51 protein-coding genes (2 of these 51 only partly in view) are annotated in these 57671 nt (G+C 61.6%); 25 read left to right on the top strand and 26 right to left on the bottom strand.

What is annotated here, in order from left to right; genetic code table 11:
• A protein-coding gene (locus tag ACN50D_RS09820; protein ID WP_211921709.1) for a SulP family inorganic anion transporter crosses the window boundary here: on the top strand, positions 1-171 show its 3' end. Its footprint begins 1530 nt before the window's first position; only the last 171 of its 1701 coding nucleotides appear in the window; its start codon lies off the left edge, out of view; its stop codon occupies positions 169-171.
• Here the strand turns inward: ACN50D_RS09820 and ACN50D_RS09815 are convergent.
• The 5 genes from ACN50D_RS09815 to ACN50D_RS09795 all read right to left on the bottom strand — a co-directional run bounded on the left by ACN50D_RS09815 (position 163) and on the right by ACN50D_RS09795 (position 7736).
• Positions 163-984: a hypothetical protein gene (locus ACN50D_RS09815; protein WP_003942972.1), complete on the bottom strand. Its 822-nt coding sequence runs from the start codon at positions 982-984 to the stop codon at positions 163-165. The two genes, ACN50D_RS09820 and ACN50D_RS09815, sit on opposite strands and share 9 nt — an antisense overlap.
• 14 nt (positions 985-998) lie before the next feature.
• Complete coding sequence (locus tag ACN50D_RS09810) at positions 999-3698, bottom strand: helix-turn-helix transcriptional regulator (RefSeq protein ID WP_211921707.1); 2700 nt, start codon at positions 3696-3698, stop codon at positions 999-1001.
• A gap of 175 nt (positions 3699-3873) precedes the next feature.
• Positions 3874-4836, bottom strand: coding sequence for an asparaginase (locus tag ACN50D_RS09805; protein WP_063315509.1), 963 nt, complete (start codon positions 4834-4836; stop codon positions 3874-3876).
• Between the two features lie 15 nt (positions 4837-4851).
• Positions 4852-6297 (bottom strand): amino acid permease, encoded by a 1446-nt coding sequence (locus ACN50D_RS09800; RefSeq protein WP_211921705.1) that lies wholly within the window; start codon positions 6295-6297, stop codon positions 4852-4854.
• Positions 6297-7736, bottom strand: coding sequence for an aspartate ammonia-lyase (locus ACN50D_RS09795; protein ID WP_050655022.1), 1440 nt, complete (start codon positions 7734-7736; stop codon positions 6297-6299). The genes ACN50D_RS09800 and ACN50D_RS09795 overlap by 1 nt, the downstream gene beginning before the upstream one ends.
• A 216-nt stretch (positions 7737-7952) precedes the next feature.
• Between ACN50D_RS09795 and ACN50D_RS09790 the strand changes: the two genes are divergently transcribed.
• Together ACN50D_RS09790 and ACN50D_RS09785 are read left to right on the top strand one after the other, a co-directional pair.
• The gene (locus tag ACN50D_RS09790; RefSeq protein ID WP_050655023.1) at positions 7953-8663 is read left to right on the top strand and encodes a FadR/GntR family transcriptional regulator; all 711 of its coding nucleotides are present in this window, start codon (positions 7953-7955) and stop codon (positions 8661-8663) included.
• Positions 8664-8713: 50 nt separating this feature from the next.
• Positions 8714-9421: an ankyrin repeat domain-containing protein gene (locus ACN50D_RS09785; protein ID WP_307850501.1), complete on the top strand. Its 708-nt coding sequence runs from the start codon at positions 8714-8716 to the stop codon at positions 9419-9421.
• Here ACN50D_RS09785 and ACN50D_RS09780 read toward each other — a convergent pair.
• On the bottom strand, positions 9406-10422 hold the full coding sequence (locus tag ACN50D_RS09780) for a helix-turn-helix domain-containing protein (RefSeq protein WP_230691778.1): 1017 nt from the start codon (positions 10420-10422) through the stop codon (positions 9406-9408). The genes ACN50D_RS09785 and ACN50D_RS09780 overlap by 16 nt on opposite strands.
• 99 nt (positions 10423-10521) lie before the next feature.
• Between ACN50D_RS09780 and ACN50D_RS09775 the strand changes: the two genes are divergently transcribed.
• Positions 10522-11328 (top strand): alpha/beta fold hydrolase, encoded by an 807-nt coding sequence (locus ACN50D_RS09775; protein WP_064075045.1) that lies wholly within the window; start codon positions 10522-10524, stop codon positions 11326-11328.
• A gap of 30 nt (positions 11329-11358) precedes the next feature.
• Here the strand turns inward: ACN50D_RS09775 and ACN50D_RS09770 are convergent, their stop codons facing one another.
• From ACN50D_RS09770 to ACN50D_RS09755, 4 genes are all read right to left on the bottom strand, one after another.
• The gene (locus tag ACN50D_RS09770) at positions 11359-12549 is read right to left on the bottom strand and encodes a lipid-transfer protein (protein ID WP_030536146.1); all 1191 of its coding nucleotides are present in this window, start codon (positions 12547-12549) and stop codon (positions 11359-11361) included.
• Positions 12546-13022: a Zn-ribbon domain-containing OB-fold protein gene (locus tag ACN50D_RS09765; protein WP_037126255.1), complete on the bottom strand. Its 477-nt coding sequence runs from the start codon at positions 13020-13022 to the stop codon at positions 12546-12548. The genes ACN50D_RS09770 and ACN50D_RS09765 overlap by 4 nt, the downstream gene beginning before the upstream one ends.
• Positions 13023-13234: 212 nt before the next feature.
• Positions 13235-14962, bottom strand: a complete 1728-nt coding sequence (locus tag ACN50D_RS09760) for an FAD-dependent oxidoreductase (RefSeq protein ID WP_208690122.1) — start codon at positions 14960-14962, stop codon at positions 13235-13237.
• A 33-nt stretch (positions 14963-14995) separates the two neighbouring features.
• Complete coding sequence (locus tag ACN50D_RS09755; protein ID WP_003943163.1) at positions 14996-16003, bottom strand: AurF N-oxygenase family protein; 1008 nt, start codon at positions 16001-16003, stop codon at positions 14996-14998.
• 277 nt (positions 16004-16280) lie between these two features.
• Here ACN50D_RS09755 and ACN50D_RS09750 point away from each other — a divergent pair, with 277 nt between their 5' ends.
• Positions 16281-17123: an SDR family oxidoreductase gene (locus ACN50D_RS09750; RefSeq protein WP_074447109.1), complete on the top strand. Its 843-nt coding sequence runs from the start codon at positions 16281-16283 to the stop codon at positions 17121-17123.
• A 96-nt stretch (positions 17124-17219) separates the two neighbouring features.
• Here ACN50D_RS09750 and ACN50D_RS09745 read toward each other — a convergent pair whose 3' ends face one another.
• On the bottom strand, positions 17220-18458 hold the full coding sequence (locus ACN50D_RS09745; RefSeq protein WP_211921704.1) for an HNH endonuclease signature motif containing protein: 1239 nt from the start codon (positions 18456-18458) through the stop codon (positions 17220-17222).
• 1103 nt (positions 18459-19561) lie between these two features.
• On the opposite strand from ACN50D_RS09745, the gene ACN50D_RS09740 reads away from it, so the two are divergent.
• Positions 19562-20185 (top strand): hypothetical protein, encoded by a 624-nt coding sequence (locus tag ACN50D_RS09740; protein ID WP_054186991.1) that lies wholly within the window; start codon positions 19562-19564, stop codon positions 20183-20185.
• A 669-nt stretch (positions 20186-20854) separates the two neighbouring features.
• Here ACN50D_RS09740 and lanKC read toward each other — a convergent pair.
• The gene (lanKC, locus tag ACN50D_RS09735) at positions 20855-23437 is read right to left on the bottom strand and encodes a class III lanthionine synthetase LanKC (RefSeq protein ID WP_211921702.1); all 2583 of its coding nucleotides are present in this window, start codon (positions 23435-23437) and stop codon (positions 20855-20857) included.
• A gap of 368 nt (positions 23438-23805) precedes the next feature.
• Between lanKC and ACN50D_RS09730 the strand changes: the two genes are divergently transcribed.
• From ACN50D_RS09730 to ACN50D_RS09720, 3 genes are read left to right on the top strand one after another with little or no spacing between them, the layout of a single operon-like run.
• Complete coding sequence (locus tag ACN50D_RS09730; RefSeq protein ID WP_030536138.1) at positions 23806-24999, top strand: thiolase family protein; 1194 nt, start codon at positions 23806-23808, stop codon at positions 24997-24999.
• A gap of 28 nt (positions 25000-25027) precedes the next feature.
• Positions 25028-25789 (top strand): 3-hydroxyacyl-CoA dehydrogenase, encoded by a 762-nt coding sequence (locus ACN50D_RS09725; RefSeq protein WP_003942978.1) that lies wholly within the window; start codon positions 25028-25030, stop codon positions 25787-25789.
• 13 nt (positions 25790-25802) lie between these two features.
• Complete coding sequence (locus tag ACN50D_RS09720) at positions 25803-26429, top strand: TetR/AcrR family transcriptional regulator (protein ID WP_065455052.1); 627 nt, start codon at positions 25803-25805, stop codon at positions 26427-26429.
• 85 nt (positions 26430-26514) lie between these two features.
• Here ACN50D_RS09720 and ACN50D_RS09715 read toward each other — a convergent pair whose 3' ends face one another.
• Together ACN50D_RS09715 and ACN50D_RS09710 are read right to left on the bottom strand one after the other, a co-directional pair.
• Positions 26515-28137, bottom strand: coding sequence for a long-chain fatty acid--CoA ligase (locus ACN50D_RS09715; protein WP_003943212.1), 1623 nt, complete (start codon positions 28135-28137; stop codon positions 26515-26517).
• Positions 28138-28238: 101 nt separating this feature from the next.
• Complete coding sequence (locus ACN50D_RS09710) at positions 28239-29924, bottom strand: dihydroxyacetone kinase family protein (RefSeq protein WP_039973156.1); 1686 nt, start codon at positions 29922-29924, stop codon at positions 28239-28241.
• Between the two features lie 54 nt (positions 29925-29978).
• On the opposite strand from ACN50D_RS09710, the gene ACN50D_RS09705 reads away from it, so the two are divergent.
• Together ACN50D_RS09705 and ACN50D_RS09700 are read left to right on the top strand one after the other, a co-directional pair.
• Positions 29979-30842 carry a patatin-like phospholipase family protein gene (locus tag ACN50D_RS09705; protein ID WP_047269365.1) on the top strand — a complete coding sequence of 288 codons (864 nt, stop codon included), beginning with the start codon at positions 29979-29981 and terminating at the stop codon, positions 30840-30842.
• Positions 30839-31693, top strand: a complete 855-nt coding sequence (locus ACN50D_RS09700; RefSeq protein ID WP_054186995.1) for an LLM class flavin-dependent oxidoreductase — start codon at positions 30839-30841, stop codon at positions 31691-31693. The genes ACN50D_RS09705 and ACN50D_RS09700 overlap by 4 nt, the downstream gene beginning before the upstream one ends.
• Position 31694: 1 nt before the next feature.
• Here ACN50D_RS09700 and ACN50D_RS09695 read toward each other — a convergent pair whose 3' ends face one another.
• Positions 31695-32705, bottom strand: coding sequence for a threonine aldolase family protein (locus tag ACN50D_RS09695; RefSeq protein WP_007730456.1), 1011 nt, complete (start codon positions 32703-32705; stop codon positions 31695-31697).
• Positions 32706-33040: 335 nt separating this feature from the next.
• Here ACN50D_RS09695 and ACN50D_RS09690 point away from each other — a divergent pair, with 335 nt between their 5' ends.
• Together ACN50D_RS09690 and ACN50D_RS09685 are read left to right on the top strand one after the other, a co-directional pair.
• Entirely contained in the window at positions 33041-33571 is a 531-nt protein-coding gene (locus ACN50D_RS09690; RefSeq protein WP_125052251.1) for an HNH endonuclease, read from the top strand.
• 19 nt (positions 33572-33590) lie between these two features.
• Positions 33591-33848: a WhiB family transcriptional regulator gene (locus ACN50D_RS09685; RefSeq protein ID WP_007730463.1), complete on the top strand. Its 258-nt coding sequence runs from the start codon at positions 33591-33593 to the stop codon at positions 33846-33848.
• A gap of 4 nt (positions 33849-33852) precedes the next feature.
• Here ACN50D_RS09685 and ACN50D_RS09680 read toward each other — a convergent pair whose 3' ends face one another.
• From ACN50D_RS09680 to ACN50D_RS09650, 7 genes are all read right to left on the bottom strand, one after another.
• The gene (locus tag ACN50D_RS09680) at positions 33853-35274 is read right to left on the bottom strand and encodes a DUF2252 domain-containing protein (RefSeq protein WP_030536132.1); all 1422 of its coding nucleotides are present in this window, start codon (positions 35272-35274) and stop codon (positions 33853-33855) included.
• A gap of 80 nt (positions 35275-35354) precedes the next feature.
• The gene (locus ACN50D_RS09675; RefSeq protein WP_003942947.1) at positions 35355-35678 is read right to left on the bottom strand and encodes a DUF6292 family protein; all 324 of its coding nucleotides are present in this window, start codon (positions 35676-35678) and stop codon (positions 35355-35357) included.
• Positions 35679-35747: 69 nt separating this feature from the next.
• Positions 35748-37028, bottom strand: a complete 1281-nt coding sequence (locus tag ACN50D_RS09670; protein WP_241199061.1) for an NAD(P)/FAD-dependent oxidoreductase — start codon at positions 37026-37028, stop codon at positions 35748-35750.
• A 45-nt stretch (positions 37029-37073) separates the two neighbouring features.
• Positions 37074-37556 (bottom strand): acyl-CoA thioesterase, encoded by a 483-nt coding sequence (locus ACN50D_RS09665; protein WP_030536130.1) that lies wholly within the window; start codon positions 37554-37556, stop codon positions 37074-37076.
• A gap of 125 nt (positions 37557-37681) precedes the next feature.
• A complete protein-coding gene (locus tag ACN50D_RS09660; protein WP_030536129.1) occupies positions 37682-38485 on the bottom strand; it encodes a class I SAM-dependent methyltransferase in 804 nt (267 codons plus the stop codon).
• Positions 38482-39138: a FadR/GntR family transcriptional regulator gene (locus ACN50D_RS09655; protein WP_125052245.1), complete on the bottom strand. Its 657-nt coding sequence runs from the start codon at positions 39136-39138 to the stop codon at positions 38482-38484. The genes ACN50D_RS09660 and ACN50D_RS09655 overlap by 4 nt, the downstream gene beginning before the upstream one ends.
• A gap of 78 nt (positions 39139-39216) precedes the next feature.
• The gene (locus tag ACN50D_RS09650; protein ID WP_042921480.1) at positions 39217-40119 is read right to left on the bottom strand and encodes an Lrp/AsnC family transcriptional regulator; all 903 of its coding nucleotides are present in this window, start codon (positions 40117-40119) and stop codon (positions 39217-39219) included.
• A 224-nt stretch (positions 40120-40343) separates the two neighbouring features.
• Here ACN50D_RS09650 and ACN50D_RS09645 point away from each other — a divergent pair, with 224 nt between their 5' ends.
• Together ACN50D_RS09645 and ACN50D_RS09640 are read left to right on the top strand one after the other, a co-directional pair.
• Positions 40344-42059 (top strand): amidohydrolase, encoded by a 1716-nt coding sequence (locus tag ACN50D_RS09645; RefSeq protein ID WP_030536127.1) that lies wholly within the window; start codon positions 40344-40346, stop codon positions 42057-42059.
• Positions 42059-43393: an MFS transporter gene (locus ACN50D_RS09640; RefSeq protein ID WP_050656991.1), complete on the top strand. Its 1335-nt coding sequence runs from the start codon at positions 42059-42061 to the stop codon at positions 43391-43393. Before ACN50D_RS09645 ends, ACN50D_RS09640 begins: the two co-directional genes overlap by 1 nt.
• A 137-nt stretch (positions 43394-43530) precedes the next feature.
• Here ACN50D_RS09640 and ACN50D_RS09635 read toward each other — a convergent pair whose 3' ends face one another.
• The 3 genes from ACN50D_RS09635 to ACN50D_RS09625 all read right to left on the bottom strand — a co-directional run bounded on the left by ACN50D_RS09635 (position 43531) and on the right by ACN50D_RS09625 (position 46236).
• Positions 43531-43896 (bottom strand): hypothetical protein, encoded by a 366-nt coding sequence (locus ACN50D_RS09635; protein ID WP_007730475.1) that lies wholly within the window; start codon positions 43894-43896, stop codon positions 43531-43533.
• Between the two features lie 336 nt (positions 43897-44232).
• Positions 44233-45099, bottom strand: coding sequence for an alpha/beta hydrolase family protein (locus ACN50D_RS09630; RefSeq protein ID WP_030536126.1), 867 nt, complete (start codon positions 45097-45099; stop codon positions 44233-44235).
• A 90-nt stretch (positions 45100-45189) separates the two neighbouring features.
• Entirely contained in the window at positions 45190-46236 is a 1047-nt protein-coding gene (locus tag ACN50D_RS09625) for a LacI family DNA-binding transcriptional regulator (RefSeq protein WP_007730477.1), read from the bottom strand.
• Between the two features lie 248 nt (positions 46237-46484).
• On the opposite strand from ACN50D_RS09625, the gene ACN50D_RS09620 reads away from it, so the two are divergent.
• From ACN50D_RS09620 to ACN50D_RS09600, 5 genes are all read left to right on the top strand, one after another.
• Complete coding sequence (locus ACN50D_RS09620; protein WP_065351557.1) at positions 46485-47939, top strand: APC family permease; 1455 nt, start codon at positions 46485-46487, stop codon at positions 47937-47939.
• Positions 47936-49540 carry a N,N-dimethylformamidase beta subunit family domain-containing protein gene (locus ACN50D_RS09615; RefSeq protein WP_211921700.1) on the top strand — a complete coding sequence of 535 codons (1605 nt, stop codon included), beginning with the start codon at positions 47936-47938 and terminating at the stop codon, positions 49538-49540. The genes ACN50D_RS09620 and ACN50D_RS09615 overlap by 4 nt, the downstream gene beginning before the upstream one ends.
• Before the next feature lies 1 nt (position 49541).
• Positions 49542-49904: a cupin domain-containing protein gene (locus tag ACN50D_RS09610; RefSeq protein ID WP_042921486.1), complete on the top strand. Its 363-nt coding sequence runs from the start codon at positions 49542-49544 to the stop codon at positions 49902-49904.
• A complete protein-coding gene (locus tag ACN50D_RS09605; protein ID WP_211921698.1) occupies positions 49901-51346 on the top strand; it encodes an aminobutyraldehyde dehydrogenase in 1446 nt (481 codons plus the stop codon). The genes ACN50D_RS09610 and ACN50D_RS09605 overlap by 4 nt, the downstream gene beginning before the upstream one ends.
• A 227-nt stretch (positions 51347-51573) precedes the next feature.
• A complete protein-coding gene (locus tag ACN50D_RS09600; RefSeq protein ID WP_003942853.1) occupies positions 51574-51708 on the top strand; it encodes a hypothetical protein in 135 nt (44 codons plus the stop codon).
• 14 nt (positions 51709-51722) lie between these two features.
• Here ACN50D_RS09600 and ACN50D_RS09595 read toward each other — a convergent pair whose 3' ends face one another.
• Entirely contained in the window at positions 51723-52376 is a 654-nt protein-coding gene (locus tag ACN50D_RS09595) for a nucleoside/nucleotide kinase family protein (RefSeq protein ID WP_007730507.1), read from the bottom strand.
• Positions 52377-52500: 124 nt separating this feature from the next.
• Between ACN50D_RS09595 and ACN50D_RS09590 the strand changes: the two genes are divergently transcribed.
• The 5 genes from ACN50D_RS09590 to ACN50D_RS09570 all read left to right on the top strand — a co-directional run.
• Entirely contained in the window at positions 52501-53094 is a 594-nt protein-coding gene (locus tag ACN50D_RS09590) for a TetR/AcrR family transcriptional regulator (protein ID WP_007730510.1), read from the top strand.
• A 45-nt stretch (positions 53095-53139) separates the two neighbouring features.
• Positions 53140-54018, top strand: coding sequence for a crotonase/enoyl-CoA hydratase family protein (locus tag ACN50D_RS09585; protein ID WP_223304467.1), 879 nt, complete (start codon positions 53140-53142; stop codon positions 54016-54018).
• 14 nt (positions 54019-54032) lie between these two features.
• Positions 54033-55676, top strand: coding sequence for an AMP-binding protein (locus tag ACN50D_RS09580; protein WP_042451563.1), 1644 nt, complete (start codon positions 54033-54035; stop codon positions 55674-55676).
• Positions 55677-55758: 82 nt separating this feature from the next.
• Positions 55759-57312, top strand: a complete 1554-nt coding sequence (locus ACN50D_RS09575; protein ID WP_211921696.1) for an acetyl-CoA hydrolase/transferase family protein — start codon at positions 55759-55761, stop codon at positions 57310-57312.
• 60 nt (positions 57313-57372) lie between these two features.
• Positions 57373-57671 carry the beginning of a TetR/AcrR family transcriptional regulator gene (locus ACN50D_RS09570; protein WP_030536123.1) on the top strand. Its footprint extends 337 nt past the window's final position, so 299 of the gene's 636 nt are visible here — the first part of the coding sequence; it begins with the start codon at positions 57373-57375; its stop codon lies off the right edge, out of view.

The following is a 57671-nucleotide window of genomic DNA, read 5'->3' as shown; positions in this document are numbered from 1 at the left end:
TTGGCTCAGCTTCGAGATTCGTTGGCACGCAGAAATGTGAGCTTCCGAGTGGCACGCGACATCGGGCAGTTCCGCGACGTTCTGTCCGGTGCCGACCAGGGCGCGCTGAAGGTCGACGTCTATCCGACCGTCTCGAAAGCGCTTGCAGGTCGAGACAACACCTCAGCGTGATGTCCGTAGCCAGATTCCCAGGGGACCGGAATCTTTGGCCACTGATCCGACGATCGACGACGCGACAACCACGATGGCCGAGAAGATGAACAGCCAGCCGATGACGGTGAACATCACGCCCAGAAGACCGAACTCGTCCTGCGACGTCTTTGTCATTCGGGGGAGGAAAAGAGTGCCGGCCACGTGCAGTCCGGTCAGGCCCGTCGCGGTGAGCAATCCTGACCCGACGCACATTCGAGTGGTCATGCGATTGGCCGTCAGCAGCATGGGCACGGCTGTCCACACGAGTGCCCACACGACGTAGACCGCTGTGAATTCCAGGACTCTGCCCACTCCCGGAACACCATTCAGTTCACGGCACAGGGCCGCACCGACCACCGACGCGGCCACGACGCACACTACCGCGAACCACCGCCACGCCTGACGGAGTGTCGCCGTCGGCACGCTCCAGATCCGTCCGTACATCCGGCCGAGAGCGCGAGCGTAGGACGTGGAACTGATCAGCAGCATGAGCAAGCCGACAATCCCGAACGCTGCCGCGGTAGAGGTACTGGTCAATACGGTGTCGGGGAGTTGGACGCCGAGGTCGTCTTTGGCGGCATCAGCCAACGGCTTCAGCTTCTCCAAGGTCGACGCTGCAATCATGACCGGGAGCAATGACGTAAAGGCCTGGGCCGCCAAAGTCATGGCGCTGTCCACGAGCCCGACTTCGAAGACCCCGATGGTTGCATCAGTCGCCAACCGTCGACTGGGTGTACGTCTCGCCCACACGGTCAATCGATCGCGCGTATCGGAATACAGCTTCGGGGGCATGGAAGCAGTCTTGCTCAGATGAGTCCGCCGCGTCGCGCAGCCTTGAGCGCGTCGCGTCGGTTGCTCACTTCCAACTTGCGATAGATCCCGCGAAGATGCGTCTTGATGGTGTTGACGGAAAGGAACAGCGTGTCGGCAATGGACTCGGTGGTGTCTCCGGAAGCCAGTTCACGGAGCACGGTGTATTCGCCTGGCGTGAGGATCGGTGCACTCACCAATTCTTGTGGGCGAATGCGGCTACGTACCTGTTCGGCAAATGCTTCCTGATCGCCGAAATGTCCACTGAACTCGTCGAACACCGGCCGCAGGGATGCGCCGTAGTCGAGGAAGGGGCGTAGCAGGCTACCGGCTTCCGCGGCGCGCAGCGCTTTGTGGAGGGAGCGAAACGACTTGCGCTCGTGACCTGTTGCAGCGTGGATCCCGGCTTCGAGTGTCCAGGCGTAGACGTGATGTGCGAGCAACGGGATTTCGGAGGACCCGAGAGCTTCGGAAACTTCGACGAGTGCTTCCGCGAACTTGTTGGACGAGAAGGCGACGGCACCCCGTGCGAGATGTATCTCCGACGTTTCTCCGAATTGATCGGCTGCGTCACGCACGAGTCTCGCTGCCCATTCCACCTCGCCGACGGAAAGGCATGCGTGGACGACGGGTGGTAGAAGAGCCAAGGTCGCGAACGCGAAGGTACGTAATTCGATCGCGCTGAGCATCGCGTCGCGGACATCGGCGGCGGTCGAGCGTCGGTCGGTCGAGCCGTCGAGACTGTGAAGGCCGAAGGTTACGACGGAGTGCCACCCGAACACCGGCGCGCTGGCGCCGAGAACGTCTGTGCTCCGGTAGTTTCCGATTGTCGGGATGCGGTACGGGAGTTCGCTCGAAGCGCAGAGATATGTGGCAAAGGCGGCCACCGACGCGGACAACTCGTACTCCGCAGTCGTCGTGATGCGATGTTCGACCGCGTAGTCGAGAGCGTAGACGGAGTGAGCCCTCATCGCCCCGATGTCTCCGCTGAGAGAAGCTACGTAGCCCAGTCCGGTCAGCGACTTCAAGACGAATCGCGCCCTGCCCCGTATTGTCCCGAGTGCGACGGCTTGAGTGTATTCGACAGTCGCCCTGTCGAACTCACGTCGCAGTAAGTGTGCCGTCGCCAATTCCATGTGTGCGTAGGCTTCGATGTCGGAGTGGGTGCTTTTCTGGCGCCGCTCCAGACGTGCCGCCAGCGGCTCGTTGTCGGAAGTCGCCGTAACGCAGGAGATTTCCAGGCTCATCGCCAGGAACAATGGATCTTCTGCAATCGGTGGATGAGTTGCCTCGAGAAGATCGAGGCACGTGGTCGCCGAGGTCACGTCACCGGAGTGGAGGGCGGCCGCCGCCAGCACCAGTCGGGTGATCGGGGATTCCGAAACCTGCGTCGACACCGATTCCAGGACTCGCACGACGTCCCCGCAGTGCCCGTCGAGTACGAGGCCCAGCCCGCAGCGTTCGAGAAACGCGAGAATGCGGTGTGGGTCTCCGATCGACACCTCGAGTTCGAGCGCCTCGAGTTCGAAGTGATTGCTTTCGAACCAGCTTGCTGCTCGCAGGTGTACGCGGTTTCTCTCGACGTGATCGACGCGACGGAACTCTGCCCGAAGGTGCTCGCGCAAGAGAGGGTGATAGCTGAACCACGTTGTGTGGTCGGCGGAATCGGTACGGGTCACGGGGAAGTTGAACTGAATCAGCGAGTCGATCTCGGATCGAGCGTTCGAGTCCGTCAGAGTTTCCGCCAGTTGGGCGGAGAAAGAATCGACTACCGATGTTCGCAACATGAACGAGGTGACATGTTCGGGCAAGGACGTCAGTACCTCGTCGACGAGAAAGTCGGCGATCGGGCGGGGTGTGTGCGTGAACTCGTTCAGTGCATCGCCGATGTCACTGCGGCCGGCCAGAAACGCGGCGGTCAGCCGAACGACGGCGCCCCACCCCTTGGTGAAGTTCTCGACGATTGCGAGTTCGTCGTCGCGCAGCGTGATGTCGTACTCGCCGAATATCGCGGTGATCTCGGAGCGATCGAAAGCGAGATCGGTGGATGCAAAGCGGGTGAGTCGGCCGTCGAGAGCCAGACGATGCCAGGTGAGCGGTGGTTCGTAGCGGGCGGCAACGATAATCGACAGGTTGCCCGGGGTCTGTGTGAGTATCCGATCGAGGAGACCGATCGACATCGGATCGTGGAGGGTGTGAACGTCGTCGAGGATCAACGTTGTTCGGCGCTCGTGCGTTTCGAGGGTTTCCGCAAAGTGCGCGAGCCACTGCTCGACGGGCGGCCTGGATCCGGTCTGCACGGGGAGCCTCTGGCCGGCCGCATCGACGGAGGTCGCGATCGCCTCGGCGAGGGATTCACACAGTATCGACACGTTGTTGTCGCGCTCGGCCAACGTCAGCCAGGCCAGCGCAACATCAGGGGAGGCTCGAGAATATTCGCGAGCCCAATCGGCCAGAAGTAGGGTCTTCCCCGCACCGGCCGGAGCCGAGAGCAACCCGACAGGCCCGGGGCCTGAGCCTTTGGTGGCAGTGGATGCGGTGAGTTTGCGGTGCAGGCGCGGACGCGCGACCAGTCCTTTCACGGCAGTTGGCGGGTGAAAACGACCGTTGAGTGCGGCGCCTGGCACGTGCGCTTGCCCGACGCGGTGAGCCGCGTCGAGCGTTACTGCAGCGGCATCACGAAATGGGCTGCTCATCCGACTCCTGTTCGACTGGCTGCACTGGACGTGACCGCTGGATCGAAATTTTGAACGAGTTAGATGATGTGAAACTACCCAATTCGGACACCAAATAAGCGTCCAAGTCGAAAATTCGGACCAAAGTCCCTGATTTAGTGAAGTGAATTTCGAACAATGAATGGTGTCGCCAGTTCTACCGCCCGAACGGCGGGGTGCGAGCAAACCTCGAATAGCGGTCGAATACCTTTTCCAGGCCCACGAGATCCGGATCTGACAACAAGGCTGCCAGAAGTACACGTGCCTGCCCGGCTCGAAGATCGGTGGAAAACACAGCGCCTGCGGCGATCAAGTCGTGCCCGCCACCACCGCCACCGTAAACCGGGGAGATTGGCCCCGAGGGCACCCGAGTTGTCACGGCTACCGGAATGTGAGCGCCTACGCAGTCTCGTACGGCCTCGACTATCGTCGGATTGGCATTTCCCGAACCGAGTCCGTCGAGAACAAGTCCCTGCGCCCCGGCGTGCACGCAGGCGTCGATTTGTACGCGGTCTGCCCCGGGATACACGGCGATGATGTCGACGCGGGTGTCCGAAATCGGATGCCACGGCAATGGTTCGGGAGTACGCAGCAGGAGCGGATCGATGTGCACGCGGCGGAAGGCATCGAGTGCCGTCGTATCGGACTTTCGCGTACCTGCGGCTGGATGGACCGAACCGCCGAAGGCGATGAGGACACCACGCCCGTGTGACGAGATGTCCAGTCCGGCTGAGATCGCCGCGGCGAGATTCGAACGAGCGTCGGATTCGGGATGGTCGAAAGTGCGCTGCGCGCCGGTGAAGACCACCGGGCGTTGGTCGTCGTGGTGCAGGTCCAACAAGAACGCAGTTTCCTCCATCGTGTCGGTGCCGTGAAGCACGACCACCGAGTCGAGTCCGGGATCTTTCAATTGATCGGCTACGGCGTCGCGAACACGATCCATGTCCGCGAAGGTCATGCTCGAGCTGTCCTTCGACATCACGTCGACGACTCGAAGCTCGATGTCGGCCTGCTCGTTGCCGACCAGATCTGCACCGGTGATTGCGGGCCGGCTGATTCCATGCGCATCCCGGGTGCTGGCGATGGTGCCACCGGTAGTGACAACTGCGACTTTCGACACTGTGGTCCTTTCACGTCAAGCTGCGGGGTGGTGGATGGCCAACTCGCGAATACGATTCCTGGCGGCGTACCAACCAATCATCAAGAGCGGTGCGATGATCGCGATGGATCCGACGGTCCACGTTCCAACGGGGTTGTCGAATGCCATCAACACGATAACGACCGCAAGAAAGACCAGTGTCGCGATCCCGGTGTACGGTGCGCCGAATATGCGGAAGGAAGGGCGAGTGACTTTGCCTTGTTTCGCAAGTTGCCAGAGCCTCAACTGGCACAGCACAATTACCGCCCATGCACTGATGATGCCCAGTGCCGCAAGATTGAGGACTATTTCGAAGGCCTGCGCTGGGACAACAGCATTGAGCCCGACGCCGAACAGGATGACCACGCCGGTGAGTGCGATTCCCCCGTACGGCACTCCGGCTTTGTTCATTCTGGCAGCGAAGGCAGGCGCCGAACCGGCCGTCGCCATCGAATGGAGTATTCGTCCGGTCGAATACAATCCGGCATTGAGGGAAGACAACGCCGCCGTGAGAACGACCAGATTCATGATCGCATCTGCGCCTTGGATGTTGATCGAACCGAAGAATGTGACGAATGGACTTTCACCGGCGTGGTATTCGGTGTACGGGAGCAACAGTGAGAGCAGCAGGACCGACCCCACGTAGAAGACGAGGATCCGAATGATCACTGTGTTGATCGCCTTGGGTATCACCTTCCGGGGATTTTCGGTCTCTCCAGCCGTGGTCCCCACGAGTTCAATTGAAGCGTAGGCGAACACGACGCCCTGAATCACCACGACTGCCGGCAGTATTCCGTTGGGGAACAGCCCACCGTTGTCGGCGATCAGGCTGAATCCGGAGGAATGCCCTTCGATGGGCGTGCCGAAGAGTACGAAATAGACACCGAACCCGAGGAATGCGGTCAAGGCCACGACCTTGATCAACGCGAACCAGAACTCCAACTCTCCGAAGACTTTCACGGACACGAGATTCAGTCCGAGAACCAGCAACACCGCGATCAGAGCGAACATCCACTGATCGATGTGTCCCAGTGGCGCCCAGTACTTTTTGAAGAAGTCCATGTACAACGCCACAGCCGTGACGTCGACCACGGCAGTCATTGCCCAGTTCATCCAGTACAACCAGCCCGCAGCGAAAGCCATCTTTTCGCCGAAGAATTCGCGTGCGTAGGAAACGAAGGATCCGGAAGTCGGTCGGTGCATCACCAGTTCGCCGAGCGCCCTCAGGATCAGGAACGCGAAGAATCCGCACAGCGCGTACACGAGAACCAAGGCCGGGCCCGCCTGTTGTAGTCGCCCTCCCGCCCCCATGAAAAGGCCGGTTCCGATCGCGCCACCGATCGCGATCATCTGAATTTGTCTGGGGCCGAGCGCCTTCTGATATCCGAGATCCTCCTCAGTGGCAACTTCGGCGCGGCCTGTCTCTTCCCGTTCGACGGTCATCAAACCTCCTCCGCAACAGCGGTGGCATGAGGCTTCTCCCCCGAAACGCGGAGATTGGCGAGATGTTCGGGGCTGAGCAACCGATCGAGTTCCTCGCGGTCGAGCAGGCCGGCTTCGATTACGAGATCGGCGACGCGACGCCCGGAAATCAACGCCTCCTGGGCGATCCGAGTGGACGCGGTATATCCGATGTAGGGGTTGAGCGCGGTGACGAGGCCGATGGAGTCTTCGACTCGGGCGCGCAGCAGTTCAGTGTTAGCCGTGATGCCGAGTACGCACCGGTCCGCCAAAATGCGGCAAGCCGCACCGAGGTGTCGCATTCCTTCGGACAGTGAGTGCACGATGATCGGCTCGAAAGCGTTGAGTTGGAGCTGACCGGATTCCGCAGCCATCGTGATCGTCACGTCGTTGCCGATGACTTCGTACGCGACCTGATTGAGGACTTCGGGAATGACAGGATTGACCTTGCCCGGCATGATCGACGAACCTGCCTGCACCGGTGGAAGATTGATCTCGTTCAATCCGGCTCGCGGGCCCGAAGAGAGCAGCCGGAGATCGTTGCACACCTTGGACAACTTCACAGCGACCCGCTTGAGGACGCCGGAGAGGTGGACGAACTGGCCCACGTCCTGGGTCGCTTCGACAAGATCCGTTGCCAACACCAGCGGCAGTCCGGTCAGTGCGCCCAGGTCGGAACAGGCCACCTCGGCGTAGCCGGCGGGTGCGTTGAGGCCAGTGCCGATAGCAGTCGCACCGAGGTTGATCTCGTGAACGAGAAGAGCGGCCTCAGCCAGACGCGCCCGATCCTCCTCGATCATGACCGCGTAGGTCCCGAACTCCTGACCCAGGGTCATCGGCACGGCGTCCTGCAGTTGGGTGCGTCCCATCTTCACTGTGTCGGCGAACTGAAGAGATTTGGTCGTGAATGCGTTCTGGAGTGTAAGAAGTGCATCCAGCAGGTCATCGATCGCGAAGATCGTCGAGATATTCACGGCCGTGGGGTAGACGTCGTTGGTCGATTGGCTCAGGTTCACGTGTTCATTGGGGTGAAGCCGTTCGTAGTCGCCGCGCTGGTGGCCGAGGATTTCCAACGCGCGATTGGCGATGACCTCGTTCGCATTCATGTTCGTCGACGTGCCGGCGCCACCCTGGATGACGTCCACCACGAACTGTTCGTGCCACCGCCCGTCCACGATCTCCTTGCATGCCTGTGAGATGGCCTCCGCGCGCGGGCGGTCGAGGATGCCCAGCTTTTCGTTTGCGCTGGCTGCGGCCCACTTGACGTAAGCGATGCCGCGGATCAGATGCGGGTTCGTGGCGATTGTTCGACCAGTGATCGGGAAGTTCTCCATTGCGCGCAAGGTGTGGATACCCCAGTACGAATCGGCTGGAACCTCGCGATCGCCGAGCAGATCGTGTTCTGTTCGCGTTTCGAGCACTTGATCAATTCCTCGTGTCTCTTCGCGCAAGCATCACTCTGCGCGGTGGGTGTATTTCGGGATCGCAGCGCTGACGGTCGAGTAGTAGTCCCGCCCAGCTATCGGGCTATCAGGCTGTCTGACAGGTGTAATTGTTACCTCGCTCACTCCGGCACGTCAACCCTTCATCAGGTGCGATGTTTGACGCGGGTCTTCGGCAGTCGCAACAATGACGGCATGAACCTGTCAGACAGCTGGGCCACCAGGCGACCCGTCGCCTCGCGGGTGAGTGCTGCCGAGGCGGTTCTCGCCGACCTCCGTGCCGCAATAACCTCCGGCGAACTGGCAGTCGGAGAGCGTCTCCCGTCCGAGGCGTCCCTGGCCGAAAGACACGGGGTCAGTCGATCGGTCATCCGTGAAGCCCTGCGCTCGTGCCATGCCCTCGGGCTCACCGAGACGAAATCCGGGCTCGGCACCTTCGTCGTCAGCGATTCGATAGCGCGAGACCTCGACTTCGGCAGCTACGCGGCCAACGAGTTGGTCGAAGCGCGGCCGCATGTCGAAATTCCGGCCGCAGGATGGGCTGCCCAACGGCACACAGCGGAGGAACTGACGGCCCTCCGCGGACTGGTCCAGCAGATGCGTGACGAGGATGATCCGCTCGTATGGGTCGCACTCGATGCGCAGTTCCACGGACTGATCGCGAAAGCCAGTAGGAATCGGGTCTTCGAGTCGGTAATCGTCGATATTCGTGAAGCGTTGACAAGGCAGTCCGAGACACTCAATCTTGTTGCCGGTCGCCAGGAAAGGTCGAACGAGGAACACGAACGAATAGTCGAAGGAATCGCATCCGGCAGTTACGACCACGCCTCCAGAGCGATGGCCGAACATCTCGACGCCGTCAGGATGACGCTTGAAACTCTTGTCCAAGAAAGTAATCCGCTGTGACGGCGCTTCCGGGTAGGTCTGCCCTCGTCTGCGTTATCCTCGCGGTATCAGTGACCGGGGCGTTGGCCGGCTGCAGTTCGTCCGACACCCCGGTGACGTCGACGATCGCCGCGTCAGCGACGACAGCGGCAGCTGTATCGATTACGGGCGTAAAGCCGCCATCGACCCCGGAATCCGAACGGGCGCTCTTCGATGCGGTGGACCGCAATGATCCCGCAGCTGTTACCGCGGCCCTGGCTTCGGGCGCGAACATCGAAGCTCGCGGCGAGGGCGAACGGACTCCACTCGTCGAGGCCGCCAAGAACGACGCTGTCGCTGCGGCTTCTACGTTGATTCTTGCCGGAGCAGACGTGAACGCGAAGGATTCCATGCAGGATTCGGCCTTCCTGTATTCCGGAGCCGAGGGTTTGAACGAGATTCTGGCGCTCACGCTCGCCCACGGCGCGGACGTCGACAGCGTGAACCGTTACGGCGGTACGGCGCTGATTCCCGCGAGTGAACACGCGCATGTCGAGAGCGTCCGGATGCTGATCGCTGCCGGGGTTCCGGTCAATCACGTCAACGATCCCGGGTGGACGGCGCTACTCGAAGCCGTTGTGTACGGCGATGGTTCGGCGCGCTATATCGATGTGATCACTCAGCTTCTCGACGCGGGGGCAGATCCCTCGATCCGCGATGCATCGGGGAAGACCGCGTTGGACAATGCCGAAAGTCGTGGTCAGTCAGACGTTGTGGCGCTGCTTCAATCGCGGAGCTGACGCCAACGAGTCGGGCTCAGCCCGTAGGCCTGTCGAAAGCGTCGGCTGAAGTGTCCGGCGTCGACAAACCCCGCCCGGTGCGCAACGGTCGCGATCGGCAGATCGACGGTAGCGGGTCGAGCCAGTTCGTCCCGAGCCTTCTGCAGGCGCTGGGTGATGATCCACTGTTCGATCCGAAAGCCGTTGTCCGAGCAGATCTTGTACAGCTGTCGCAGTGAGATGTTGTGGGCGTGAGCAATTCGTGCGGGATTCAGTGTCGGATCGTGAAGGTGTTCACGGATGTATCGACGGATCGAAGTCATGGCAAGGGCCGATCTCGGAGCGGATGCGTCAGGATTCGCATGTGCGATCGAAGCGACCAAAGCACGTGCGAGTTCGATCGAGGCCTCGCCCAATTGTTCGGCGGCAGGATCGGTCTCCAACAGAGCGGCGCTGCGGAACAATTCACGAACGTGCGCGATCATCACGGGGTACAGATTGCTGTGATGAGGCCGGGTAGCTGCGTCCCGCACGGTGTCGATCGGCAGTCCCAGCCGATCCATCGGAACGTAGAGGCACTGGGAAGCGCCCGTTCCCGGCCAGGAGAAATCGTAGGTCGACGTCAGGTCCGTCATCAACAGCTCACCGGCGGGCACTCTGCGTTGTTCGTCGTGCTGATCTAGATGGCCGATCCCGATCTCCTGCAGGGCAATCGCAAGGACGGGCATCGACGCGGACCGGACGTGACGTGGTGTTCGGGTCAACCGCATACCGGTCGACTCGGAGCGGAACAGTGATGCTGCACCGAGGTTCCACACGTTCATTCTCGCACTCACCCGTTCCGGGTTCTCCAAGTGGATTGCACACGGGACCGAGGCACGACCCATCGCGTCGACAAAGGCGTCCGCGCGTTGGTCAGGCTCCAACACGGAAGTATCCAAGAGCAAAGCCATGCAGCCCTGATACCCCGCGATGCGGACGCTCAACCAGAAGTTGTGCAGTGTGAGCTCAAAAGTCTGCACGGACAGTCACGTCCGTCGCAGCAGGTATTTCTAGGATCGAAACGGGCGTGTCCCGGCCTACCGCAGTTTCTCGCTTTTCGACGAGAGTGAAGGAAACGCATGAAGATCTCACGTGTATTCACCGCAGTTCTGGCGTTACTCATGACAGTCGCGGCTGGAGTGATCTTCGGCTCCGGCGCTGCGGTGGCGAGCCCCAAGCCAACCGTCGTTCTCGTCCACGGCGCTTTTGCCGACGCGACCAGTTGGGACGGCGTTGCCGCCGACCTACGTTCGCGTGGCTATCGCGTCGTGGCGCCGGACAATCCTCTACGCGGGCCCGCTTACGACGCGTCCGTGATCGAGAAGACGGTTGCGGACATCGACGGACCTGTCGTGCTCGTCGGACACTCGTACGGCGGCGCGGTGATCACCAATGTTCACGACCCGAAGGTGCAGTCGTTGGTGTACATCGCGGCGTTTGCTCCGGTTCAGGGTGAGCCGGTGCAGATCACGATCGATCCCATCAGGTTTCCTGGCAGCCAATTGCTTCCTCCGGCTCTGGGATTGAAGATCGTCGACGATCCTCACGCGATCGGCGGGAAGAACGTCGACGGCTACGTCACGGACGAGTATTTCCATTCCGTCTTCGCTCAGGATGTTTCCGACGAGACAGCGGCAACGATGTTGGCGCATCAGAAGTCTGCGGCTTTGTGGGCGAACCTCGAGCTCGGCGGGCCACCGTCGTGGGCGAACACACCGAGCTGGTATCTGGTTGCCGGTGAGGATCGCGTGATCCCAGCATCGGCGCAGCGGTTCATGGCAAACCGGATGGGCGCGAACACCAGCGAACTCCCGACCTCGCACGCATCGCTGGTTTCCCGGCCAGGGGCAGTGGCAGACGTGATCGTGGCGGCCGCTCACGGGTGAGTGTGCGACCGCCACGAAAGTAGAACAGGGTCAGGCGGAAACGATTACCGAGGAGCCGTGTCCGAACAGACCTTGGTTGGCGGTGATACCGATGCGGGCGCCTTCGACCTGACGGCCTTCGGCCTGTCCACGAAGCTGCCAAGTGAGCTCGCACACCTGCGCAAGTGCCTGTGCGGGAACGGCTTCGCCGAAGCACGCGAGACCGCCGGACGGATTGACCGGGATGCGGCCTCCGATACTGGTGTCACCCGCACGCAGGAGGTGCTCGGCCTCGCCCCGCTTGCAGAGGGCAAGGTCTTCGATCCAGTCCAGTTCCACGGAGGTAGCGAGGTCGTAGACTTCGGCGACGTCGACGTCCTCGGGAGAGATCCCGGCTTCTTCGTATGCGGCGTAGCCGATGGATTCCTTGAACGTGCGCTCCGGAGCGGGAACGGCGGAGCTGGAATCGGTGGAGAAGTTCGGCATGTCCATGATCGTCTGGGGGAACGTCGGCGTGACCGTCGAAATAGCCTTGATGCGAACAGGTTCCGCGATGCCCATCTTGCGGGCGTATTCCATCGACGTCAGCAAGATTGCGGCGCCGCCGTCGGACGTCGCGCAGATGTCGAGCAGGTGAAGGGGATTGGACACCACGGGGGAGGCCAACACGTTCTCGACGGTGACTTCCTTGCGGTAGCGCGCATTCGGATTGCTCAGCCCGTGCCTGGCGTTCTTGACCTTCACGTTGGCGAAATCCTCCGCGGTGGCGCCGTAGAGGTCGATGCGACGACGCGCGTTGAGCGCGAAGTACGCCGGGTTGGTCATACCCATGAGGCGGAAGCGCAGCCAGTCCGGGTCGTCCCAACGCTCACCGGCGACGGGAGCGAGGAAGCCCTTCGGCGTGGTGTCGGCGCCGACGACCAGGGCAACTTCGCTGAGGCCGGCCAGGATTCGTGCGCGAGCGGTGTCGAGTGCCTGGGCTCCCGTCGCACACGCGGCGTACGACGTGGCGACGCGAGCGCCGTTCCAGCCGAGTGCCTGCGCGAAGGTGGCTCCGGCGACGTATCCGCCGTAGCCGTTGCGGACGGTCTCGCCGCCGACGATGAAGTCGACATCCTGCCAATTCACACCCGAATCGGCGAGCGCGGCGCGAGCGGCCGCAACGCCGTATTTCACGAACGACTGCCCCCACTTGCCCCAGGGGTGCATACCGACACCGAGTACTGCGACGTCCTTGCTCATGACTGCAACTCCTGATCAGCTGCGGCGACAGGCTTCCATCGCCACGTCGTACGTACTCCGGTTTCGTCGGTGTACAGCGGCTCGACAACCAATTCGACGGTATTGCCGACCTTGAGATCGTCGACGCCGAATCCGTCGGCCACCTGGCCGAGGATGACGATGCCCTCGGGCAGTTCGACTGCTGCGAGAGCAAAAGGCTCGTACGGATCCGAGCGCGGGATGTATGGCGGCGGGGGCTGGTATTGCGCGTCGGTGTACGACCAGACAGTGCCGCTACGGGAGAGTTCCACATCGTCGAACTCCTCGCTGAAGCAGCTCGGGTTCTTGCAGAACGTCGCCTCACGAGGGAAGGAAATGGTGCCGCAGGATTGGCACTTCGTGCCGATCAGAGCAGGTTCGTCGCCGGTGGTGAACCAACCCTCTACTGCAGGCGTCACACTCCCGTTCGGCGCCGGCGTTGCAGTCTCGCTCATGCAATCCTCATCTGGTTGGCGAGCCTGATCCGGGGGATCGTGGGCCCGCTGTGCCGCTTACTGGAACAGGTTGCAGTATTACACGATTTCGGCCGCTGACGGGCAAAAATTTTCGCTGAGTGGGACGTTGCCGGAACGCAGACGGCCCCGCCGGGCAGACGAGTCTGCAGGCGGGGCCGTGTGCGTGAAAGTAGCTGTTTACCTGTAGCGGATCAGCGAACGCGTACAGGTCGACCGAATCGACGCGTCGGTTTCACCCGGGCCGCAGCGTCGAGGATGGAGGTGATCTCGACCTGATCCAGAACCTTTTCGCGGGCACGATCGTGCGCAGCGCCGCGTTCCAGTTCCGCCTTGTCGATGGCATGCCAGCCCTCGCGGTCGACGACGTCGGACTGTCGCGCCCGGACCAGACGATCGACTGCGGAGTCGTCGGCGACCGGGTTGGTCAGGCGTCCGTCGTTGAAGTCGTCGACGAGCATCCTGATCGTTTCCTGCGCGCAGGACTTGTTGGTGCCGATGAACCCACTCGGTCCGCGCTTGATCCAACCGGTCGCGTAGACCCCGGTGGCGGGATCACCGTTCGGAGCTTCGAGGACTCGGCCGTTCTCGTTCGGAATGACCGACGCACGCTCGTCGAACGGGACGCCGGGGATGGGCACTCCGCGGTAGCCGATCGAGGTGAGGACCAAGCCGGTATCGATGGTCTCGGTATCGCCGGTTGCTTCGATCTGCACGGTTCCGTTTGCGTCGACAAGAGCGTTGCGAGCGAACGCGATTCCGCTGACCTGATCGTCGCCGGTGATCGAGGTCGGCGTGAGCAGGTAGCGCAACGTGATGCGCTTGTTACCGACGTCGACGTGATCGCGGTTCTTCAGGGCTTCGAGGAGACGCAACTTCTGCTCGACGGCATGCGGGAGTTCGCCGCGTTTTGCCAGTTCTTCGGTGGCCGAGTCGAGAACCATGTCGTCGGGTCCGACAGAGAGTTCGATGTCCGGCAGTGCCATCAGGCCGGTGAACTCGGGGACCGTGAACGCGGACTGCGCGATTCCGCGTCGACCCACGATGACAACTTCTTCGACGCGACTCTTCCGCAGAGCGGCGAGTGCGTGAGCGGAGATGTCGGTACCGGCCAACTTCTCGGGATCGGCCGTCAGAATGCGAGCGACGTCGAGCGCGACATTTCCGTTTCCGATGATGACCGCGCGGCGATGTGAAAGGTCGAAGACGTCGTCGGCGTGATCGGGGTGGCCGTTGTACCAGGCTACGAAGTCGGTGGCCGAGGCCGTGCCAGGCAGATCAGCGCCCGGAATGCCGAGACCACGGTCGGACGAAGCGCCGACTGCGTAGAGCACCGCATGGTGATTTTCGAGCAGTTCGCTGTGCGAGATGTGCTTGCCGATCTCGACGTTGAGGTAGAACTCGAAACCCTTTTGTGCGGCGATCTTGTCGAACAAGCGAGTGACCTGCTTGGTCTTCTGATGGTCCGGAGCAACGCCGGCGCGAACCAAGCCGTAAGGCACAGGAAGGCGATCGAAGACGTTGACCTGCACGTCAGGCTGAGTCAGCAACTCGTCCGCGGCGTACATCGCCGACGGTCCGGAACCGACGATCGCAACGCGCAACGGCGGTCGGCCCTTGTCGACGTGGGCTGCCGGGATGACCTTGGCGAGAAGCGGCCTGGGTCGCTCTTCCTTGTAGAAGTCCGCATTGATGGACAGGAAGACTCGCTGCGGGTCGGTCAGCTTCGACTCGGGGACGATGGCGTCGACCGGGCAGGCCGAGACGCATGCGCCACAGTCGACGCAGGCCTGCGGATCGATGTGCAGCATCTCGGCGGTGAGGAAGTCCGGCTCGTCCGGCGTCGGATGGATGCAGTTGACCGGGCAGGCGTAGACGCACGAGGCGTCGCTGCAACAGGACTGCGTGACTACGTGTGGCATGGCGCTATGAGTCCGATCTCGACTGTCCGGGAGCTACGCGGCGGCGTTGTGCGAGCTGCGGTGAGGTTCGCTACGGAAGCGTGATGCGCGGCCGTCCATCTTGCAGGCCTTCCACACCAGGCGCGAGGCACGGTTCATCAGACCGGTGTCGGTGGCCAGCATGCGGACGTCACCGAAGTAGTTGCGCAGGGTCTGGCGCGACTCGGGCAGATCCCAGAACAGGTCCTTCTTCACGGACTTCGGGATGTCGAACTGCTTCCAGAAGGACTTCGGCGGGATGACGATGGCGTCACAGAGAATGCGCATGACGATCGGGAACAGCAGCGAGAGGACAAACCGGTTCGGGCGTGACATCAGCGGGATGCGACGGCTCAGAAGCTTGTGCGCGAACGAGATATGACGCGCTTCCTCGGCTACGTGGATGGCCATGACCGACTGCATGATCGGGTGGATCTGGCCGCCGGCGCGCAGGATGCTCTTCTGAATGTGGTCGATCGGCTCTTCACCGGCGAGGACACCGACGAAGAACAGTTCGGGGAACGGACCCGCAGCGAGGGGGATGAAGGGTGCAAGCATCTTCATCGGACGGCTCATCCCGGGAGCGTCGGCACCGATGCGGTTGACCATCTCCTGGAACATCATCGTGTGGTTGCACTCTTCGACCGACTCGTGCGTGCAGTAGCGCGCCTCGGCCGAATCGTTGGGCAGTGAGAAGACGTACTGCATCATGCCGCGGATCAGGATGTTCTCGAATTGGAGACCGACCTTCGCGACATTGGCCTGGCGCCACATGCCGATTTCGATCTGCCTGGCCTCGGACTGCGACTGGTACCACGGGTGTGCGCCCAGCGGGTCAGTCTCGGCCGGGAGGATCCAGCGGCGATCGTTCGGGACGACGGCAAACTCGGGGGAGTCCCAGTCGATGTCGAGGTACGGGTCGAAGTGCTTGTGCACCGAGCCCTCGGACAGGAGTCGAAGCGTCTCGTTGTACGAGTCGTCGGATGCTTCTCCGCGCTTGTCGAGCGGCGATGTGAGCGTCATGGCGTCTCCTCTTCGTTTCGGTCACCGCTGGTATTTCTCGCGGTGTTCGGTGGAATCGAGGGCCGGTTGTGTGATCGCTGGCACTCGGTCTGGATTTAATGTAACCCGAGGTATCAGGAAAAGCTAGTGGCAGATACTCCTGAATCCCGACGAATTCTTGACACGGCCGAAACGGCGCCATAACTTACTTTTGAGTAATTTCCGCGGTGCGTCCGAAGTGGGCTGTTCAGGGACGGGTTCGCACCGAATCGCACGCGAAGATCGAACCGAGGCCGACGTGATCAGATCGATTCTCAGCAATCTTGCATTGAGACCGCCGACGCGTCTGCGCTCCCTTGTTCCGTCTCGCGGCGTCACGCTTTCCGACAAGACCATCGTCCTGACGGGAGCCTCGTCGGGGATCGGTGAGGCGACAGCTCATCTTTTGGCTCGTCGGGGAGCCGAGATGATCCTGGTCGCGCGCGGTGAGGAAAACCTCGAACACGTACGGGACGAGATTCACCGCAGGGGAGGATGGGCACACATCGTGCCTGCGGACCTCTCCCGCGGTGAAGCCGTTGACGAACTCGCGGAGACGATCGCGGATCGATTCGGGTCGGTCGACATCCTCGTCAACAATGCGGGTCGCTCGATCCGGCGTACCGCGTTGGATTCGGTCGACCGATTCCATGACTACGAGCGCACCATGGCGCTGAACTACTTCGGGCCGACAAGACTGACGTTGCGGCTACTGCCCGCGATGCTCGAGGCGAAGTCCGGACACATCATCAACGTCGGAACCTGGGGAGTCACTGCGGGCGTGATGCCCAGGTTCAGCGCCTATCACGCGTCGAAGTCTGCTCTCAGTGCATTCGGCCGAAGCCTCGGCGCGGAATGTCACGGCACCGGTGTCGATGTCACCACAGTGCAATTCCCACTCATACGAACACCGATGATCGCGCCGACGGCGGATTACGTGAGCCAGCCGGCGCTGACGGCCGATCAAGCTGCATCGTGGATCTTGAGGGCGATCAATACGCGTCCCGTCGAGCTGTATCCGCGGTACGCGGGGCTGTTACGAGCGATTGACGTTGTATCCCCTTCTGCCACTGACGCTCTCGTGCGAAGGGCCGGGATCTGAGGGGCTGGGATTTGAGGGGTTGGGATCTGACCAGAAACGTGCACCAGCACCGGGGCATGGTTCGTCCCCGGTGCTGATGTATTCGATTGTCGCGATTCACGCCGCTGTGGGTGGGCTGTTCCCGCCGATCGGCTGTTGATACGGATCGATCGACATCGGTGGATAGAACACCGTCTTTCGATCCGGTCCGATCTCCACCCGCCATTCCGTGTGGTGCATCGTCCGGTGGTGATGACCGCACAACAAGATCAGGTTGTCGAGATCTGTTGGGCCACCATCGTTCCAGTGAACAATATGATGGGCATCGCACCACCCCGACGGAGTCCCGCACCCCGGAAACGCACACCCACCATCCCGAACCGCAAGAGCCCGCCGCTGCGGAACGGTCGCCGTTCTCGCTTCCTTACCGCAGTCGAGCGGAACACCGTTCTCATCCAACAAAATTCGCGTCACGGTGCAGTCGCACGCCAACATCCGCGCGGTATCGATACTGATGGGGCCCACCCAATCCGTCCACGCGAAACCCAGTTCCTGAGTCGACGGCAAGAGGTCTTTCAACGCTTGCAGGTCCGTCATGTCTTTCGCCGACGCAGTCACCGTGATGTGCGGTTTCACCCCGCCCTCGATCGGACCCAACCCCGCCCGCTCGTACCGCCGCAACAATTCGCAGAACCCGTCCGCCCGTCGTAATGCCGGCGTACGGGTGTCCTTCACGCCGTCCTTCTCCGGCGTCGGAGCCGACAGGCTCGACAACAACGTGATCAACCGTGCCCCGTTGATCGCATCCAGATCCCCCTTCACAGTGACCCGCCCGTACAAGCCTTTCGAGGCGTAGAACTCGTTACGTTCGGAATCCTCGCCGACCGGGATGCCGTCCTCGCGCTTGCCGTACTGCTTCTCGATTCGGCGGATCGCTGCCCGCACTGCATCGCAATCCGCAATGTTCTTCGACGCCAGGCCAAGCAGGATCCTGCGGGCCTTGTCCACATCCGTCGGGGTCATGTTCTTCGGTGGATGCTGACAGAACGACGCGACCTGCCGGGCTTTCAACGCATCCACGTCACCACGGTGAAACGCATCGCCCACAACGGGTTCGAGCATCAACAACCGCGCCAACCCGACCAGCAGACTGCACTCACCGATCTCCAGATTCGTCGACCCGTGCAACCACTGCGCGATCGCCCGAAAACCCTTCCCGCCGAGAACGTCCCGGGAAAACATCTCCACGATCAGCAACACCATCCGCGACTGCAACTCGTGCCGGGCGCGCACCAGATCCAGAACCTCCCCCTTGAGGCCCTCGCCATCCAGCTGCCACGCATCCCGACTGTCCATGCCGAAAGCATAATCGAACAAAGTTTCGAACACAAGAGAATGTGGATCGAAAATTGCTGCTATCAAATCGATTTCGACATTTCGGACAGTCGGTTATAGGCGGGTCGCCGACGTAGTCCACGTGCGCCGACGAGTGCGAGCGCCACCATCAACCCGGAGCGCAACAGCATCACGTCGGAATTGTCTGAGCCCCAGCACATTTTGCAATCGGCGTCGATCATGTTGCCGCCTGTCCCCGGCAAGCGCATGGGTCCAGCCGAGCACCAGGCCCAGGAGTGTCATCGCCAGCGTGATGGGAACGAAGACCACCAGGACCCGCAAGAAATGCCCTCGAACAAGGCTGGTGGATTCGCGAAGATCGACGAGTGGTGGAAGCGCCGGACACGACGGACACCGATTTATTACTCATCGGTCTGGTGTCGAGTGCGCATCTGCAGTCCCGAGCCAAAACCAATCTTCAGCGCTTCCGGCGGCCGAACAATACGCCGACAGTCGAGATCATGATCAGCGCCACAAGAACGACGACGATGTACGACCTGTCCGCGGCCGGTGCCACCGTTTCGCTTTCTTTGGTCACTGCATCAGTGAATGTACAGCTTATGCCTGGAGGGAACCATCCTCAGAAGTCTGTAATTCCTGCCGCTACCCTCTCCGCCCGGCCGGGAAGGAGATAATTGAATCGTGATGGGATTCCATAGTGATCAATGCACCAGCTGGGCTGATGTTGGAGGCGCAAAGAAAATGCGTCCAACAAATAGACCAAGGTTAGTGCGATCAGCGATATTGCTAAAGACGCTTGGCTTGCTCGTAATAATCGAATCTTCACGACTCGCCCGCAACAGTCACGTCATCATGGGGTGACGATGGTATTGGTTGCTGCGATCCACCGAATCCGGCCGTGCTCAAAATTGACCTGTCGACTTTGGGAGTCGCCGAGCTCTCCTGACATCGGTAGTTCAAATCGACCATCCTCGCAGCCCTGCTTCCCATAGCCAGCAAAGATAGCACCGTGGACACTTTCTCCGTGCCGAGAAACAATCGATCGTGAGATCGGGGAAGTGGTTACTGCTAGTCCGCGACAAACAGCTCGCTATTCTCATCGAATGGATCAGGCAGTGTCGAACTCGCAGGCAACGAGAAGGTCCGGTGCTCTTCGTTGGGTTGTTTTGGTAAACGCACTTATCGCAGCGTCGGCGTCGGCGATGTATGTCGCAGCGAAATGCCATCTCACCTGGCCCGAACCTGCGGATAGTGCACTCTCGATCGCCGGTGCGGTCGTTCTCTGGGTCCTCACGGCGAGTGTTGCAATCGTGCTGCTCGGAGTGTGCTGGTGGCAGCGACGCCGATGGTTGTGGTCCGATGTCGCTGTTCCGGTTCTCGTGGTGATCGCACTCGGGATCGCGGCCGCGGGGCAGCCACATTTCGATCAGTATCGGGCAGACTTCGAAACCGTTGCACAGCAACTACTTCAAGAACCTGACGATCCCTATTCCGATGGGTATCATCGTGATCTACGAATCGGCAGATTCGATATCTCCTATGCCAACGTCAGCAGTGAAGGCCACGTCTATTTCTATGACGCACGAGATGGATTGGACATCTTGGACAATCCCGGCTGGGTGTATGCACCCGATGGTGTGTCCGACAAGACCTTCAATCAGCTCCGGCTGGAAGACATCGGGGGCGGATGGTACCGATTCCCTCATCTTGTCGTTGACAGCTATTGAAACTCAAACCACCAGACCCTCCGCTCGAAGTCTCGGGCGAATGTGGTGACGCCGACCAGCATTCCTGAGGCGAAGGGAAGTAGGAGTACGAAAAGCGTCGTGAAGGTCAAGGCGGTGGCGGCGCGGCAACCGCCACCCCCGTCGTACCAGCGCGAGCAGATGTCCCCGAAGTCCCAACTCTCGCCCCAACGCTGAACGAACCAGCCCGAAAGTGCGGCTGTCAGGATCAGTAGGAATATCGTCGCCAGTGACCATGCGATCTACCCTCGGCATCGCCGCCAGGTCGCACACATCATCGGCGAATACAGCTCGGTGAAGTGCGGATGCGTCTCATGATGAAACAATATTGTTCGTCTGATGATCCGCACGGATTCCGAAAGCCGATACCCCGGACTTGCTCCGAGGTATCGGCCTGAGGTCAGAGGCAGAAGAAACTGAGCGAACTGATTGCCGCGTTCTGCTCGAGTTGGCCGGCATCTCCGACGTTGCCGGCGGCGACTGACAGATCTTGAAGGGAGAGAATAGCGTCCATTGTCATTTCCTTTGTTGATCGGCGTTCTTGCCGATGGATTTGATCGATCGAGTTTGCTTGCGGTGTTGATTTAATTCCAGGTTTTTCGCCTGGTACTTCTGTGCTCCAATCTGCCGTGGGTGATAACTTCCGAACAATTAGGCGATGTGGCAGTTCGACGCGCACATCAGTGGAAACGACTGTCGGGCAGTTGCCGATCGGGTATATCGGAGCAACGCCAGTATTCCTGCAGATCCGGTTGCCCAGTCTGTCGAGAGTCTCAGGTTCTGTTCACCTGGAAAGTGCAGGCCTCCTGCGTGATTGAGGCTGTGCAAGCCCAGAAGCTGAAACTGCTGTGCAAGCGTCTGTTCACAATCGGCGCCGGCGTATGGAGTCTTGGAGAGTTCGCTGAGAAACAGAATCAGCCCGGCTCGCCCGTTGAGTAGTCCGGCTTGGGCAGTGAATTCGACTGTGGCGGCGCGGGATATCGCACGCACCGCAGCTGCGTAACGCGGTTCGTCGACATGGCGCAGAAGTTGTAGAAGTACCAGGCCCACACCGACAGACCCGGATCCGAGATACGGCATCGTCCGGCGCTCCTCTCTCAGCTGCATCGACCCGTCAGGGCACATCGACATCACAGACAGATCGATGTCGACGAGCTGGCGTGCGTGTTCCAGCGATCGAGGATCACCACTCAGTTCGTAGTGGCGAGTCCAGAACAGTGCTTGTCCGCTCGGTCCCCGCATCAGCCCACCTCGGCCGGCCACTGCCCAAGGTGTTCCGCCGGCGTCGCGGACATGCAAGCGAGCAGCTGAAATTCGTTCGCGCAGAGTCTCGGTCACGACAGCGAGAGTGGGTGACACAGTCGGTCGTGAAACCGATTCCTCGAGTAGGAGGCAACCGATTCCGGAAAGGCCGCTGAAAAGGCTGGAGTCGATGTCGTCGAGTGGGGCTCGACGCAAAGTCTCGACCCACCTGTCGGCTGTCGAATGTCGCCCGTGATGCCGAAAGGTATGCACCGCACCCGCGAGCCCGTCGAAGAAGCCGAACTTTGGTTGAGTATCCGAATCAACTTGATGTTCAGTCCATTCCAGAACTGACTCCAAGGTGTCTGCGGGAAGTACATCGGCGAGCAGGTTTCCGCACGAGCCGTGAGCAATGCCGTAGCCGTTCACCTCGAACTGGGCGATGTCGCCGGGAAAGAGTCGATCAGCGCGGGCGAGATCAAGCGAGGCGAGGATGCCGCAGCGCAATAGAGCGGCCGTGCGTTGCAAGGTTTCGTTCGACGACGTGTCCCAACGATGCGGGCGATTCTTCGGCGCCGGCGCCTGTACGTCGAGCATCGAATAGAGCGAGGCACCGAAGGCGCGGGGAAGATCGAATCGAGACACCGCATAGTCGATGAGTTCGGGAATCTTGTTGCGATCGAGAGGGAACAATGTAGTAAGTGGGACAAAGAGTCCCAGCTCGATGCATCCCAACGAGTATCGATCCGCCGCGATTCCTGTCAACTGTCGAGGTGCTGTGTATCCGGGGGCTCCGGTGGACCGGGGCGGATGCTCGTCGATGTTGTGGGCCATCTCGAAGTCGATGATCCGAATACCGGACGGTGAGCACATGACGTTGCCAGGGTGAAGATCGGCATGAACGATTCCGGCGTTGTGGAAGCTCTCGACTGCGGTAGTCAACTGTTGTGCAATGTCGAGTGCCCAGGTTCTGTATTCCGTTCGGGAACTGAGTGTCTGGTCCGCACGTATCAGTGGGTGACGGAGCGCAACTTCCTGATTCAGGGGAGTGCCGGCAGCGCGCTCGGTGACAAGGAAGTGGTGTCCCTCGCGCTCGAACAAGCTGATCGCAGAAGGTGTGTACGGGTTGTCGGCAAGGTGAGTCAACTTGTCGTACTCGTTACGGATGCGGTCGATTGCGTACCGGCCGTTTGCGTCCGGGGCGGTAAAGGGACGGCCTTCTTTGATGACCAGATCGATGCCGGCGTCGTCGAATGCGGAGTAGATCCCCCCGCTGTTGCTGAAGTGCAGGGCTTCATTGATCGAATAGGGGAATTCGTCATGTGATTTCAGCTTGTCTTGCTGCGCGCGAACGAAGTCCGGGATTTGTACCCAGTCCGGAGTTCTGAAGGAAGTGCCGCGCACATCGGGTTCGAGCGATCCGTCAGGACGCCGAATTGCCGGGACGCGATCGCCGAATGAATCGTAGGTCTGCATGGGCAGATACGCGCCGTACCGTAAGTAGAGCGGTCCCCGGTTCCATCGCACATCGCTGAGGATGTACGGCCCGTCGGCACCGGCGACAAGCTTGTCCAGTTCGGTGATGACACGTTGTGTGGCAACACCATCCGCCGGATAGATCGTGATGAATTTTCCGCTGGAAGTTCGATTGGCCTGCTTGCTGTTGGACAACATGAGGTCTGCTGCCGTCCGAAGAAATTTGAACGGCACATGATTGTGACCGCAATACACGGAAACGGTATCGAGCAACTCCTGCGCGTTGGCTCGGGTAGCGGAGCAGTGAATCTTCCATCCTTGTTCTGGCAGCAGACCGTCGGGCGGTTGGAAGTAGTTCCACGGTCCACTTTGGGGACCGCGCCGCCAGAGCGACCAATCCACCGACTTCGCGGGGATAAAGTGCTGGTCAGTTGATGTATCTGGTCGGGTGACCGTTCTGATTCGGTCGTAGAAATGCGGGTCGGCACGCGTGAAGGCAACGTATCGCAGGTCCACGCCAAACCTCCCAGTCAGTCCCCCTGCGGTTGTCATCGATTGGTGCCACGCCCCGAATCCCCTGTGGCTTGGATTGCTTGTGGCGGAAGGTTATCCGATTCCGGACATTTCGGGCGAAGATTGAAAACCTATCATTCGAAAGTACTAATGAATGGCGTGGGCCAGGCGAGGTCACTGATCGCCCAGCTTTTAGTCGGCCACATTTGTTTCGAGTTCGGAGGCCCCCTCTTGACGAGAGGATCAAGTCGGTGGTAGTTCTTTAGCGAGCGCTAAGTCAGGGTGCTCCCTCGATCTCGGTCCGGTACCCGGCGCCACGAAACTCGGGTGCCGGACCGCCCCAGCAATGCACGTCCTCGAAGGGAACGAAGATGACCAAGGCAGTGATCGTCGATGTAGTCCGGATCGCGTCCGGCAAGGGAAAGCCGGGCGGCGCACTGTCCGGGACGCACCCTGTCGAACTGATGGCCCACGTTCTGCGTTCCATCACCTCGCGAAACGGCCTCGACCCCGCCCTGGTGGACGACGTGATCGGCGGTTGCGTCGGACAGGCCGGTGAGCAGGCACTCAACATCACCCGCAGCGCGGTCCTCTCGGCCGGATTCCCCGAGTCGGTACCCGCCACCACGATCGATCGCCAGTGCGGATCAAGTCAGCAAGCTGCGCACTTTGCGGCGCAGGGCGTGATCGCCGGGGCCTACGACATCGTGATCGCGGCAGGCGTCGAATCCATGAGTCGTGTCCCGATGGGTACCACGACGATGGGGAAGGACGCTTCCGGTCCGGGCGTCGCTGCTCGCTACCCCGAAGGCCTGGTCAACCAGGGCATCTCCGCAGAATTGATCGCCGCCAAGTGGAAGCTTGACCGCGACGCTCTCGACGCATTCTCCGCGCAGTCCCACCAGCGGGCAGCAGAGGCAGCGGCGAAGGGGCTCTTCGACAAGGAGATTCTGCCGATCTCGGTGACCAACGCCGCCGGTGAGACCGTCTCGCATATCGTCGACGAGACGGTTCGCGCGTCTACTACCGCCGAGGGACTCGCCGGTTTGAAGCCGTCGTTCTACTCGGAGAAGTACGCGCAGCGCTTCCCCGAGGCGCAGTGGTCGATCACTCCCGGTAACTCGTCGCCGCTCACCGACGGCGCGTCCGCAGCACTGATCATGAGCGAAGAAATGGCGTCGAAGCTAGGGCTGACGCCGCGAGCTCGTTTCCATTCCTTCTCCGTTGCGGGCGATGACCCGATCTTCATGCTCACCGCACCCATCCCAGCCACCCACAAGGTGCTCGCTCGCGCGGGTCTGAGCATCGACGACATCGACACCTACGAGGTCAACGAAGCCTTCGCTCCCGTTCCACTCGCCTGGGCTCACGAGTTCGGCGCCGACCCGGCAAAGCTCAACCCGTGGGGCGGCGCGATTGCACTCGGCCATGCCCTGGGGTCCTCGGGTACTCGTCTGCTGACCACGATGGTCAACCACCTCGAGGCCACCGGCGGACGCTACGGATTGCAGACCATGTGCGAGGGCGCCGGCATGGCCAACGCCACAATCATCGAACGCATCTGAAACACATAACCTTTCGAAAGGAACTCTCATGATCGTCAACGACAGCGTCGCCGTCGTCACCGGTGGAGCATCCGGCCTCGGCCTGGCTACGACCAAAGCCCTTCTTGCCGACGGTGCCAGCGTCGTCATTATCGACCTTCCGTCGTCCAACGGTGAAGCCATCGCCAAGGAACTTGGCGACCGGGTCCGCTTCGCGGCGGCAGACGTCACCGACGAGGCTGCGGTCACCGCGGCACTCGACGTGGCCGAGTCCCTCGGACCCCTGCGCGTGGCAGTCAACTGCGCCGGAATCGGCAACGCAGTCAAGACGGTCAGCAAGAAGGGCGCTTTCCCGCTCGACGCGTTCAAGAAGGTCATCGACGTCAATCTGATCGGCACCTTCAACGTCCTTCGTCTTGCTGCGGAACGTATTTCGAAGACCGAGCCGATCGACGGTGAACGCGGTGTCATCATCAACACCGCTTCGGTCGCAGCGTATGACGGCCAGATCGGGCAGGCTGCGTACTCCGCGTCGAAGGGCGGCGTCGTCGGTATGACGCTTCCCATCGCCCGTGACCTCGCGTCGCTGCTGATCCGCGTCAACACCATTGCACCAGGCTTGTTCAAGACCCCGTTGCTGGCCGGACTGCCCGAAGCAGCCCAGGCGTCGTTGGGTCAGCAGGTGCCTCACCCCTCTCGCCTGGGTGATCCCAGCGAGTACGGCGCGCTTGCTGCGCACATCGTTTCCAACCCCATGCTCAATGGTGAGACGATCCGCCTCGACGGTGCAATCCGTATGGCACCGCGGTAATTTCGGCTATCACATGACTGGCGAGGTGGAGTCGGTGAGCTCGGTGGCAGTGGACTGGAGGTCCTTCCCGCCGCTGGTGATGACCGACATCCTGATGGCTTCGCTCGAGCTGTTCGACGAGAATGGTTACCACGGCACGACGGTGCGCCAGATTGCCAATCATGTCGGGGTAACCGTTCCCGCGCTCTACTATCACCACGCGAACAAAGAGGCAATTCTCGTCGCTTTGTTCGAGGTCTCGATGAGTGAGCTGAATACCAGAACCGAAGCGGCAGAAGCGGAGGCCGGCGAAAATCCGGTACGACGCTTCGCCTTGGTGGTGGAGGCGATAGTTCTCTATATGACCCACCGGTCGCGGCATGCTGCGTTGGACACCGAGATTCGGCATGTCTCACCGGAAAGCCGAAGTCGATACGCCGCCAGTCGTAAGCGGCTCGAGTTGCTGATGCGCAGGATCGTCGACGACGGTGTGGCATCGGGAGATTTCGCGGTCACCGATACCGAAGAGACCGTCCGGGCAATACTCGGTATGGCGCAGTCACTGCCGCGTTGGTTCCAGACCGGCGGTCCGATGTCACCGTCGCAATTGGCGGAGAAGTACGTCGATATCGCTTTTCACACGGTCGGCTATCGGCCGTAAAGTGCATCGCTCGTGAACGAAGGTGGGCAACAGGTGAAAACCTGTTGCCCACCTTCAGTATTCATACTTCGGCATTCACTCGGTGTCAGAGTCGCGTAACTTCGAGTCCGCCCTCGTGGTAGTCGGCGCGAAGGCGTTTCTTGTCGAACTTGCCGACGCTCGTCTTCGGGACTTCCTGGACCACGGCCCAGTTCTCGGGCAGCTGCCACTTGGCAACCTTGTCCGAAAGGTACTGTTGCAGTTCGGACATGGTGGTTTCGGAACCAGCGCGAAGAACAACCGCAACCAACGGGCGCTCGTCCCACTTCTCGTCCGGCACGCCGATGACGGCAGCTTCGGTGACGTCAGGGTGACCCATGACGGCGTTCTCGAGGTCGACCGAGGAGATCCATTCGCCGCCGGACTTGATGATGTCCTTGGAGCGGTCGGACAGGCTCAGGAAGCCGTCGGCCGTGATGGATCCGACGTCACCGGTCTTGAGCCAGCCGTCGTTGAACTTGTCTTCCGCATCGACGCCGTAGTACGACCCGGTGATCCAGGGGCCGCGCACTTCGAGCTCGCCGACGGAAACGCCGTCGTGTGCAACAACTTTGCCGTCATCGTCGATGAGACGTGCCTCGACGGATGCCGGGAAGCGGCCCTGAGAGTAGCGGTACTTCCACATCGCGTCGCCGGTGACACCGGCCGGCGGGCGGGCGACGGATCCGAGTGGGGAGGTTTCGGTCATGCCCCAGGCGTGCAGGACGGAGACGTTGTGGTCGGCTTCGAATGCGTGCATGAGGGCGGGCGGTACCGCGGACCCACCGATCAGAACCTCGCGCATCGAGGAGATGTCCTGCGGGTTCTGCTCGAGGTAGAGGTGCAGGCCCTGCCAGATGGTGGGGACGGCTGCGGCGAACGTCGGCTTCTCGCTGGCGATGATCGCAGCCAACGGGGCAGGCTGGAGGAAGCGGTCGGGCATGATCAGCGAAGCACCGATCATGAATGCGGCGTAGGGAAGTCCCCACGACATGGCGTGGAACTGAGGCACCACGGCGAGTGCACGATCGCCCTGCGCGAGGTTGGGGCCGTCGCTCATGCAGACCTGCATGGAGTGCAGGTAGATCGAACGGTGGGAGTAGACGACGCCCTTGGGGTCACCCGTGGTGCCGGACGTGTAACACATTGCGGCAGCGCTCAGTTCGTCGACCTCGGGCCAGTCGAACTCGGTGGGCTGATCGGCGATCAAGCCCTCGTAGGTGTGAACCTGCACTCCCTCGGGAGCTTCGAGTCCTGCAGTGGAGGAGCCGGTGACGACGATGTGTTTGACGGTGGTCAGCGACGGAAGCTGCGGAGAGAGAAGCGGAATCAGGGACGGGTCGACGATGATCACGCGGTCCTCGGCGTGATTGGCGACATGGATCAACTGCTCGGGGAACAGACGAATGTTCAGGGTGTGGAGCACAGCGCCCATCGAGGGGATCGCCAGGTACGCCTCGAGGTGCTCGGAGTTGTTCCACATGAACGTGGCGACTCGCTCGTCGCCCTCGACGCCGAGCCCGCGCAGGGCGTGCGCGAGCTGAGCACAGCGCTTGCCGACGTCAGCGTAGGACACACGGCGCGGGCCGGACTCGGTCCACGTGACAACCTCGGAGGCGCCGTGAACGGAGGCACCGTGGCGGAGAAGTTGAGCAATGGAGAGGGGGGCGTCTTGCATGGTGCTCAGCATGGGCTGCTCCTGTGTGGTGTGTGAGACCGGTGCTTTTGCCCACGGGTCGTCACAAACGATGTGCTGTGGCTGCCAGATTAGTCACAGCCCCGAAGTGCTCGCTAGTGACCCACTGCACTGGCGAAGAACCACGCTATGAGTAGCGCTCCCGGATCGACTACTCCGCGAGCGGCTTCGCCCACATAACTTGCACGTCCGCGGTTCGCGAGCATGGTTTCGGTCGACTCCGCCCCGGCCGCTGCGGCTTCCGCTGCGCTCGCCAGCGCAGCATCTCGATCGGCTTCCGAGCTCACGGATTGCTCCAACGACTCGACCGCCGGAACTATCGCGTCGACCATCGTCTTGTCGCCGACGCGTGCGCCGCCGAGCGAGGTGATGTTGTCGAGTCCCGCTCGCGCTGCAGCCGCGATCGCGCCGAGGTCGAGTTCGGAGTCCGCCGAGTCTGCGGCAACGCGGAAGAAATGCCGGAACCAGATGCCGAACAATGCGCCGGAGGTGCCACCGGCGTGGCCGAGGTACGCCTGTGAGACTGCATCGAATATCGTTGCGGTGGAGTACGTGTCACGGATCGCCGAGATGTCGAGTTGATCCAGTGCGGCCACCATGTTTGTCCCGAAATCGCCGTCGCCCGCTCGTCGGTCGAGATCGGTCAGTGCCGGTTCCTGATCCAGTACCTTCTCGGCCCAGTCCGCAATCCAGCTTCCGACGAAGCTGCTTTCGGCGGTGCGTGAGGTGTCGGGTGTGAATGTGGGACCGAAAGATTCGCGCGTGCCCATGCCGGTGTACTCACGCGCTATAGCATTCGGCCAGGCGGGCGCTTTTGTTGGTGCGTCCCATAATTCGAGGATTTCTTTGTCTGTGCGAACAAGGGTGATGGACGCGCCTGCCATGTTCAATGCAGTGACGAAGGTTCCGATCAGGGTCCGTTCGATGTGAATTCCCTGTTCGTCCAGATAATCTCCGAGTTCGGCGAACAGAAGTTGCAACTCCAGCGGGTGGGTGGCGCCGAGACCGTTGACGACGGCGATGACGCGGTCGCCTTCGGCGAGACTCAGGGACTTGATGATCGGGTCCGTCAGCCGCCGCACCAATTCCGGTGCGGGCAGGGCGTCCACGCGTTCTGTGCCGCGTTCGCCGTGGATGCCGATACCGAGTTCCATCTGACCCGCCGGCAAGTCGAACGACGGCTCGTCAGCCCCCGGCAAAGTGCATGGGCGAAGGGCGACGGCCATGCTCCGAGCGGAGTGCGCGACGTGTTGTCCGATCCGGGTCACCTCGGCCAGGTCGTCGCCGCGGGCGGCGGATGCGCCGCAGACCTTCTCCACCACGATGGTTGCCGCAGTACCGCGTCGCCCCGGGCCACTGCCGTCTGCGCGTTCGGTCGCGACGTCGTCGTCGACCAGGACGACGTCCGTATCGATCTTGTCCTCGCGTAGCAACTCTCGGGCGATACCGAAGTTCATCACGTCGCCGGTGTAGTTCTTCACGATGTGAAGGACGCCGCCGCCGGCGTCGGCAGCCTTGGACCCCTCGTGGATCTGAAGTGCATTGGGTGAGCTGAAGACCAATCCGGGGCAGACGGCTGTGAGCATTCCTTCGCCGATGAATCCGGCGTGCATGGGTTCGTGGCCTGAACCGCCGCCGGAGACGAGCGCGACCCGTCCGCGGGGAAGTGGCCTTGCGCGTGTGAGGTACCCAGGGTCGGGATTCCACGCGATGTCGTCGGTGGATGCGATCAAACCACGGAGTGCGTCGGGAACAAATGTCTTTGCGCTGCGCATGAACATCACTTCAGAGTAGGTCTAACGTCGACTTCGGGCACGGATCACGATCGACGAGAGGTGGACGGCGTGAAATTGGGGTTGGTACTTGCCGGTGGCGGCGTTGCGGGAATCGCCTGGGAAACAGGTTTTCTGTTGGGCCTTCAGGACAAATCACCGGACACTGCCGCTGCGCTGCTGACGGCGGACGTGTTGATCGGCACTTCCGCAGGTTCCACGGTGAGCGCTCAGATAGCGAGCGGCGTGACACTGCAAGAGCTTTTCGACGCACAAACAGCGGAGGCGACCGGCGAAATCGACCCGAAGGTCGATGTCGAGGTACTCGGTCAGATGTTCGTCGACGCGATCGCAGGATCGCAGGACCGGGCCGAGCAGCTCCGTTTGCTCGGCGAAGCAGCGATGAGAGCCGATACCGTCGAACCTGCCGTGCGTCGCGCGGTCATCGAGGCGAGGCTGCCCAATCGGTTGTGGCCCGACCGGGAGTTGCGCATCCCGGCGATCAACGCACAGACCGGTGAGTTGAGGGTGTTCGGCAACGCTGACGGCGTAGAACTGATCGACGCAGTCGGAGCAAGTTGCGCCGTACCAGGGGTGTGGCCGGTAGTCGTGATCGAGGGCGAGCGGTACATGGACGGCGGAATGGCGAGTGGCTCGAATGTTCATCTGGCTGCCGACTGCGATGTGGTCGTGGTTCTTTCACCCGCAGCCGACCCCGCCCCGAATCTTCTGGGCGGCAGTCTACGAGAGGAAATCGACGTGATGACGCCCTTGCCCGTGCTGCCTGTCTTCGCCGACGACGCCGTCGTCGAAGCGATCGGAACGAACTCGCTTTCACCGACAACCAGGCGCCCCGCAGCCGAACTCGGCCGCGAACAGGGCCGTCGAACCGCCGACGAGATCGCCGCGTTTCTGGTGACGGCATGAGCGCCGCACGGATTGCCGTCGTCGTGCGCCCGGAGCAATCTCCGGAAGATCTGGTTCGACATGCCAGGTATGCAGACGAAGTCGGTATCGACGAGGTCTGGTTGTGGGAAGACTGCTTCTTCGGCGGAGGAATAGCCACTGCTGCAACTGTATTGGCTGAGACCGATCGTGTGGGTGTGGCGATCGGTGTGCTGCCGACCCCGATGCGCAACACCGCGATCACGGCGATGGAGATTTCAGCGCTGGCCAGAGTTCATCCGGATCGACTACGGGTTGGCTTCGGTCACGGCGTTCAGAGTTGGATGCGGCAGATCGGGGCCAAAGCCGAATCGCCGTTGACCCTCCTGCGGGAGCAGTTCGGAGCAGTCGAGCGGCTACTGGGCGGTGAGTCGGTGACGGTGTCCGGTCGATACGTGAATCTCACGGACGTCACGCTGGCGTGGCCACCGGAGACGGTGCCGCAGTTGCTCGTCGGCGCCACGGGGCCAAAGACTTTGGCGCTCAGTGGCGAGTTGGCGCAGGGCACAGTGCTCTCGGGTGGGACGACCCCGGACGGCGTGCGTCGGGCGATCGCTCACATCGGGGCGTCGGATCACGAGGTCGTCGTCTACGTCATCTGTGCTTTCGGTTCCGGCGGTCGTGAGCGCGCCCTTGCCGAGGCCGCAGCGTCCGATAGCGAGTCGCCGGAGGATGCGATTGCCGTGGGCAACGCGGCCGAAGTCGCGGCAGCAACACGGCGATGGGTTGCAGCAGGTGCAACCACCGTGGCACTCCAACCGACTGTTGACGAGCCGGATGTCCGCGAGTTCATTCGCTTTGTCGCGCAGGAGGTTCAACCCCTGGTGGCGTAGTTCAGAAGGTTACTCTGGACAGAACCGCGTCGATGTCGGCAGTGCTCACGTCGCGATGTGTCACGAACCGAACCTTCCCGGCAACGGTGACCGCGCCGACATCGACAGCGGCGAGCTGAGCAACGGTGACCGACGGATCGGCTGTCGCGGCCAGAACGATGTTGGTGGCAGGTTCGTCGACGGCCCAACCGCGTTCACGAAGCCCCGACGCGAGGCGCTGCGCGTTGTCGTGATCGTCGGAGAGGCGAGCTTGTGAGCGCAACGCGACGATGCCGGCTGCGGCCAGCACTCCGCCCTGACGAACGCCGCCGCCGAGCATCTTGCGGATCCTTCGGGCTTCGGTGATCAATTCGGGTGATGCGGCGAGTATCGAGCCGACCGGCGCACCGAGTCCCTTACTCAGGCACACCTGAACGGTATCGGCGCCGGAAGTCAATTCGGTGGGCGAAACATCGAGTGCAACAGCGGCATTCCAGAGACGGGCGCCGTCGAGGTGAATCTTCAAGCCGCGTGATCGCGCTGCGTCGACCAGCTTCGTCCATTCGGTCGGATTCATGACGGCACCGCCGGCGAAGTTATGAGTGTTCTCGAGACAGAGCAGCGTGGTGTTCAACGCGAAGTACGGGCCGGGGGAGCCCGCCGCCTTCACGACAGTCTCGGGGGTGGGACGTCCGGGTCCGCCGTCGTGCGGCAACGCCATCGGCATTCCCTGGGCGAGCCAGGCAGCGGTGCCCAATTCGGAGCCCAAGACGTGAGAGTGTTCCGGTGCCAGGAACTGATCGCCGCGGTGAAGGTGCAGCATCAGCGCAATCAGGTTGCCCATCGATCCGCTCGGCACCCACAGTGCCGCCGGTAAACCCAGAGTGTGCGCCACCTCTTCCTCGAGCGCCGCCATGGTCGGGTCGTGATCGAGGACGTCGTCACCGACCTCGGCGTCGGCCATCGCCTTCCGCATCTCCGCATCAGGCTTGGTGACGGTGTCCGAGCGTAGGTCGATGTACGACGAAGTCATGGCTCATTCGATCAAGCCGCGTGTTCCGGCGTCAAACCGCGGTATTTCCAGGACGGCTCTTCCGGCCTGATAAATCGATATCGCTGAGGATGCCTTCCGTGTGATGATGAGCGCCGGCAATCGCCGGTGACGAGAACAAGAAGTGGAAGGGGACAGGCATGCGCGACTGGAAGCAAGCGTTGCACCTGCGCGGGCACTCACCCCGCGGTATTTCCCATCCCGCATTCGGGGAACAGAGCGGCGCTGGATATATGCCGTTCCCCATTTCTTGCATTTGCTCCTGACCCGTCTTCGTGTCCAGGAGTTTCACTCCTCGACACGAACTGAGAACTCTCATGCGGAACCCGAACCGCGCACTTGCTCACAGTTGGATGAACCGCCCCGTCCGGGTACTCAACGCCACGTACGAGTACCTCGGTGAAGTGAGCGCCGATCGTGCGGTCGTCCTGATCGCCACCGGCTCCGCGCAGTCCACCGAAGACGTGACCCCGATATTTCCGGTGCGCTCCAAGCACGTCGAAATCCCACTGCCGAGGACGATCCTGCTCGCCGAGTACGTGTACGTTGCTCACCGGGTGACGGTCACCGATTCCAGTCGGGCCACTTTTGCCGGTGTCTTCGACCGGGACGGTCGTCAATGTGCGTACTGCGCCGCCCGGGCAACGACCATCGACCATGTCCAGCCGCGGAGCCGTAACGGGCCCAACACGTGGGGAAATCTGGTGGCGTGCTGCAGTTCCTGCAATCAGCGCAAGGCGGATCGCACTCCGGCCGAGGCCGGTATGCGGCTGCTGTGGGAGCCGAAGGCACCTCGGCGCATCGAGAAAGTGCAGCAGAAGATCTGGCGCGAATTGAGTCGGACGTGACAGTCGAAGGGAGCCAGTGATGTGCGCTGACGAAATCTCCAATTTAGCTGAGCTTTTGCCGATCTCGGACGACCGGACGTGGTGGCAGGCGGAATGCCGAGGAGACCCCGAGCCGGACCGGTGGTTTCCCTTTCCGTCCGAGGGATACGACTACGCGACCGACGTGTGCAACAGGTGCCCGATTGTGGCTTCGTGTCGTGAATTCGCCTCTGCCACTGGTCAGACCGGAATCTGGGGTGGAGTGAAGTTCGAGCAGGGCAGGATTGTCGCGGCGTGAGGGATCAGATTCCCGGCTCCGCGGCGATCGTGCCGGCCGACACCGCCCGGCACAGAGCGTCGTGGTCACGCTCGGTCTGATCGGCGTAGAGCCGAGCAAACCGGGTGAGGGCGGTGTCGACCGTGTCCGAGGTTCCCAGGTAACCGGAAATCAGTGACGCGCCACTGGTTCGTGCGTGTCCCTTGGCCAGTAGGCGACCGCAGATCGCGACATAGTCGGTCAAGGCTGCTGCATCGATATTGTTCAGGTCCACAGAACCTTTCATGTTCCGGAACTGACGGACGTAGTACTGGCGGTCGTCCACGGTGCACCACCCGAGCAGTGGATCGCTGACTGTCTGGAGAGCCTGCTGGTATTCCGCGACGCGTCGTCCTTGGTGGTCGTGCCAGGCCGAGTCACCGTGCACGAAGGGTGCAACGACGGATCGGCGAGCCTGCTTGAGCTGCAAGAAGATGACGTCGTCCGGGATGCTCCCTTCGCACAGGGCCACATAGGCGCGCAGAGCGACACTCCCGACTCCGACAACCCGGTGCGCGACGTCGATGACGTTGTATCCCGAGACGACTCGGCGCCAGTGTGGTGCAAGGGTTTCGAGATACTCGTCCAGACCCTCCAGGAGGAAGTCGGTGTCCTGTGGCGTGAGTCGTGTTGTGAGCGGCGGGTTCTCGACCAACTGGCGCCGTCCGTGATCCTCGACGGTGAACCGCGGCACCGCATGGTCACTCGTACGCCGCCGGGCGCGCTCCGCGGCGCGCCTGATCTCGGCCAGCAACCCAGGATCGGTGACGTGGTCGGTGAGTCCGTCGAGATCGACCCGGTCGAAGGAGCGATCGAACAGCGGACGCTCGGAGAGCTTCGCCAAGTGGAGGCGATACGCGGACACACACGAGGTTGTTGCTGTTTCGCATTGAGCTTCGGTGAGACCGTTCTGCCGACCGGCCACCCAGATGCTCGCAGCCAGCCTTCGTAGATCCCATTCCCAGGGGCCGGGATGTGCTTCGTCGAAATCGTTGAGGTCTATGACAAGTTCGCGTTCCGGAGATCCGTAGAACCCGAAGTTTCCGACGTGCGCATCTCCACAGATGACGGGAGTGATGCCGGTGGACGGCAGCTGCGCCATGTCCTCTGCCATCAATCCGGCGGTACCGCGCAGGAATCCGTATGGCGAAGCGACCATTCGCCCCACACGGATCGGAACCAACCAGTCGAGTCTTCCCTCGTGTGCCGTGTTGACCTGATCGACCGGGTCACGTCGATCGGATGGGGGCGTCCAGTCGCCGAGCGACGATCGCGCCACTCGCTTGCGCAGGCCTTTCCCGATCTTGCGACGCTCACTGCGGGGCGTCTGACGCGCCCGCAAAGTCGCCCTGCCGTCCGGTTCGTTCTCGAGAGCCAGCTGACCGGCAGGCCTGTTCAGCGGGTCCATGTCGGGCTCTCTTTCGTCGGGCGTGCGAAACTCGCGCTCGATCTTATGCCCGCCGGATTGTGCGCCGCGCGACGAGTTCCTTAACTACCCGCCTGGGCAATCAACTCGACAGCGCGGTCGGCGCACAGTTCAGGATCCGGCATTCTCCCGATACCGAGGCATTCGACAACGGCGAACGACGCATCCGGTGTGGTTTCCACGCCGAGCGCCCACCCGAAGTAGTGATTCCAGGCGAGTACGGCTCGGTGGCCACTGTGCTGCGGAATCTCGCTGCCCAGAACGAGTACTGCGTCGAACGCGGGGCCGTCGCACCAGATGACCGATTCGGCGAAGGTGGAGCTGGCGACGGCGACTACGTACCTGTGACAAGTCGATTCACTCGGAATGGCGATGTGTGCACGCATGGTCGCTCCTCCGGCTCGGTTGCGATCGGAGGGTTCCCCGTTGCCGGCGCCGAAAAAACGCTTGTCAGATTACGTCCCGGCCACAGATCTACGACGCAGACGGTGCCTGAGATGTTTTTGTGCTGCCCGCGCGACCGAGCGAGTCGAGAGATACTGTTCGGCCGGTATCAACCGGGAACCGAACAAGTAGAACCTTCGGGCTTCGTCGTGGTCGTGGGTGGCCGCGGAGATGAGCAGACGTTCGATCGCGGTGAACTTTCGCCCACCGGCGTAACCACTCATGTAGTCGATGTGATTCGTCATACTCGCTCTGGCGCTACGGTATTCGGTCAATGCAGCGTTCACGTTCCGATGTGAGTCGAGTGTGTCTGCCGGCGTCTCCGTCAGCATGTGCACGGTCGCATCGACCAGCATCTGAGCGGTCTCGAGTGCCCACGAGCATCCGATACCCCACAACGGGTCGTTGGTTGCCGCAGCGTCGCCGATGAGTGCGAACCCGTTACCTACGGGTTCGGTGAGGGTTGTGGAGAAGTGTTTGGTACCAACGATCTTCCCGACGATGTGCTCTCGCCGAACAAGCGGAGCGCCGGGTAATGCGTTGGCGTACTCGAGGAAAGCAGTAGACAGGTCGTCAGCGAACGAGCCGAGCTTGTCGAGGGCAGGGAAGACGACCAGCACGCTGATTCCGCCGTCGTTGGGGAGCAGATAGGCGACGTCGGGATCCATGAACCACGACAAGGACGTTTCTCCGCCGGGTCGTTCGAGTCCGGAGAGTTGGGCGAAATAGCTGAAACGCCCGTTGGATGCAGTCACGGAGTCGCAACGAGCGGATCGTGCGACGGTCGAATCCTTGCCGTCCGCTCCGACGGTCAATCGTGCTTCGACAGTGAAGACCGAACCCTGTTCGGTGCCGTAGACGCCTGCAGTAGTGCCGTTCTCGGTCAGCAGTCCGGAAACGCGATACCCGAGAAGAAGGTCGACGTTCGGGTAGTCGTTCGCGAGTTGGCGCAGTAGGGGGTCGAGAGTTTCCCTTCGGACGTTGAACCCAGGTGGCGGTGAGTTCTCTGCCGCGTCAGGGGTGATCACTCCCCAAGGGGTCCAGAATGTCGGAACGGTTTCCACCATTCCCAGGGCGAGCAGTTTTTCCGTGGCGCCGAGTCGTTGCAAGATCGGGGCACCGCACGGTTGCAGGTGGTGAGTGCACAGGACTTTGTGCGCCCGGATGTCGGAGCGAGCGTCGAGAAGCGCTATCCGCAGACCTTGCTGGGCGTACATGATGGCGGCCGCGCATCCCGCGATGCTCGCGCCGACAATCACAACGTCATACTTTTCCCGTGCCTTCGAAGTCACTCGATCAGCTTAATGCATAAGGTTATAACTTAAATATGACTGGATTCAGTCATCGTGTTCGGGCGTTAAGTCCCGAACTGCGGCCCGGATGGACTGTTCACGAAGCTCGTTCTCTCTGCGCAGTTCACGACGCCGTCGCCCGGCCTCGAATCGCTGCCTGGCGATTGTTCCGGTCGGCCGGAGTTGGGGTACCTCAGCCGGTTTCCCGTCGCTTCCCATCGCCACCATCGTGAAATAGCAACTATTGGTGTGGCGAGATTTTCCGAGAAGAATGTCTTCGGTTTCGACTCGAATTCCGATTTCCATCGAGGTGCGCCCGGTGTAATTGACGGAAGCGCTGAACGTGACGAGTTCGCCGACATGCACCGGCTCGCGGAACACCACACGATCCACCGACAGAGTCACGACGTAGGTCTGGGCATATCGACTCGCGCACGCATAGGCAACCTGGTCGAGAAACTTCAGAATCGTTCCGCCGTGCACGTTGCCCGAGAAGTTTGACATGTCCGGCGTCATGAGGACGGACATGGACAAGGTTTGTTTCGATGCTTGCTGCGATGCTTGCTTCAATTCAGGTAGGGAGTTCGATTCAGACATCAAGCGGGCCTCTTCGGTTCGGTGGACGGTGAAGAGACCGTATCCGGCAAAGAGGGTTACCCGCGCGTTCGGAAGAGCGCGGTGTCAGAGTTCGGGACAGTGCCCGTGTGGAGGACGTATTCGCTGGTGGCGACGGGGCCGGCCGCGCTCGACCTGAGACAGGGTGCGAGCGTCGAGCGGAGGTGCGCTGACATCGAAGCCCAATTCCCTGCGCCTCGAACCGCCTCGCGAAAGTTCTTCAACGCCGGCGCCTGGTCGCACAGTTCCTCGACGGGATCCGAACCGGCTGGTAGTTGCCACTCGAGCAGGTGCGAGGCCGAGCTCACCGACTCCAATCCAGCTGCTGCCTTCTCGAATTCGCTCGGGCTCGACCATGTCGTCGGTAGTGGTGTGATGCCATTCCACGCAGAGGCGGCCTCCCTTCGGAGTGCTGCTGCCCACCCGTTCTCCGACCATGTTGCGACACAAATGCTTCCACCCGGGCGGGTCACCCGCATCATCTCTGCGAGGGCGATCGCAGGGTTGGGACAGAAGATGATCCCGAAGATGCTGACACAGGCGTCGGCGCTCGAATCCGACCACGGCAGAGACTGTGCATCGCCGATCGTGAAAGTGGGTTCGGTAGTTCCGGGGCGAGGAATCCAGCGTTCGCGCGCGACCTCCAGCTGGCTGGCGGAGAGGTCGAGTGCGTGGACCGCGATCCCGGACTGGGCCGCCGGGAGCGTAAAGTTCCCCGTTCCGGCGCAGACGTCGTACGCCGTGCTCACGTGCCCGATCGAGCGCAGCGCCTCTGTCGATGCAGGTGAGAGTTGTTCGGCAAGAGGGGAATATGCCGCACCGTTCCAGTTTCCCCGATTCACGACAAGCTCCTTTCGACTGCGTCGATGACCGTATCGAGCGCTGCGCCTGCCGCACGCGCTGCTTCGCCGGGGTTGCGTTCCTCGATGGCAGCGATCAAGGGTCGGTGCTCGTCGACGTGGAAACCTGGACCGACACTGACGGCGGACAGCGAATCCGTCACGGCGGCAAGGACTCCCCGGTAGACGTCGATCAGTGCGGAATTGTGGGACGCCTCGACGATCGAAAGGTGCAAGGCCATGCCGGCTTCGACAGTGAAGCCGCCGACGTGACCGGGGTGGGCATTCCAGGCTGCATGTATCCGCGCGAGATCTTCGGGGGTGTGGCGCTGCGCTGCAAGTCGCGCGGCTTCGACCTCGAGTCCGCGTCGCAGGCTCAGTACGTCGAGAACGTCACCTCTGGCGAGCCGGCGCCCGAGTAATCCTTCGACCGGCGACGCCGCCATGACGTACACGCCGCCACCGTGGCGTACGGACAGAACTCCGGCGTGTGCAAGCGCCCGTACCGCTTCGCGCATGGTGTTTCGGGCGACTCCCAATTCCTCGACCAATGCGGTCTCCGGCGGGAGTTTCGATCCGACGGGCCATCGGCCGGTCGATATCGCCTCCTCGATCGCCGCAGCGACGATGTCTACCTTGCGTCCGGAATCGGCCATGTATGTCACCTCGGATAAGTGGGTCAATGACTTGATCAAGGTTAGCGTGCCCGACCAAGTGGGTCAATGACTTGGGAATTATCCGCGTACGTCCAGGCTGCGGGCGTAGTGCTCCTTGAAGACCTCGAGATGCGCCCACGATTCCAAGCCGCTGACACCGTCGATGCCCCGGATTCGCTCGGACAGGGCATGGAGGTCGTTGGACGAGTTGGCGGCGACCGTCGCGATCACGTCGTATCGTCCGAGGGTCCGGGCGAGGAATTCGATTCCGGGCAGCGACTCGATCTCCGATACCGCGTTGTCGTCCCGTGAGCCCAGATTGACGCCGATGCCCATCGCCAGCGTTCGGCCACCACCTCGCCGCTTGACGACAGCGCCGACGCGCAGTGCCGTGCTCGCGATCAGATGATTGACCCGGTTGCGCACGGCGCTCGGCGACAGGCCGGTGTGTTCGGCCAGCTCGAGAAATGGCATGCGCCCGTTGCGCTCGAGCAGTTCGATCAACGCGACATCTGTCGAGTCGAGTCGGATATCGGCTTGTAAAGCGGTCTCGGGCATGAAGATTCCCTTGATGACGTCGACGTAGACCAGCGTGCTCACGGATCGAACGCCACGTTGTGAGCGGAGTTCGGCGATGGCACGGTACAGATCGTCGTGACTGGGCACCCGAAGTTCCGCAATCACGTTGTACTGCCCGCTGACTGCCGAGATGTAGACGGCGGCCTCGGATGCGATCAACGCGTCCAGTACCGGGGTCATCGGTCCGGACACTGCGATCGAGACGTGTGCAAGCGCCTTCAGCCCGAGAAGTTCGGGGTGCGCGACGGCCACTACGGACACCGTTCCCGAGTCGAGTAGCGCCTGCACTCTGGTGGACACCGCCGCTCGTGGGGCGTCGACCGCCACGGACAGTTCGCGGTACGTCGCTCGCCCGTTGCGCTGAAGTGCGGCAATGAGCTTGGAATCGAGATCGACCGTCATGGTTGCCCCAACTTTTCCAGAGATTTTTCTGTATGAGCTTCCTATTAGAACAGTCGCATGTGGCCATGGATGATGTGGATAAGTGCAGAAATGCTCAAGAACTCATACAAAAAAGTTGCATACCGCCTGGTCTGAAACTTTGATGCATTGCATAGCTCCAGGTCAGGGCGTAGTTTTCGCTCAACACGCAGTGACCTGCACCACCATCTCGACGAAGGACCACCATGCGCAAGTTGCACACGCACGAAGCCTCGCCTCTCGACGCCACCGGCACGATCTTCACCGGCGCCAAGATCCACACCGTTGACGACAGCACGGTGGGAGCCGAAGCGTTCCTGGTGTTCGGAAACCGATTTGCAGCGGTGGGAACGCTCGAGGAATGCCGCACCGAGGCGCGTCGGCTGAGCACTCGCACAACCGCGGTGGTCGAACTCGACGGCGCCACCGTCGTCCCCGGCTTCGTCGATCCACATGCACACCCGTTGATGTACGGGCAGATGCTCAGCTGGGTGGACTGTGGGCCGGAGAAGGCACATTCCATCCCCGGAATCATTGCGCTACTTCAGGAAGCGGCGCTCACAGCACCTGCGGGCGTCCCGATTCGCGGATACGGCTACGAGCACCGCAACCTGATCGAAGGGCGTCACCCGCTCAAGGAAGAGCTCGATCAGGTGGCCACCGATCGCGAGGTCTACCTCATGAACGCGAGCGGTCACGGCGGCGTCGTCAACTCCTTCACTTTCGACAAGCACGGTATCGACGCGAGCACCGAGAATCCGGCCGGTGGCGAGTTCTTCCGAGATGAAGACGGCGAACTCACCGGTGAGCTCTCCGACGCCGCGTGCAACATTCTCACCGGCGTCAACGGAGTGAAGGTCGGCCATCACGGCCCCAACTTCCATCTCGAGGACGAGCCGGAAGAGCACCTTCGCCAGCTGTCGGTCGCTCAGGACAAGTTCCTGGCCGGTGGCGTCACCACCATCGGTGACTGCCAGGTGACCCGGCGTGAATTCGACATGTACCTGCGTCTGGCCGAGCAGGATCAGCTCAAGACCCGCGTCAGCATGTACATGCTCAGCCACCTCCTCGATCACGTCATCGACACGGGAATGCACGGCGCCTTCGGCAATTCGCGGCTCGCGTTCGGGGGCATCAAGTTCTACGCCGACGGCACACTCGGCGGCTGGACCGCATACTTCCCCGACGGCTACGTGGGCGACCCGTGCCGCACCGGGCAGCTCTACCACGAGCCGGCGGACTACTCGGAGCTGATTGCCAAGGCACATTCGGTGGGTCTGCAGACCGCCACGCACGCTCAGTCACCGACCGCCATCGACATGGTGCTCGATGCCATCGAAGCTGCGCAGAAGGCTCACCCCGACGCCGACGCTCGTCACCGCATCGAGCATTGCGGACTCCCGACGGCCGAGCAGATCGCAAGGATGAACCTGGCCGGTGTCTACCCGGTGAACCAGCCACAGCACTACTACAACTGGGGTGAGGGCGTGACCGCTGCGATCGGCACTCCGGGCGAGCGGTTCAACCCGCTCGGCGAGTTCATCGCTGCCGAAGTTCCCGTGACCATCAGCTCCGACGCCCCCGTCGCAGAGCCGAAGCCGCTCGAAGCAATTCAGGCAGCCGTTACTCGTGTGACGCGTCAGGGCCATCAGCTCGGCTCCGATGCACTCCGCATCACCGCCGACCAGGCATTGCAGGCTCACACCCTCAACGGTGCGCGTGCGCTGGGCCGCGAAGCAGAGCTGGGCAGCATCTCGGTCGGCAAGCGGGCCGACTTCGTCATTCTGGGCGCGGATCCCCTCGAGGTTCCGGCCGACGCGATTGCGCAGATCGAGGTCCGAGAGACCTGGATCGACGGCGAACTCGCACATTCAGGTCATAACCACCTATTGTCGAGCACTTCGACCACCGAGGAAAAGTAATGAACCGAGAGCAACAGATCGTGAAGGCCCGCAAGGCGGGATTTGCAGCCTTCGTCGGTACAACTATCGAGTGGTACGACTTCTACGTGTATGCCACGGCAGCCGCCCTGGTGTTCGGTGACATCTTCTTCCCACCCGGAACCGACCGCCTGACCGGCGTTGCGGCGGCGTTCGCGACATACGCCGTCGGTTTCTTCGCTCGCCCGCTCGGCGGAATCGTGTTCGGCCATGTCGGTGACAAGATGGGCCGACGCACCGCATTGGTTGTGACTTTGACGCTGATGGGTGCAGGCACGTTCCTCATCGGCATGTTGCCCACTTACGCGTCGATCGGGTTCTGGGCGCCGTTACTGCTGGTACTGCTCCGCTTCGTCCAGGGCTTTGCCGTCGGCGGCGAATGGGGCGGCGCGGTCCTAATGGCCGTCGAGCATGCACCCGAGGACAAGAAGACCTTCTACGGCGGTTTCGCTCAGCTGGGCAACCCGGCCGGCGCGCTCCTGGCCACAGGTTTCTTCAGCATTCTCTCCACCTTCGGCGACGACGCTCTGCGCGAGTGGGCTTGGCGTCTGCCGTTCCTCTGCTCGGCGCTGCTGATCCTCGTCGGCTTGGTCGTTCGCCTGAAGGTCGAAGAGTCCCCGGTTTTCGAATCCGAGGTGAAGTCCGCGGACGTACCGGAAATGCTCCCGCTCAAGTACGCGCTGGTGACCAACTGGCGCCCGATCATCCTGGGCATCGGCATTCTGCCCGTCGCAGTCGGCGGCTACTACCTCGTGACGACCTTCATCACGGCATACGCAACCGACCCCGATGTCGGATTGTCGGAGACGTTGATTCTCAACGCGCTCAGTGTCGCTGCAGTGGTCGAATTGATCGCGACTCTCGGCGTGGCGTGGCTCGGCGACAAGGTGGGACGCGTCCGCGTCGTCATCTGGGGCCTTGCGGCAGTCGCGATTCTCGCAGCGCCGCAGTTCCTGGTGCTGAAATCCGGATCAGTGTTCCTGATCTTCCTGACCTTCGCTGTCATGCGACTGGTGCTGGCGGCCACGTACGGTCCGATCGCCGCTGTTCTGTCACAGATGTTCAAGCCGCAGGCCCGCTACACGAGCATCTCGTTGGCGTACCAAGGTGCAGGCGCTATCTTCGGCGGACTGTCACCGCTGGTGTCGACGCTGATGTACAAGGCAACCGGCAGCATCTGGCCGGTCATCGCACTGCTGATCGGCATGTGCATCCTGAGCATCGTGTGCCTGCTCTTCGCTCCGCAGCACGTGGACGAGGCGACCGATACCGACAGTGCTCAGCAGGGACTGAACAAGGAATCGGCTTCCGCCTGATTGCCGAGAGTCGGCTTCCGCCTGACTGCCGAGAGTCGGCTTCCGCCTGACAACTGAAAACACGACAGCTGGGGCAGTACACGATTTCCGTGTACTGCCCCAGCTGTCGTTTCAGGTCAGTTGTCGTTCAGCGCCGGTTACGCGCCGACGAGATGGCGATGAAAATGATCGCTGCGTCGGTGGGCCTGGCTGAGATTTCTGATCTCACGCAGCCAGAAGTGAGACGCCAGCGTGTTACTGCTTCCGTAACCAGTGCCGGACGTGTCTTCGTCGATCAGGGCGACAAGCGCTTTGATCAGGCTGGTGACCTTGAGGTTGTTGGTCTGAGAATGTCGGAGCAACAGCTCGGCGGCTTCGTCGGTGCTGCAACGGTAGAGGGTGCAGACGATTTCGATACCGCGCTCGCGGATCCGGCCCGAAGTAGTCGGGATCCGTAGACCGTTCGTCGAGTTGCTGTTCGTCTGGTTGTTCGTGTCGTCGGGGTGAATCATGGTGTTGATCAAGGTATTCCTTTGAACCGCAGGGTCTTTGGGCCCGTGCGGTGTGTAGCGCATGTTGATACTGGTGCAGTCGGTACGCGATTGGCGGCGGACTCCGTCGGAGCCTTCGGCCTGGTCAACAATCTGCGGGACTGATGAAAGTGCGTAGTGATCAAAGGCGCGGATTTGCACCGAACTGGAAGTCTGCCCCTGGAACGAATACTGGAACTGTTGTTCCGGGCGAAGCGACCGGCTGCCTGACTGACGGCTGCCCTCTGATAACCCCACCGTACGTCATCGATTGAGTTTCAGCTAATTCTATTTCGAGCGGCTGAGAGCACTGTGGCCCGTATTACCTGCTCAAGAGGCATTTATGTGGCCGATTATTGCTTGCTTGGTGGTAGCCCAGGCGTCGGTCGTCGGGTTGCCGAACTCGCCGTGGCCGACGCCGGGAAGTTCGATCAGATCGACCACGTCGCCTGCTGCTCGGGCGGCACGGGCATAGCGCCGACTCTGTTCGACCGACACGACCTTGTCTCCGAGTCCGTGGATCACCGTGACGGGGAGGCCGGTGGGGAGGTGCTCGATCGGTGATGCGATGCGGTAGCGATCGGGATGATCGGTAGGCATGCCGCCCAGAAGATTTCGAACAAATCGATCTTTGCCCGCGGTTGCGGCGAGCGTCATGTCGAAGACGCCGGCCATGATCGTCGTCGAGCGAACCGGCACCGAGAGGTTTGGTTCCGGGGCGTCTGCACCCTGTTGGGATCGCGATGCGACCCAGGCGGCAAGTTGTCCACCCGCGGAGTAGCCGGCGATGTGTACACGGCTCAAATCCAGTCGCCCGGAGGCCTTTTCCTGAACGATGCCGGCCAGAGCGTTGGTGGCCGTAACGGTATCGGAGAGCGTGGTCGGCCAACCACCCTGACCGCCGACGCGTCTGTATTCGATGTTCCAGACCGCAATTCCGTACGGGGTCAGGGTTTTTGCCCACGCGCCCGCGTATTCGAGATTGCTCTTCTGGGCCCATCCACCGCCGTGAATGAGTACGACGACCGGCAGGTCACCGTCCGATCCTTCTGGAAGATACAGATCGCCGAAAGTGTCTGCGGCCGCGGCGTAGGCGATGCGGACCGGAGCGACGTCGCGGTCGAGGCCGGTCGCACTGCTGACAGATGCGAGGAGGGCGAGTGCACAGACCAGCACTACGGCGAGATACCCGGCCAAGCGGTCGCGGGAGCGGTGCGCGATGACCTGATTCCTCTCGGCAGGCGACGGACGATAATTCGGAAATCAGTCTATCGGTGCCAGGTGAATTTATGGTGTGAGCGAATGGGCCGTGCTCGCTCGCACGCGGAGTTCGCTACGCGTATAGCTCTGAACTGGGGGTTCGTCACCGTTGACCAGAGCCAACAGTGCATCTACGGCCGCTGCCGCCTGTTCTTGGGGGAAGAAGTCGAAGGCAGTGATCGGGGGCTGGGAAACCAGCAGGGCGGGTTCGTCACTGTCCTGTGCAATCAAGACGTCACCCGGAATCGACAGCCCGAGATCGAGGGCCGCTCGCGCCGCTGCCGGGGCGCAACCGAGAATCAACGACAGGATCGCGTCAGGCGGAGTCGAGGAGTCGAGGGCCTCGCGGGTGGCCGCATACGCGGCCCCGATGAGGCCTCCGACGGTGCTGGCGCCCGGAAACGACGTCAATTCCTCGCTGGTGCGTGGTGCCACGCCTCGGGCGCGGCACCACTCGAAGTAAGCGAAAGTCGTTGCGCGGGTCCACTCCGAATGCATTCCGGGAGTGAGGACGAAAATGTCCCTTGCGCCACGTTCGGCGAGGTGGTTCAGAAGAGTCTCCGTGGTGGAGACGAGGTCCGGTGAGGTGGAGTATCCGAACTGCCCGGATTGTCCAGGACCCACTGCGACAGAGGGGATTCCGATCTTCTGCAGAACTTCGACGCGCGGGTCGTCGACCATCGGGTCGACGACCAGTACGCCGTCCATCTCGATGCGCCGCAGTCCGTTCGGATCTTTCATCGACGGCAGTAGGAGGAGTGAGTGATCGGCGTGGAATGCAGCCTGGGTCGCGGCGGTCGCCACGCGCCCGTACCAGTCGAAATTGAGGTACTCGGCCGATGACAGTTGGTCGGGAGCGGGGAGCATCAACCCGAGGGTGGCAGTCCGGCCTGACCTGAGATTCTGGGCCGACCGATTGGCACGGTATCCAAGGCGGTCGGCAACCTCTTGAACCCGAGCGCGAGTGGCCGCGTCGACCCGGCCCTTGCCGTTGAGTGCATAGGAGACCGTGGACACCGCGACGCCGGCGGCGTTGGCGACATCACGAAGCGTCGGCGAAACAGGGGTAGCCACTGCGGATCGTTTCTACTCGTTGGTCGGTTTGTCTCCAGCCTATCGATCAATCGTTTCGGCATGTTGCGTGCACCGGTGAGGGGCACCTCAAAACAAAACGTCGAATCGTTTCAGCGCAGGTATTGACACTGATGAAACGATTCGGCACTCTCTTAGGAACACCGGGCGAACGTCGAGAGAAATTCGGGCGAACCTCGGGAAACCTGACCAGGCAGGCGCATACTTGCCTTAACTCGCGGAGCCTCCCCATGACCGAAAAAACCGACCCTCCCGGTGCAGGAACGCATTCTGAATCCGGTTCTCCCACGTCATCCTCGGGCCTGCGCGCCGGAACTATCAACAGCCGTCATCTGGTCTTCTTCGTCATCGCCGCAGCGGCGCCACTGACGATCCTGGTGGGATTCGCGCCACTGGGCCTGATGGTTTCCGGCGCTGCGCTTCCGGTGGGGTACGTCGTTCCCGGGATCGTCTATCTACTGTTCGCCGTCGGCTTCACGGCGATGAGCAGGCATATCCGCGGCGCGGGCGCGTTCTACGCCTACATCACCGAAGGGCTCGGAAAAACAGTCGGCGCAGGCGCCTCTGTGCTGGCTTACATCGGCTATCTCGGTGGCCAGATCGGATTCGTCGTCGCTTGCGGCATCTTTCTCTCGTCGACGATCGAGTTGTTCTTGGGAGTAACCGTTTCCGTCTACACCTGCGCATTGGCGGTCGCAGTTCTGGTCGTGGTGGTGGGATATCGCAGGGTCGATATCGGCGCGAAGGTGCTGGCCGTTTTGATGGCGCTCGAGCTCGGCGTCCTCGCAGTCTTCTGTGTGGCGGTTCTGTTGAAAGGCGGCCACGAAGGACTGTCGCTCGACAGTTTTTCGCCGTCGACCTTCATGACAGCCGGACTGGCGAGCGTCTTCGTGTTGACCTTCACCTCCTTCGTCGGTTTCGAGCAAACGGCGATCTACAGCGAGGAAGTTGTCGATTCCAAACGCACAGTGTCGCGTGCGACCTACACAGCAGTCACTGTTCTGGCTGTGGTCTACGCATTCTGTGCTTGGGTGATCGTGCAGGCCGTCGGCCCGAGTCGGATGGGCGACCTACTCGGCGGTGACCCGTCCGAGCTGATCTTCGATCTCAACAATGAATTTGCCGGCTCCATGATGACCGACGTGATGCATCTGTTGATCGTCACGAGCTTCTTCGCGGGTTGCCTTGCCCTCCACAATGCTTGCAGTCGCTATCTGCTCACCATGGGGCGCGCGAGAGTCTTTCCTGCCGCGCTTGCACGGGTTTCGCCGACCACTGGAACGCCGAGCGTCGCCGGAATCACACAAGGCGCACTGGTATTCGCGGCAATCGCCGGCTTTGCGCTGACGCCCGCAGACCCGTACACCCAAGTAGTCGTGTGGACGAATACACCAACGATCATCGGTGTGCTGGTGTTGCAGGTTCTCACTTCCGTCGCCGTGCTCAGGTTCTTCTCGCAGGATTCTCGCGGTGAAGGTCTGTGGCAGAGGTTGATTGCACCCTCGCTCGCTGCAGTGGCGTTGATCGTCGCGCTCGGATACCTCTTGATGAACATGAGTGACCTGACCGGGTTGACCACCGCGCAAAACTTCTTGTTGGCAGTGCCATTGCTGTTGGCTTTCGCATTCGGCGTGGGACGCGGGATGCGCGTACGTGAACACTCGGTCGAGGAGTTGTCGGCATGAGCGAATACGCATGGTCGGTCCCCGGAGGGTTGGTCGAACGTCCCGGAATTGTTCCGGGCGCTCCCGAGATATGGGTCTATGCGGACAGGTTCTCGTACTTCGGTGGTGACACCGTCTCGATCCGAGTGCATACCACCGCAGAAGAATACGACCTCGAAATTGTTCGAGACGGCGCCCGGCCGCAACAGGTCGCGCAATACGTCGGTCTGCCGGGCAAGCAGCAGCAGACGCCTGCCGACGCGTACGCAGTGGGCTGCGACTGGTCGGAATCCCTTGCCGTCGAGATAGATCCGAAGTGGACGTCCGGCATGTACTTGGTTCTGGTCCGGATGCTCCACGAAGGGGTGACTATTGAGCGGGAGGGCTTCTTCGTCGTCAAGGCGCGCGAACCCGAGCATGCCGACTTCGTACTCATTCACACCACCAGCACGATGTTGGCCTACAACGACTGGGGTGGGGCAAACCACTACCGAGGTGTTCCGGACGGCTCCGGCGATGTGCCGACACCGATTTCCTCGACGCAGCGTCCCGTCGCGCGGGGGATGTTGCGCAAACCCGAGGGCGCAGCACGCAACATCCACACCGACACACCGGGAATCGGATGGATACCCCGTCACCCGCCGTACGAATGGGCGTGGGTGAACGGCTACTCGCGTCACCATGCGGACGCCTTCTGGGCCACTTACGAGAGGCCGTTCACGGTCTGGGCGGAAGAGCAGGGGTTCCGCGTCCACCACGTGACACAACACGATCTGCATAACGATCCGTCGGCGCTGCAGGGATATTCATGCGCAGTTGTTGTCGGTCACGACGAGTACTGGTCCTGGGAGATGCGTGACCGCATAGATGATTTCGTCGAAGAGGGTGGTGGTCTGGCGCGATTCGGCGGGAACTTCCTGTGGCAGGTACGCCTCGAAAACGACGCACAAGTCTGTTACAAGAATCCGTTCGACGATCCGATGCGAGAAGTCGACCCGACCCGGGTGACGACGGCGTGGGATTCGCCCGAGGTTGCCCGACCGGGAGCGTGGACGATGGGATTGACCGGCATGGCCGGTGTCTACAATCGTTACGGTGCAACAACTCCCAGGTCTTCGGGCGGTTTCACGGTATACCGGCCGGATCATTGGGCGTTGAACGGAACCGACCTGTACTACGGAGACAACTTCGGGATCGCCCCGATCTGTGTTGCCGGATTCGAGATGGACGGCGTGGATTTCACGTTCCGGAAGGGCCAGCCGTATGCGACCGGCGTCGACGGCGCTCCCGAGGATCTGGAGATCATCGCGATGGCGCCGGCAGTTTCGGGTTCGCGGGACAAATGGAACGGGAAAGTTCCGATCGGTGCGCCTTTCGCCGAAGTGCAGGGAATCATCGAATGCTTCTATGGCAGTGAGCCTCCAGATCACCTTCGTGATCTCGAATACGGATCGGGAATGGTCGCCTGTCACAAGCGAGGTCTCGGCTCCGTGTTCAACGCAGGTTCCACCGAATGGGTGAACGGGCTGATCCATCACGATCCGTTCACCGAACGAATAACTGCAAACGTACTGAATCTGTTTGCTGCACGAATTTCCAGCTCCAACACGAAGGAAAAATGACATGAGTGTCAACGACATTCGAACGTTCGGGCCAGGGCAGGGGACGCGGTTCATCCCGGAGTGGGGTGACGACGCGAGCCCGAACTGGTCGGAATCCGAATGGAGGTCATTTGGAGATCCGAACGGGGAATACTTCGGCGGTGGTTGGGAAGGCGAGCCCGGCACGCTCTTGTGCGACCCGTATCCGTACGACGAGGTCTGCATCATGATCAGCGGCCGGGTGGCACTGATCGACCTCGATGGAAACCGTCGCGAATTCTCTTCTGGGGAAGCATTTTTCGTGCCGCAGTCGTTTCGCGGTACCTGGGAGACGGTTGAGCCGTCGAAGAAGTTCTTCGTCGCGCTCCCCGGATCGCGCTCATGACGGTGGAAACTTCGATGACTGTCGCAGCGTTTGGTCACGTGATCGACGGAACGTGCGAGAGCCCGGCAGGTAGACTTTCCGTGCTGGTCGATCCGGTGACCGACAATCCATATGCCCGTGCTGCCGTCGGTTCCGCCGATGACGTCGATCGAGCCTGCCGTTCGTCTGAGAAGGCTGCGCGGTCCTGGCGCCGGTCCACCCCTGCGCGCCGTCAGGAGTTGCTGCTGGCCCTCGCGGACGCGCTGGAAGCAAACGCGAAATATTTCCTCGAGGTCGAATGCCGCAGTACCGGCAAGCCTCTCAGGCAGGTGCGAGACGACGAGATCCCGCAGTGTGTTGACTTTCTGCGGTACTTCGCGGGTATTGCCCGCTCTCTGCCGGGCGTTGCCGCAATGGAGTACACGGAGGGTGCTACGTCTTATGTCAGACGTGAACCCATTGGCGTGATCGGTGCGATCGCTCCTTGGAACTACCCGTTGATGATGGCGATCTGGAAGATCGCGCCGGCACTCGCGACGGGAAACACCCTCGTGCTCAAGCCGGCCGAGGAGACGCCGGAAACCGCGGTGATGCTGGGAGTGCTTGCAGCGCAGATCTATCCGCCCGGGGTGTTGAACGTAGTGTGCGGCGATCGCGATACCGGAGCCGCGCTCGTCGCTCATCCGGTTCCTCGGATGATTGCGCTGACGGGATCGACGAGAGCGGGGATTTCGGTCGCAAAGGCCGCATCGGAAGACGTCAAGCTGTTGCATCTCGAACTCGGAGGCAAGGCACCCGCCGTTGTTTTCGCCGACGCGGACCTCGACGGCGCAGTCGCGGGGATTGCTGCCGGAGCCTTTTACAACAGCGGTCAAGATTGCACCGCTGCGACGAGGATTCTCGTTCAAGAGGAGGTTGCGGAGGAGTTCACCGAGAAGTTGACGGCTGCGGCCGCGGACTTGAGGTTGGGCGGACCGGAATCGGGCGATTGTCTCGGCCCCCTGGTCAGCCGCGCTCACCGTGATCGAGTGGCGGAGTTGGTAGAGAGACGCTCAGCAAATACGAACGTATGTATTGGCGGGGGAAAGCCGGCTGGACCAGGGTTTTTCTATCTGCCGACTGTTATTTCCGGGGTGCAGCAGGAAGATGAGCTGGTCCAGGAAGAGATATTCGGGCCGGTTGTCACCGTACAGTCGTTCTCCACCGAGGCTGAAGCGATCGAACTTGCGAACGGGACCAAGTACGCTCTCGCGTCGAGCGTGTGGACGTCCGACCACGGCACCGCGATGAGGATGACGGCCGAACTGGACTTCGGCTGCGTCTGGGTGGGAGCCCACGGAATGCTCGCCGCTGAGATGCCTCACGGTGGCTTCGCCGGGTCGGGTTACGGCAAGGATCTGTCGGAGCTCGCACTGGCGGAGTACACGAGGGCCAAGCACGTCATGCATGTGACGAGCGTCTGACTCCTCGGCAATATCCAACGACGGCCATCTGCCCGCGCTGCGGGCAGATGGCCGTCGTCGTGTCTCGGTGGACCTGCAAGCTACTGTTTAAATATGTTGCAGTGCAACGTATGTGGAGACAGGTTTCGTTGATCCGGGTCGCGAATGCCGGTAAAGTGACGTGTGCAACATTGCGCACTTCGGCGCACATTCAACCCCACTTTCAATTCTGACTCCAGGAGACTGCCATGGGTTCATCCGACACCGATCTCAAAGCGCTCGACAGCGTTATCACCGTCGCCGGTGCATTGGCGGCGATATTCGGCGGAATCGCCGGAGTTGCCGGGCTGGCCACTTTTCTCGGAACCGGCGGCGGTTCTTAGGTTTTCAGCTGACATCAGTGAGGCTCGGACCGTTCGATTCTGACGATCAGATCCGCGCGTGGCCTGACTGCGCTGATCAACTCGGCGTTCGGCTGATCTACCCGTTTCACCCACTCTGCAGCCGCTTCGGAACTCTTTCCGAAGCGGCTGTGGCGTTTCACCAAGCGCTTCGTCCGAGTTTCCTCCGGAACGTCGAGATACCAGACCTCGTCGAGTGCTGCTCGCACTTCCTGCCATCCACCACTGGGTAGGAGCAGATAGTTCCCCTCGGTGACTATCAGCGGTGTACATGGGTCGACAGCCGTTGTGCTGCCTATTGATTCGTCGAACTCGCGATCGAAGACCGGAGCATAGACCGTCGAGTTCGAGGCTCGGAGTCGGCGTAGTAGAGCCGCGTAGCCGTCGACGTCGAAGGTGTCCGGTGCGCCTTTGCGTTCATGCCTGCCGAGTCGGTCGAGTTCCCGATTGGCAAGATGAAAACCGTCCATCTCGACGATGGAGCAACGAGAACCTAATTTCCGCACAATTGCCTGTGACACCGTCGACTTTCCGGCTCCCGGTGCGCCCGTGATGCCGAGGATTCTCCGACCGTCGTCGGTGATCAGGGAAGCAGCGCGTGAAGCAAGTTGGTCGAGCGTCAGCGAGACGGTCGGCGGTGAGGTCGTCACGTGTTGCTCCGATCAGTCCGAAGGGCCGGTGCATCGAGAGTACGCCGGAGGCTTTCGGCCATTGACAGTCTGAATGGACTGTGAAACTGTGAGCCATGCCACTCGAGAAGTTGGAGGTGAGACCGTGACCCTGCGCGATGCGCAGCGCGAAGCGACGCGCCACCGGATTCTCGATGCGGCAACGGATTTACTGATAGCGGACGGTTATTCATCTCTGACGGCGCAGTCGGTGCAAACCGCTGCCGGAGTCAGTCGGGGCGCTCTGCTGCACCACTTTCCGAACATGCAGGAGCTCACTGCGGCGTTGGTGTCGAACATCGTCGTACGGAACGAGGTGGCGGTAAGAGCTGCCATGTCTCGGCAGGATTCGTCGGTTGACACGATCGAGAACTCGATCTCCGCTCTGTATTCGGCGTTGACTCAGCCGCCATTTCAAGCGGAACTCGAACTGTGGTCCGCAGCGCGGACGGATCCGGTGTTGGCCGAGGTGCTCCGGGAATCGGAGCGAATCGCCGGACGGGATCTGCGGCGAGTTGTCCACGACGCTTTCGGTCCCGAAATTGTTGCTTCCGAGAACTATTCGCAGATTGCAGATCTGACGGTGCTGATGCTCCGTGGTTTGGCGCTGTCCCGGGCAGTGCAGAAGAGCGACGCGTCTGCGCGTCGTTCGATCAGTCAATGGGCAGGCGTCGTTCGCCTGCTCCTCACCCAGAACTAGCGCAACTCGTTCCGAGCGAGGCGCGCTCTGTCGACAGGACCGATGATGACGGATTTTGCGACCCTGAAGTACGAGACGTCCGGCGGTAAAGCGTATATCACGCTCAACCGCCCCGATCGGCTCAACGCGATCGACGACCGGATGCCGTCTGACATTCGAAACGCGGTGGCAGCAGCCAATGACGACGACGAGGTCCGTGTGATCGTCTTGCAAGGTGCGGGCAAGGCGTTTTGTGCCGGGTACGACCTCAAGAAGTTTGCCGAAGGTGACCTTGACGGAAAGTGGAACCAGGGCCCGGTCTGGGACCCCATCAAGGACTTTCGCGGGATGAAGCAGAACACCGACGACTTCTTCACGCTCTGGCGATCGCTCAAGCCGACGATCTGCAAGGTTCAGGGATATGCGATTGCCGGTGGGAGTGACATCGCGCTGTCCTGCGACATGCTGATCATGGCCGACGACGCTCGCATCGGATACCCGCCTGCGCGTGTGTGGGGTTGCCCGACGACGGCGATGTGGGTGTACCGGCTCGGAGCCCAGCGTGCCAAGCGAATGCTGTTGACGGGAGACACCATTGACGGTGTCACTGCGGCTGACTGGGGATTGGCGCTCGAAGCGGTGCCGGCCGACGAATTGGACTCGGCGGTGGAAGCGTTGGCGGATCGCATCGCCGGTGTTCCGCTCAATCAGTTGGCCATGCAGAAGATGATGATCAACCAGGCGTACGACAACATGGGATTGCAAGGCACCCAGGTACTGGCAACCCTGTTCGACGGAATTACGCGTCACTCCCCGGAGGGGCGCTGGTTCAAGGATTTTGCCGAGCGCGACGGATTCCATGCCGCGGTTCAGTACCGCGATTCCGGACGCAAGATTCCAGACGGAGGCGGGCCGCTCCCCGCGTCCGACACCCCTCCTCGATAGAAAGTGGATGTGAGATGAGCAGTGTTCTCGAAACGTCGTACTTCCCCGCTGACGTGTCTGACCCGATAGAGGAGCAAACGGTGGGTGGGCTGCTGCGAGAGTGCGCCGCGGACTCGCCGAATCTGATTGCAATCAGAGAAGTGGTTCCGACGCAATCGCATTCGCTTTCCGGGGCGGCTGAAACCGATCGCACGTGGACCTTCGCGGAGCTTCTCGACGAAGCAGAGGGGTGTGCGCACTACCTCTTGTCTCGGTTCGACTGTGGAGATCGGATCACCGTCTGGGCTCCGAACGTTCCGGAATGGATGATTCTGCAATACGGCGCCGCGCTCGCCGGGATGGTTCTGGTGACCGCCAATCCGGCGTTGGGTGCGGAGGAACTCGCGTACGTCCTGTCGCAGTCCCAGTCTCGGGGGCTCTTCCACACCGGAAAGTTCCGCGGTGGCGATATGGCAGCGGTTGCATCCGAGGCGATTTCGATTTCGGGAGAAGAAGTTCTCGCAGTCAACTTCGAGGAGTGGGATCGCCAGGTTCGAGGTTGGGCGGGCGAGCGGGGCGCTCTGCCCGAAGTCTCGCCTGACGACAATGCGCAGATCCAGTACACGTCGGGAACCACCGGAGTTCCCAAAGGTGCTCTGTTGCATCACCGCGGATTGGTCAACAATGCCGATTTCGTGAGTCGGAGAGGCCGATTCCCTGAGCGGGGTTCGGTTGTGTCGGCCATGCCGCTGTTCCACACCGCCGGGTGCGGCATCCTGGTTCTCGGCGCCGCGCAGCGAAGAATGTCCATCGGCCTGATCCAGTACTTCGATCCGACTGCGGTTCTCGATGCGGCGGAACGCTTTCACGCTGACGTGGTCAGTGGAGTGCCGACGATGCTGATCGCGATGATCAACGACGCCAGCTTCGCGAGTCGCGACTTTTCGGCCTGTTCGGTGGTCGTATCCGGCGGGTCGTCGGTCCCGCCCGAACTCGTCAGCACGGTGGAGTCGGCCTTCGGGGCGGGGTTCAGCATCGTCTACGGACAGACCGAGGCCAGCCCCGTCATCACACAGACCAGCCCGGCCGACACCCCCGAGGACAAGTCGGAGACGGTCGGACTCGCGTTGCCGCAGGTCGAAGTGAAGATCTCCGACGTCGTGACCGGGGACAGCGTGCCGCTCGGCGAACAAGGCGAGATCTGCGCGCGCGGGTACCTCGTCATGACCGAGTACTTCCGTAATCCGGAGGCTTCGGCCGACACCGTGGACAAGGATGGTTGGTTGCATACCGGCGATTTGGGGACGATGGACGAACGTGGATACGTCCGGGTTACCGGCCGCCTCAAGGACATGATCATCCGCGGCGGTGAGAACATCTATCCGCGTGAGGTCGAGTCCGTGATCTTCACACATCCGAAGATTCTCGACGTGGCGGTCGTGGGTGTGCCCGACGAGGTGTGGGGTGAGCGAGTTGTCGCCGTTATCCGCTGGAAGGACGAGTCCGACCAACCGACCGCCGCCGAGCTGGTCGAGTTCTGCACCGAGCGACTGGCGCGCCACAAGGCGCCCAAGGAGTGGTTCAGCGCGGAGGCGTTCCCACTGACAGGGTCGGGCAAGATCCAGAAATATCGAATTGCGAGCCTGGTCGGCGAAGGCGTGTACGGCGTCGTCAACTGATCGGTGCACATAGCACGTCGGAGCGATTCTGTCTGGGTTATCCCCGTAAATCGCTTCGACGTGCCCTGTTTATCCTGGTGCCGTGAGTTCAACCTTCGGTGAGACCGGACACAACGCCACCTCCAACCGCATTCGCGCCACAGCGTTTGCGTCGAAGGTGATGTCTGCGTCCGACGCCGTGAAGTTCATCAACCCGGGCGACACCGTCGCGATCAGCGGTTTCGCGAGCGCCGGTACACCCAAGGTTGTCATTCCGGCCCTGGCCGAGCGTATTCACCGGACCCGCGGCAACGGATCGAACTTCACGATCAATCTCCTGACCGGCGCTTCTGTGTCCACCGAGACCGAAAGGCTGCTCGCGGAGGTCGACGGAATCGCGCTGCGCATGCCGTATCAGTCCGAGGCCACCGCACGTCGCCGGATCAATGACGGTCGTATGGACTACGTGGACATCCATCTCTCCCACGTGGCTCAGCAGGTGTGGGAGGGCTACTACGGCAACGTGGACGTCGCGGTGGTCGAGGTCGCCGGTATCACCGAATCAGGGGAATTGATTCCCTCCGCGTCGATTGGCAACAACAAGACCTGGCTGGACGTCGCCGACAGGGTCATCCTCGAAGTCAACTCGTGGGTGCCCGAGGCGATGGAAGGTATTCACGACGTCTATTACGGCACCGCGCTGCCGCCGCATCGCAAGCCGCTCGAGATCATTCGTGTCGAGGACCGGATCGGCCAGACCACGTTCCGAGTGGATCCCACGAAGGTTGTGGCCGTTGTCGAGACCAACTGCCGTGACAGCGCGAGCCCTCTCACTGCACCCGACGCCGTCAGTGAGGCGATCGCCGGCCACGTCCTGGAATTCTTCGACTTCGAGGTGCGCGCCGGACGGATGCCGGCCGATACGTTGCTTCCGCTGCAGGCGGGCATCGGCAATGTCGCCAACGCGGTGCTCGGAGGGCTCGATCGGGGGCCGTATCGCGGCCTGACCTGCTACTCCGAGGTCATCCAGGACGGGATGCTGAAGCTGATCAAGGACGGAACGGTCGCGCATGCGTCGTCGACGGCTTTGGCGCTCACCGAAGAGAGCATCGAAGAACTGACCGCGAACATCGACTTCTACCGCCACCACATCACGCTCCGGCCGCAGGAGATCAGCAACCACCCGGAGGTGGTGCGCAGACTCGGAATCATCGCCATGAACGGCATGCTCGAGGCCGACATCTACGGCAACGTGAACTCGACGCACGTCATGGGGACGAAGATCATGAACGGAATCGGCGGCTCGGGGGACTTCGCCCGCAACGGCTACGTGTCCATGTTCCTGAGCCCGTCGACGGCCCGCGGCGGTGAGATCTCGGCGATCGTGCCGATGGTTCCGCACGTCGACCACACCGAGCACGACACTCAGGTGTTGGTGACCGAGCAGGGGTTGGCGGATCTGCGCGGTCTGTCGCCGCGGCGATGCGCGCGCCTGATCGTCGACAAGTGTGCTCACCCGGAGTTCCGGCCACTGCTCCACGATTACATCGCTCGCGCCGACGCTCAACCGGGTGCGGGGCAGACGCCGCACATCCTGGGCGAGGCATTCTCGTTCCATCAGCGGTACATCGACACGGGTTCGATGCGCTTGTCCTGACCTTCCGATCGGTGCTTGTACGATCTTCGGACGCCGAGCAAATCAGGAGTGAAGAGCGACATGGCTCGACCGTCGAAACCGTTGATCAGCCGAACCACCGCAGTTGCCGCAGCAATCTCGATTATCGATGCCGAGGGCTTGGACGCTTTCAGCCTTCCGCGTCTGGCTAAGTACCTCGACGTCAAAGCTCCGTCGTTGTATCACCATTTCTCCGACAAGAACGAGATTTTGACGGAGGTTGCGCGAGCAATCGTGTTCGAGACCAGGATTCCGCGTCAGCCCGCGTCAGGTGATTGGCAGGACTGGGTTGTCGCGTACGGCTTGAACTTTCGGGATGTGATTCTGCGTCACCGCAATGC

It is taken from the genome of Rhodococcus sp. SB1D, assembly GCF_048573875.1.
Classification (GTDB): Bacteria; Actinomycetota; Actinomycetes; order Mycobacteriales; family Mycobacteriaceae; genus Rhodococcus_F; species Rhodococcus_F qingshengii.
Note: the sequence above shows the minus strand (reverse complement) of the source record. Positions and strands in the feature narration are given on the sequence as shown.

What these genes read in the sequence shown, in the direction of transcription:
- ACN50D_RS09680 (WP_030536132.1), bottom strand. Translation starts at nt 35,274, where the DNA reads ATGGACCCGCTGAACAGGCCTGCCGGTCAGCTGGCTCTCGAGAACGAA.
- ACN50D_RS09580 (WP_042451563.1), top strand. Translation starts at nt 54,033, where the DNA reads ATGAGCAGTGTTCTCGAAACGTCGTACTTCCCCGCTGACGTGTCTGAC.
- ACN50D_RS09760 (WP_208690122.1), bottom strand. Translation starts at nt 14,962, where the DNA reads ATGCCACACGTAGTCACGCAGTCCTGTTGCAGCGACGCCTCGTGCGTC.
- ACN50D_RS09775 (WP_064075045.1), top strand. Translation starts at nt 10,522, where the DNA reads ATGAAGATCTCACGTGTATTCACCGCAGTTCTGGCGTTACTCATGACA.
- ACN50D_RS09650 (WP_042921480.1), bottom strand. Translation starts at nt 40,119, where the DNA reads ATGACGGTCGATCTCGATTCCAAGCTCATTGCCGCACTTCAGCGCAAC.
- ACN50D_RS09790 (WP_050655023.1), top strand. Translation starts at nt 7,953, where the DNA reads ATGAACCTGTCAGACAGCTGGGCCACCAGGCGACCCGTCGCCTCGCGG.
- ACN50D_RS09605 (WP_211921698.1), top strand. Translation starts at nt 49,901, where the DNA reads ATGACGGTGGAAACTTCGATGACTGTCGCAGCGTTTGGTCACGTGATC.
- ACN50D_RS09690 (WP_125052251.1), top strand. Translation starts at nt 33,041, where the DNA reads ATGCGGAACCCGAACCGCGCACTTGCTCACAGTTGGATGAACCGCCCC.
- ACN50D_RS09810 (WP_211921707.1), bottom strand. Translation starts at nt 3,698, where the DNA reads ATGAGCAGCCCATTTCGTGATGCCGCTGCAGTAACGCTCGACGCGGCT.
- ACN50D_RS09800 (WP_211921705.1), bottom strand. Translation starts at nt 6,297, where the DNA reads ATGACCGTCGAACGGGAAGAGACAGGCCGCGCCGAAGTTGCCACTGAG.
- ACN50D_RS09665 (WP_030536130.1), bottom strand. Translation starts at nt 37,556, where the DNA reads ATGTCCGTCCTCATGACGCCGGACATGTCAAACTTCTCGGGCAACGTG.
- ACN50D_RS09700 (WP_054186995.1), top strand. Translation starts at nt 30,839, where the DNA reads ATGAGCGCCGCACGGATTGCCGTCGTCGTGCGCCCGGAGCAATCTCCG.
- ACN50D_RS09745 (WP_211921704.1), bottom strand. Translation starts at nt 18,458, where the DNA reads ATGGACAGTCGGGATGCGTGGCAGCTGGATGGCGAGGGCCTCAAGGGG.
- ACN50D_RS09765 (WP_037126255.1), bottom strand. Translation starts at nt 13,022, where the DNA reads ATGAGCGAGACTGCAACGCCGGCGCCGAACGGGAGTGTGACGCCTGCA.
- ACN50D_RS09640 (WP_050656991.1), top strand. Translation starts at nt 42,059, where the DNA reads ATGAACCGAGAGCAACAGATCGTGAAGGCCCGCAAGGCGGGATTTGCA.
- ACN50D_RS09655 (WP_125052245.1), bottom strand. Translation starts at nt 39,138, where the DNA reads ATGGCCGATTCCGGACGCAAGGTAGACATCGTCGCTGCGGCGATCGAG.
- ACN50D_RS09610 (WP_042921486.1), top strand. Translation starts at nt 49,542, where the DNA reads ATGAGTGTCAACGACATTCGAACGTTCGGGCCAGGGCAGGGGACGCGG.
- ACN50D_RS09615 (WP_211921700.1), top strand. Translation starts at nt 47,936, where the DNA reads ATGAGCGAATACGCATGGTCGGTCCCCGGAGGGTTGGTCGAACGTCCC.
- ACN50D_RS09675 (WP_003942947.1), bottom strand. Translation starts at nt 35,678, where the DNA reads ATGCGTGCACACATCGCCATTCCGAGTGAATCGACTTGTCACAGGTAC.
- ACN50D_RS09585 (WP_223304467.1), top strand. Translation starts at nt 53,140, where the DNA reads ATGACGGATTTTGCGACCCTGAAGTACGAGACGTCCGGCGGTAAAGCG.
- ACN50D_RS09740 (WP_054186991.1), top strand. Translation starts at nt 19,562, where the DNA reads ATGGATCAGGCAGTGTCGAACTCGCAGGCAACGAGAAGGTCCGGTGCT.
- ACN50D_RS09715 (WP_003943212.1), bottom strand. Translation starts at nt 28,137, where the DNA reads ATGCTGAGCACCATGCAAGACGCCCCCCTCTCCATTGCTCAACTTCTC.
- ACN50D_RS09815 (WP_003942972.1), bottom strand. Translation starts at nt 984, where the DNA reads ATGCCCCCGAAGCTGTATTCCGATACGCGCGATCGATTGACCGTGTGG.
- ACN50D_RS09730 (WP_030536138.1), top strand. Translation starts at nt 23,806, where the DNA reads ATGACCAAGGCAGTGATCGTCGATGTAGTCCGGATCGCGTCCGGCAAG.
- ACN50D_RS09770 (WP_030536146.1), bottom strand. Translation starts at nt 12,549, where the DNA reads ATGAGCAAGGACGTCGCAGTACTCGGTGTCGGTATGCACCCCTGGGGC.
- ACN50D_RS09695 (WP_007730456.1), bottom strand. Translation starts at nt 32,705, where the DNA reads ATGACTTCGTCGTACATCGACCTACGCTCGGACACCGTCACCAAGCCT.
- ACN50D_RS09645 (WP_030536127.1), top strand. Translation starts at nt 40,344, where the DNA reads ATGCGCAAGTTGCACACGCACGAAGCCTCGCCTCTCGACGCCACCGGC.
- ACN50D_RS09710 (WP_039973156.1), bottom strand. Translation starts at nt 29,924, where the DNA reads ATGTTCATGCGCAGCGCAAAGACATTTGTTCCCGACGCACTCCGTGGT.
- ACN50D_RS09620 (WP_065351557.1), top strand. Translation starts at nt 46,485, where the DNA reads ATGACCGAAAAAACCGACCCTCCCGGTGCAGGAACGCATTCTGAATCC.
- ACN50D_RS09720 (WP_065455052.1), top strand. Translation starts at nt 25,803, where the DNA reads ATGACTGGCGAGGTGGAGTCGGTGAGCTCGGTGGCAGTGGACTGGAGG.
- ACN50D_RS09755 (WP_003943163.1), bottom strand. Translation starts at nt 16,003, where the DNA reads ATGACGCTCACATCGCCGCTCGACAAGCGCGGAGAAGCATCCGACGAC.
- ACN50D_RS09725 (WP_003942978.1), top strand. Translation starts at nt 25,028, where the DNA reads ATGATCGTCAACGACAGCGTCGCCGTCGTCACCGGTGGAGCATCCGGC.
- ACN50D_RS09600 (WP_003942853.1), top strand. Translation starts at nt 51,574, where the DNA reads ATGGGTTCATCCGACACCGATCTCAAAGCGCTCGACAGCGTTATCACC.
- ACN50D_RS09685 (WP_007730463.1), top strand. Translation starts at nt 33,591, where the DNA reads ATGTGCGCTGACGAAATCTCCAATTTAGCTGAGCTTTTGCCGATCTCG.